At 64.3% G+C, this 56,294-nt stretch carries 52 protein-coding genes, 1 tRNA gene and 3 pseudogenes (1 of these 56 running past the window's edge); 26 read left to right on the top strand and 30 right to left on the bottom strand.

Annotated elements, in window-relative coordinates; all coding sequences use genetic code 11:
* Positions 1-442, bottom strand: the 5' portion of a protein-coding gene (locus tag AC630_RS21915; RefSeq protein WP_074120533.1) for a MarR family winged helix-turn-helix transcriptional regulator. 71 nt of this gene lie to the left of the window's left edge; 442 of the gene's 513 nt are visible here — the first part of the coding sequence; its start codon is at positions 440-442; its stop codon lies off the left edge, out of view.
* Positions 432-1,064 (bottom strand): maleylacetoacetate isomerase, encoded by a 633-nt coding sequence (gene maiA, locus AC630_RS21910; protein WP_074120542.1) that lies wholly within the window; start codon positions 1,062-1,064, stop codon positions 432-434. Before maiA ends, AC630_RS21915 begins: the two co-directional genes overlap by 11 nt.
* Positions 1,065-1,289: 225 nt before the next feature.
* Between maiA and gtdA the strand changes: the two genes are divergently transcribed.
* Positions 1,290-2,330, top strand: coding sequence for a gentisate 1,2-dioxygenase (gtdA, locus tag AC630_RS21905; protein ID WP_074120532.1), 1,041 nt, complete (start codon positions 1,290-1,292; stop codon positions 2,328-2,330).
* A gap of 116 nt (positions 2,331-2,446) precedes the next feature.
* Here the strand turns inward: gtdA and AC630_RS21900 are convergent, their stop codons facing one another.
* The 4 genes from AC630_RS21900 to AC630_RS21885 form a co-directional block, all read right to left on the bottom strand.
* A complete protein-coding gene (locus AC630_RS21900) occupies positions 2,447-3,274 on the bottom strand; it encodes an ABC transporter permease (protein WP_074120531.1) in 828 nt (275 codons plus the stop codon).
* Positions 3,267-4,040 (bottom strand): ABC transporter ATP-binding protein, encoded by a 774-nt coding sequence (locus tag AC630_RS21895; protein WP_074120530.1) that lies wholly within the window; start codon positions 4,038-4,040, stop codon positions 3,267-3,269. Before AC630_RS21895 ends, AC630_RS21900 begins: the two co-directional genes overlap by 8 nt.
* 151 nt (positions 4,041-4,191) lie before the next feature.
* Positions 4,192-5,196 carry an ABC transporter substrate-binding protein gene (locus AC630_RS21890; protein ID WP_074120529.1) on the bottom strand — a complete coding sequence of 335 codons (1,005 nt, stop codon included), beginning with the start codon at positions 5,194-5,196 and terminating at the stop codon, positions 4,192-4,194.
* Between the two features lie 46 nt (positions 5,197-5,242).
* Positions 5,243-6,607 (bottom strand): FAD-dependent oxidoreductase, encoded by a 1,365-nt coding sequence (locus tag AC630_RS21885; RefSeq protein ID WP_074120528.1) that lies wholly within the window; start codon positions 6,605-6,607, stop codon positions 5,243-5,245.
* Positions 6,608-6,717: 110 nt separating this feature from the next.
* Between AC630_RS21885 and AC630_RS21880 the strand changes: the two genes are divergently transcribed.
* Complete coding sequence (locus AC630_RS21880; RefSeq protein WP_074120527.1) at positions 6,718-7,602, top strand: LysR family transcriptional regulator; 885 nt, start codon at positions 6,718-6,720, stop codon at positions 7,600-7,602.
* Between the two features lie 67 nt (positions 7,603-7,669).
* The gene (locus AC630_RS21875) at positions 7,670-7,942 is read left to right on the top strand and encodes a hypothetical protein (protein ID WP_083636343.1); all 273 of its coding nucleotides are present in this window, start codon (positions 7,670-7,672) and stop codon (positions 7,940-7,942) included.
* A gap of 11 nt (positions 7,943-7,953) precedes the next feature.
* Here AC630_RS21875 and AC630_RS21870 read toward each other — a convergent pair whose 3' ends face one another.
* Positions 7,954-8,757: an enoyl-CoA hydratase-related protein gene (locus AC630_RS21870; RefSeq protein WP_074120526.1), complete on the bottom strand. Its 804-nt coding sequence runs from the start codon at positions 8,755-8,757 to the stop codon at positions 7,954-7,956.
* Between the two features lie 158 nt (positions 8,758-8,915).
* On the opposite strand from AC630_RS21870, the gene AC630_RS21865 reads away from it, so the two are divergent.
* The gene (locus tag AC630_RS21865) at positions 8,916-9,890 is read left to right on the top strand and encodes a ketopantoate reductase family protein (RefSeq protein ID WP_074120525.1); all 975 of its coding nucleotides are present in this window, start codon (positions 8,916-8,918) and stop codon (positions 9,888-9,890) included.
* 3 nt (positions 9,891-9,893) lie between these two features.
* Here AC630_RS21865 and AC630_RS21860 read toward each other — a convergent pair whose 3' ends face one another.
* Complete coding sequence (locus AC630_RS21860; RefSeq protein ID WP_074120524.1) at positions 9,894-10,571, bottom strand: alpha/beta hydrolase family protein; 678 nt, start codon at positions 10,569-10,571, stop codon at positions 9,894-9,896.
* A gap of 125 nt (positions 10,572-10,696) precedes the next feature.
* On the opposite strand from AC630_RS21860, the gene AC630_RS21855 reads away from it, so the two are divergent.
* A complete protein-coding gene (locus AC630_RS21855) occupies positions 10,697-11,842 on the top strand; it encodes an acyl-CoA dehydrogenase family protein (protein WP_074120523.1) in 1,146 nt (381 codons plus the stop codon).
* Between the two features lie 146 nt (positions 11,843-11,988).
* Here the strand turns inward: AC630_RS21855 and AC630_RS21850 are convergent, their stop codons facing one another.
* Positions 11,989-12,414 carry a hypothetical protein gene (locus AC630_RS21850; RefSeq protein WP_245330481.1) on the bottom strand — a complete coding sequence of 142 codons (426 nt, stop codon included), beginning with the start codon at positions 12,412-12,414 and terminating at the stop codon, positions 11,989-11,991.
* A gap of 137 nt (positions 12,415-12,551) precedes the next feature.
* A complete protein-coding gene (locus AC630_RS21845; protein ID WP_245330480.1) occupies positions 12,552-13,661 on the bottom strand; it encodes an alpha/beta fold hydrolase in 1,110 nt (369 codons plus the stop codon).
* 116 nt (positions 13,662-13,777) lie between these two features.
* Here AC630_RS21845 and AC630_RS21840 point away from each other — a divergent pair, with 116 nt between their 5' ends.
* Complete coding sequence (locus tag AC630_RS21840; protein ID WP_074120522.1) at positions 13,778-14,743, top strand: LysR family transcriptional regulator; 966 nt, start codon at positions 13,778-13,780, stop codon at positions 14,741-14,743.
* An 84-nt stretch (positions 14,744-14,827) separates the two neighbouring features.
* Here AC630_RS21840 and AC630_RS21835 read toward each other — a convergent pair whose 3' ends face one another.
* Positions 14,828-15,967: an amidohydrolase/deacetylase family metallohydrolase gene (locus AC630_RS21835; protein WP_074120538.1), complete on the bottom strand. Its 1,140-nt coding sequence runs from the start codon at positions 15,965-15,967 to the stop codon at positions 14,828-14,830.
* 125 nt (positions 15,968-16,092) lie between these two features.
* Positions 16,093-16,169 (bottom strand) — tRNA-Arg (locus AC630_RS21830).
* Between the two features lie 144 nt (positions 16,170-16,313).
* Here AC630_RS21830 and AC630_RS21825 point away from each other — a divergent pair.
* Complete coding sequence (locus AC630_RS21825; protein WP_074120521.1) at positions 16,314-16,667, top strand: VOC family protein; 354 nt, start codon at positions 16,314-16,316, stop codon at positions 16,665-16,667.
* Positions 16,668-16,791: 124 nt separating this feature from the next.
* Positions 16,792-17,085: a GYD domain-containing protein gene (locus AC630_RS21820; RefSeq protein ID WP_074120520.1), complete on the top strand. Its 294-nt coding sequence runs from the start codon at positions 16,792-16,794 to the stop codon at positions 17,083-17,085.
* A gap of 228 nt (positions 17,086-17,313) precedes the next feature.
* Here the strand turns inward: AC630_RS21820 and AC630_RS21815 are convergent, their stop codons facing one another.
* The 4 genes from AC630_RS21815 to AC630_RS21800 all read right to left on the bottom strand — a co-directional run bounded on the left by AC630_RS21815 (position 17,314) and on the right by AC630_RS21800 (position 21,035).
* Positions 17,314-17,685: a cupin domain-containing protein gene (locus AC630_RS21815; protein ID WP_074120519.1), complete on the bottom strand. Its 372-nt coding sequence runs from the start codon at positions 17,683-17,685 to the stop codon at positions 17,314-17,316.
* 27 nt (positions 17,686-17,712) lie between these two features.
* Positions 17,713-18,351: an RraA family protein gene (locus AC630_RS21810; protein ID WP_074120518.1), complete on the bottom strand. Its 639-nt coding sequence runs from the start codon at positions 18,349-18,351 to the stop codon at positions 17,713-17,715.
* 25 nt (positions 18,352-18,376) lie between these two features.
* The gene (locus tag AC630_RS21805; protein WP_074120517.1) at positions 18,377-19,894 is read right to left on the bottom strand and encodes an AMP-binding protein; all 1,518 of its coding nucleotides are present in this window, start codon (positions 19,892-19,894) and stop codon (positions 18,377-18,379) included.
* A gap of 112 nt (positions 19,895-20,006) precedes the next feature.
* A complete protein-coding gene (locus tag AC630_RS21800) occupies positions 20,007-21,035 on the bottom strand; it encodes an alpha/beta hydrolase (RefSeq protein WP_074120537.1) in 1,029 nt (342 codons plus the stop codon).
* 208 nt (positions 21,036-21,243) lie between these two features.
* On the opposite strand from AC630_RS21800, the gene AC630_RS21795 reads away from it, so the two are divergent.
* Positions 21,244-21,855 carry a hypothetical protein gene (locus AC630_RS21795; protein WP_074120516.1) on the top strand — a complete coding sequence of 204 codons (612 nt, stop codon included), beginning with the start codon at positions 21,244-21,246 and terminating at the stop codon, positions 21,853-21,855.
* A 250-nt stretch (positions 21,856-22,105) separates the two neighbouring features.
* Here AC630_RS21795 and AC630_RS21790 read toward each other — a convergent pair whose 3' ends face one another.
* Both AC630_RS21790 and AC630_RS21785 read right to left on the bottom strand, forming a co-directional pair.
* Positions 22,106-22,321 (bottom strand): hypothetical protein, encoded by a 216-nt coding sequence (locus tag AC630_RS21790; RefSeq protein WP_074120515.1) that lies wholly within the window; start codon positions 22,319-22,321, stop codon positions 22,106-22,108.
* 18 nt (positions 22,322-22,339) lie between these two features.
* Positions 22,340-23,347, bottom strand: coding sequence for a 2-dehydropantoate 2-reductase (locus AC630_RS21785; protein ID WP_074120514.1), 1,008 nt, complete (start codon positions 23,345-23,347; stop codon positions 22,340-22,342).
* Between the two features lie 167 nt (positions 23,348-23,514).
* On the opposite strand from AC630_RS21785, the gene AC630_RS21780 reads away from it, so the two are divergent.
* Positions 23,515-24,111: a YidB family protein gene (locus AC630_RS21780; protein ID WP_074120513.1), complete on the top strand. Its 597-nt coding sequence runs from the start codon at positions 23,515-23,517 to the stop codon at positions 24,109-24,111.
* A 97-nt stretch (positions 24,112-24,208) separates the two neighbouring features.
* Complete coding sequence (locus AC630_RS21775) at positions 24,209-24,481, top strand: GlsB/YeaQ/YmgE family stress response membrane protein (protein ID WP_083636342.1); 273 nt, start codon at positions 24,209-24,211, stop codon at positions 24,479-24,481.
* 146 nt (positions 24,482-24,627) lie between these two features.
* On the opposite strand, the gene AC630_RS21770 is transcribed toward AC630_RS21775, so the two are convergent.
* Positions 24,628-25,413 carry an SDR family NAD(P)-dependent oxidoreductase gene (locus AC630_RS21770; protein ID WP_074120511.1) on the bottom strand — a complete coding sequence of 262 codons (786 nt, stop codon included), beginning with the start codon at positions 25,411-25,413 and terminating at the stop codon, positions 24,628-24,630.
* Positions 25,414-25,672: 259 nt separating this feature from the next.
* On the opposite strand from AC630_RS21770, the gene AC630_RS21765 reads away from it, so the two are divergent.
* Genes AC630_RS21765 through AC630_RS21755 form a run of 3 tightly spaced genes read left to right on the top strand, consistent with a single transcriptional unit; the run spans position 25,673 to position 28,752 of the window.
* On the top strand, positions 25,673-26,737 hold the full coding sequence (locus AC630_RS21765) for an acyl-CoA dehydrogenase family protein (protein WP_074120510.1): 1,065 nt from the start codon (positions 25,673-25,675) through the stop codon (positions 26,735-26,737).
* Positions 26,738-26,755: 18 nt separating this feature from the next.
* Positions 26,756-27,916 (top strand): acyl-CoA dehydrogenase family protein, encoded by a 1,161-nt coding sequence (locus AC630_RS21760; protein ID WP_074120509.1) that lies wholly within the window; start codon positions 26,756-26,758, stop codon positions 27,914-27,916.
* Positions 27,917-27,933: 17 nt separating this feature from the next.
* Positions 27,934-28,752 (top strand): enoyl-CoA hydratase/isomerase family protein, encoded by an 819-nt coding sequence (locus AC630_RS21755; protein ID WP_074120508.1) that lies wholly within the window; start codon positions 27,934-27,936, stop codon positions 28,750-28,752.
* Between the two features lie 284 nt (positions 28,753-29,036).
* Here the strand turns inward: AC630_RS21755 and AC630_RS21750 are convergent, their stop codons facing one another.
* The 4 genes and pseudogenes from AC630_RS21750 to AC630_RS21735 form a co-directional block, all read right to left on the bottom strand.
* The gene (locus AC630_RS21750; RefSeq protein WP_074120507.1) at positions 29,037-31,151 is read right to left on the bottom strand and encodes an acetate--CoA ligase family protein; all 2,115 of its coding nucleotides are present in this window, start codon (positions 31,149-31,151) and stop codon (positions 29,037-29,039) included.
* 204 nt (positions 31,152-31,355) lie between these two features.
* Positions 31,356-32,118, bottom strand: a pseudogene (locus AC630_RS21745) (VOC family protein).
* A 2-nt stretch (positions 32,119-32,120) separates the two neighbouring features.
* Complete coding sequence (locus AC630_RS21740; RefSeq protein ID WP_074120506.1) at positions 32,121-32,912, bottom strand: enoyl-CoA hydratase; 792 nt, start codon at positions 32,910-32,912, stop codon at positions 32,121-32,123.
* A 154-nt stretch (positions 32,913-33,066) separates the two neighbouring features.
* The gene (locus tag AC630_RS21735; protein WP_074120505.1) at positions 33,067-34,272 is read right to left on the bottom strand and encodes an ABC transporter substrate-binding protein; all 1,206 of its coding nucleotides are present in this window, start codon (positions 34,270-34,272) and stop codon (positions 33,067-33,069) included.
* Between the two features lie 219 nt (positions 34,273-34,491).
* Between AC630_RS21735 and AC630_RS21730 the strand changes: the two genes are divergently transcribed.
* Positions 34,492-35,343 carry a thermonuclease family protein gene (locus AC630_RS21730; RefSeq protein ID WP_074120504.1) on the top strand — a complete coding sequence of 284 codons (852 nt, stop codon included), beginning with the start codon at positions 34,492-34,494 and terminating at the stop codon, positions 35,341-35,343.
* 34 nt (positions 35,344-35,377) lie between these two features.
* A complete protein-coding gene (locus tag AC630_RS21725; protein ID WP_074120503.1) occupies positions 35,378-36,868 on the top strand; it encodes a M48 family metalloprotease in 1,491 nt (496 codons plus the stop codon).
* A 152-nt stretch (positions 36,869-37,020) separates the two neighbouring features.
* On the opposite strand, the gene AC630_RS21720 is transcribed toward AC630_RS21725, so the two are convergent.
* Positions 37,021-37,422, bottom strand: coding sequence for a c-type cytochrome (locus AC630_RS21720; RefSeq protein WP_074120502.1), 402 nt, complete (start codon positions 37,420-37,422; stop codon positions 37,021-37,023).
* Between the two features lie 70 nt (positions 37,423-37,492).
* Entirely contained in the window at positions 37,493-38,821 is a 1,329-nt protein-coding gene (locus tag AC630_RS21715) for an MFS transporter (protein ID WP_074120501.1), read from the bottom strand.
* Positions 38,822-39,003: 182 nt separating this feature from the next.
* Between AC630_RS21715 and cyoA the strand changes: the two genes are divergently transcribed.
* From cyoA to AC630_RS21680, 7 genes and pseudogenes are all read left to right on the top strand, one after another.
* A complete protein-coding gene (gene cyoA / locus AC630_RS21710; protein WP_074120500.1) occupies positions 39,004-40,164 on the top strand; it encodes a ubiquinol oxidase subunit II in 1,161 nt (386 codons plus the stop codon).
* A gap of 11 nt (positions 40,165-40,175) precedes the next feature.
* A pseudogene (gene cyoB, locus AC630_RS21705) lies at positions 40,176-42,174 on the top strand (cytochrome o ubiquinol oxidase subunit I).
* Positions 42,175-42,804, top strand: coding sequence for a cytochrome o ubiquinol oxidase subunit III (gene cyoC / locus AC630_RS21700; RefSeq protein ID WP_074120499.1), 630 nt, complete (start codon positions 42,175-42,177; stop codon positions 42,802-42,804). It abuts the pseudogene before it with no gap.
* Positions 42,801-43,175: a cytochrome o ubiquinol oxidase subunit IV gene (gene cyoD / locus AC630_RS21695; protein WP_074120498.1), complete on the top strand. Its 375-nt coding sequence runs from the start codon at positions 42,801-42,803 to the stop codon at positions 43,173-43,175. The genes cyoC and cyoD overlap by 4 nt, the downstream gene beginning before the upstream one ends.
* The gene (locus AC630_RS21690; protein WP_074120497.1) at positions 43,172-44,023 is read left to right on the top strand and encodes an SURF1 family protein; all 852 of its coding nucleotides are present in this window, start codon (positions 43,172-43,174) and stop codon (positions 44,021-44,023) included. The genes cyoD and AC630_RS21690 overlap by 4 nt, the downstream gene beginning before the upstream one ends.
* On the top strand, positions 43,995-45,377 hold the full coding sequence (locus tag AC630_RS21685) for an ATP-binding protein (RefSeq protein WP_074120496.1): 1,383 nt from the start codon (positions 43,995-43,997) through the stop codon (positions 45,375-45,377). Before AC630_RS21690 ends, AC630_RS21685 begins: the two co-directional genes overlap by 29 nt.
* The gene (locus AC630_RS21680; protein ID WP_074120495.1) at positions 45,367-45,900 is read left to right on the top strand and encodes a response regulator transcription factor; all 534 of its coding nucleotides are present in this window, start codon (positions 45,367-45,369) and stop codon (positions 45,898-45,900) included. Before AC630_RS21685 ends, AC630_RS21680 begins: the two co-directional genes overlap by 11 nt.
* 512 nt (positions 45,901-46,412) lie before the next feature.
* Here the strand turns inward: AC630_RS21680 and AC630_RS21670 are convergent.
* From AC630_RS21670 to AC630_RS21650, 5 genes and pseudogenes are all read right to left on the bottom strand, one after another.
* On the bottom strand, positions 46,413-47,207 hold the full coding sequence (locus AC630_RS21670) for a CarD family transcriptional regulator (RefSeq protein WP_074120493.1): 795 nt from the start codon (positions 47,205-47,207) through the stop codon (positions 46,413-46,415).
* 345 nt (positions 47,208-47,552) lie between these two features.
* Positions 47,553-47,891 carry a ferredoxin FdxA gene (gene fdxA, locus AC630_RS21665; RefSeq protein ID WP_018643465.1) on the bottom strand — a complete coding sequence of 113 codons (339 nt, stop codon included), beginning with the start codon at positions 47,889-47,891 and terminating at the stop codon, positions 47,553-47,555.
* 132 nt (positions 47,892-48,023) lie between these two features.
* Positions 48,024-48,293 (bottom strand): annotated as a pseudogene (locus AC630_RS21660) (RNA-binding S4 domain-containing protein); the annotation flags it as partial.
* A gap of 76 nt (positions 48,294-48,369) precedes the next feature.
* Positions 48,370-51,735 carry a helicase-related protein gene (locus tag AC630_RS21655; RefSeq protein ID WP_074120491.1) on the bottom strand — a complete coding sequence of 1,122 codons (3,366 nt, stop codon included), beginning with the start codon at positions 51,733-51,735 and terminating at the stop codon, positions 48,370-48,372.
* An 868-nt stretch (positions 51,736-52,603) separates the two neighbouring features.
* Positions 52,604-53,413, bottom strand: coding sequence for a DUF3108 domain-containing protein (locus AC630_RS21650; protein WP_074120536.1), 810 nt, complete (start codon positions 53,411-53,413; stop codon positions 52,604-52,606).
* Positions 53,414-53,972: 559 nt separating this feature from the next.
* Here AC630_RS21650 and rpmB point away from each other — a divergent pair.
* The 3 genes from rpmB to AC630_RS44075 all read left to right on the top strand — a co-directional run.
* Positions 53,973-54,281 carry a 50S ribosomal protein L28 gene (gene rpmB, locus AC630_RS21640; protein ID WP_074120489.1) on the top strand — a complete coding sequence of 103 codons (309 nt, stop codon included), beginning with the start codon at positions 53,973-53,975 and terminating at the stop codon, positions 54,279-54,281.
* Positions 54,282-54,454: 173 nt separating this feature from the next.
* Complete coding sequence (locus AC630_RS44080; protein ID WP_074120488.1) at positions 54,455-55,615, top strand: carbohydrate kinase family protein; 1,161 nt, start codon at positions 54,455-54,457, stop codon at positions 55,613-55,615.
* A 52-nt stretch (positions 55,616-55,667) separates the two neighbouring features.
* Positions 55,668-56,294, top strand: a 627-nt coding sequence (locus AC630_RS44075; RefSeq protein ID WP_143198206.1) for a toll/interleukin-1 receptor domain-containing protein, incomplete at its 3' end; no start/stop codon positions are given.

The raw sequence follows: 56,294 nt of genomic DNA, 5'->3' as shown, positions 1-56,294 counted from the left end.
GATCGACGAGTTGCACCAGGAGCCCCATCAGCGCCTTGCGGTCGGCGGGCTTGAGCGGCTCCAGCATGCGCGCCTGGGCGCGCTCGACGACGGGGATGATCTCGCGCAGAATCGCCGCGCCTGATTTGGTCAGGTAGAGCAGCTTGATCCGCTTGTCCTCGGGCGCCGGCTTTCGCTCGATATAGTCCTTGGCCTGAAGCCGTTCGATCACGCTGCCGAGGGTCGAGCGGTCGAAGGCGATCACGGCCGACAGTCGCGTCGCGTCGATGCCGGGATGAGTGTGGATCGCGATCAGCGCCGCATATTGCACCGGCGTCAGGTCGAACGCCTTGCACTCCTCCATGAAGATCGAGACCGCGATCTGCTGCATTCGCCGGAACAGATAGCCCGGCGCGGCATAGACCGCGTCCATCGTGATCGGAGGAAGAGGCTTACTCGGCATCGGGCTGCTTCTCCGGCGCGGCATTGGCGAAGGCCGGCAGCGCCTTCGCCGCGGCTTCCGCCTGGAGCAGGCGCGGATAGGCCCACACATCCACGCCGAAACGGCGCGCATTGGCAAGCTGCGGCACCAGGCAGAGATCGGCGAGCGTCGGCGCATCGCCGAAGCAGAACGGGCCGGGCTCGTCCTTGACCAGCGTCTCGCAGGCCGATAGCCCCTCGCGGTTGACCCATGCCGCCCACTCCTGGACCTTCTCCTCCGCCAGACCGAGCTCGCGCAGCCGCGCCAGCACTTTCAGGTTCTGCACCGGATGGGTGTCGCAGGCGATCGCCAGCGCGAACGCCCTCACCTTTGCGCGCCGCAGCGGATCCTTCGGCAGCAGCGGCGGGTTGGGATGGGTCTCGTCGAGCCATTCGATGATCGCGACCGATTGGGTCAGCACCGCACCTGCATCATTCTCCAGCGCCGGCACCAGGCCTTGCGGATTGATGGCGAGATAGGCGGGCGCGCATTGCTCGCCCTTGCGCAAGTGATGCGGAAGGTGCTCGGCGCCAAGGCCCTTGAGATTCAGCGCGATGCGCACGCGATAGGCGGCGCTGGAGCGGAAATAGCCGTGCAACTTCATCGAGACCTCCCTGTTATTCGTCATTCCGGGGCGCGCCGAGAGGCGCGAGCTATGATGCGCAATTGCGCATCTGAGAATCCATACTCCCGATCGTGGTTATGGATTCCGGGCTCGACGCTGGCGCGTCGCCCCGGAATGACGACGGCCTTGTATATCGTTCGTCACGTTGACGCTACCTAGATCGTGAGTATACTGTCAATTAACAAAGCGAACGGGAGGCGCACCATGGAAGCCGTGACCAAGACGCCGGAACGCGAGGCGTTCTACAAGAAGATCGACGGCGAGAATCTCACCGCGCTGTGGACGGTGATGAGCGACCTGATCACGCCGGAGCCGAAAAGCGCCTGCCGGCCTCATTTGTGGAAGTTCGACGTCATCCGCGACTACATGACGGAAGCCGGCAAGCTGATCACCGCCAAGGAAGCCGAGCGGCGCGTGCTGGTGCTGGAGAACCCGGGCCTGCGCGGCCAGTCCAAGATCACGACGTCGCTCTATGCCGGCGTGCAGATGGTGGTGCCCGGCGACGTCGCACCCGCGCACCGGCACAGCCAGTCGGCGCTGCGCTTCGTGCTCGAAGGCAAGGGCGCCCACACCGCGGTGGATGGCGAGCGCACCGCGATGGAGCCCGGCGACTTCATCATCACGCCGTCGATGACATGGCACGATCATTCCAACGAGACTGACGAGCCGATGTTCTGGCTCGACGGCCTCGACATTCCCCTCGTCCAGTTCTTCGACTGCTCCTTTGCGGAAGGCTCGAAGGAAGACCAGCAGAAAATCACCAAACCCGCCGGCGACAGCTTTGCCCGCTACGGCCACAATCTGCTGCCGGTCGATGTGAAGCGGAGCTCGAAGACCTCGCCGATCTTCAGCTACCCTTACGCCCATACGCGCGAGGCGCTGGAAAAAGCCAAGACGCGCGAGGAGTGGGACGCCTGCCACGGGTTGAAGCTGAAGTTCAGCAACCCCGAGACCGGCGATTTCGCGATGCCGACCATCGGCACCTTCATCCAGCTGCTACCCAAGGGTTTCAAGACCGCACGCTATCGCGCGACCGATGCGACCGTGTTCTGTCCGATCGAAGGCAAGGGCCGCACCCGCATCGGCGATCAGACCTTCGAATGGGGCCCGCGCGACCTGTTCGTGGTGCCGAGTTGGCAATGGGTCACGCACGAGGCCGAAGAGGACGCCGTGCTGTTCAGCTTCTCCGACCGCCCGGTGCAGCAGAAGCTCGACCTGTTCCGCGAGGATCGCGGGAACGCGTGACGAGCTCGTAGGGTGGGCAAAGGTGCACTTGCGCCGTGCCCACCATTGCCCGACACGTGAAATAGACGCGGTGGGCACGCTTCGCTTTGCCCACCCTACGGCTGCGGTGATTGCAGCTACCGCCAGTGCAGCAGCCGCGTCTCCAGCCAGTTGATCACCTTCCCCACCGCCAGCCCGAAGACCGACAGGATTACCACGCCCGCGAGCAACTGATCCGTCTGCATCAGATTGCCCGCCTGCAGCACGAACGCGCCGATGCCGTACTGCGCGCCGATCATCTCGGCACTGACGACGAGCAAGAGCGCGACCGAGGCCGTGATGCGGAAGCCGGCGAGGATCGCGGGCAATGCGCCCGGCCAGATCACCTTGCGCACGATGGTGGTGAAGGGAACGTTGAAACTCTGTGCCATGCAGATCAGGTTGCGCGGCACGGCATCGACGCCGCTATAGACCGAGATCGCCGTCGAGAAGAACACACCTAGCGCAATGGTCGCGATCTTCGGCTCTTCGCCGATGCCGAGCCAGAGGATCAGGAGCGGCAACAGCGCGATCTTCGGGATCGGGAACAGAGCCGAGATGAAGGTAATGCCGACGCTGCGCGCGAGCCGCGACAGGCCGATGGCGAAGCCGACGGCAACACCGGCCGCCGTTCCCAGCAACCAGCCGACGCCGATCCGCAGCAGCGAAGCGGACAGATGCTGCCAGAGTGCGCCTGACATCGCGAGCTCGTAGATCGCCCGTGCGATCGCCGAAGGCGCCGGCAGGAACAGCGGATTGACCAGGCTGGCGCTGCCGGCCGCCTGCCAGATCGCGATGACGAGGGCGAGCGCGATCCAGCCGCCGAAACGGCTGCCGGCAGGCACGAAGCCCGCGCCGCGAAAGCGGACACGCCGGGTCGCGTCGTCCTTTGCAGGTGTTTCCGCCGCCGGCGCGCGATCAAGCATGCTGGACCTCGCGTTCGGCATCGATCGCCTCGTTGCGGATCAGCGACCAGATCTGATTCTGGAGCGCGAGCAGCTTTTCACGCGCCGCCGCCTCGCCACGCGCCGCCCGCGTCATCGGCACGGTCACGACTTCGCGAATGCGCCCCGGCCGCCGCGACAGGACCACGATGCGGTCGGCAAGGCGCGCGGCCTCTTCGAGATTGTGAGTGACGTAGACCGCGCCCATGCCGCCGTCCGCGAGCAGGCGGACGAAGTCCTCCATCAGGAGCTCGCGCGTCTGCGAATCCAGCGCCGATAGCGGCTCATCCATCAGGAGAATGGCAGGCTTGACCGCAAGCGCGCGCGAAATGCCGACGCGCTGGCGCATGCCGCCCGAGAGCTGTTTTGGGTAGGTCTTGCGGAAATCGGTCAGACCGGTGCGGCGCAGGGCATCGTCGACCAGCGCGCGGCGCTGCGTAGCCGAGAGCTGGGTATGCAGCAGCGGGAATTCGACGTTCTCCTCGACCGTCGCCCAGGGCAGCAGCGCAAAATCCTGAAACACGAAGGTGAGCGGATTGAGACTGTCCGCCGGTGGCGCGCCGCGCAGCTCGGGCGCGCCCGAGGTCGGCTGCAACAGCCCGCCAAGGATCGACAGCAGTGTGCTCTTGCCGCAGCCAGACGGCCCGACAATCGCCACCACCTCGCCGGCGCCGACCGTGAAGGAGATGTCGTCGAGCACGGCGAGATCGCCAAAGCGATGGGTGATGTGGTTGGCGATCAGGTCCATCGGCTGTCCCCTGCTCTCGATCCGTCATCCTGAGGAGCCGCGAAGCGGCGTCTCGAAGGATCGACGGCCCGGATGCCGCCCGGCCGGGCATCCTTCGAGGCTCGCTTCGCGAGCACCTCAGGATGACGGGTTTGGAAAGGCGCGCGAAGCATCAATCCGCCTTCACATAATCCTTGGCGATGATCGAATTGGCATCAAAGCCCTTGTCGGCGAAGCCCTGCTCCCGGAGCCATTTGATCTGGTTGTCGACGTTCTTGACGTCGAGCTTGCCGTCGGGATCGATATAGGCGCAATTGCCGACCACCTGCTCGAGCGGCAGGTTGGTGTACTTTGCGATGATCTCCAACAGCGGTTTTGTCTGCTCGTTGACCGGCGCGACGCCGTCCTTCATCGCGGCGAGGATGACGTCGTGATATTCGCGATCGGCCTTTGCGAGGGCGACGAGCAGCTTCGTCACCAGCGCCTTGTTGGTCAGCGTCTTCGGCGAGGCGAACACCGCGCCCAATTGCCAGGGCGTTTCGTCGCCGACCCAGCCCAAAAACTTCGCGCCGCCCTCATCCATCAGCTTTCGCGCGGTGGAGACAGGAAGCAGCGCCGCATCGACCGTCTCGCCCTTCAGCGCAGCGGCCGCGTTCGACAGCGATTGCAGCGGCACGATCTTCACGTCCGCGAGCTTGAAGCCGTATTTGTCGGCGAGCAGGCCGAGTGAATAGTGGAAGCTTGATCCGACCTGCGTCACCGCGACGCGCTTGCCCGCGAGGTCCTTCGGCGTCTTCAGCCCGGCCGCATAGGCATTGTTGCTAGCAAAATAGCCGATCAGGGGATAGCCGGCCTTCTCGCGGCTCATGCCGCCTATCACCTTCAGCACGCCCTTGCCGGCAAGATTGTAGAGGCCGGCCGTGAACGCGGTGACGCCGAAATCGACGTCGCCCGAAGTGGTCGCAACCGCGATCGGCTGCGCCGCATCAAAGAACTTCAGCTCGACGTCGAGGCCGGCCTCGCGAAAGTATCCCTTGTCCTGTGCGATGAAGACGGGCGCGGAGGACGACAGGCGGAGCACGCCGATCTTGGCCTTCAGCGCGTCCTCGGCCTTCGCCGTGCCCATCGCCATGATCGCCACCAGGCCCGCAAGTGCGAGCCGCGCAATTCCGATCATCCCGTCTCCTCCGTCGTATTTCTCTCGGTCGTTCTGTTGCAGTCCGTTACAGGCCCTCGGGGACGGGCTGGTCCCGCCCGATGAAGGCGCCCTGTTGTTTCAACGTTTCCTGCAATTTTTCAACCGGGATGTCACGCGGGTTCCGGTTTCCGGAGAGCGCCAGCACTGCTGCGGAACCGGCCGCCTCCCCCATCACGAAGCAGGCGCCGGAGACCCGCGCCGCCGACTGGCCCTCATGGGTCATCGAGGCGCAACGGCCGGCGACGAGAAGATTGTCGACGCCCTCGGGCAGCAGCATCCGGTAGGGCAGCTCGTTATAGCCGCGCGATTCCGGAATCGGCGGGAAGGTGAAGACGACATCGCCGGGAACATGGGCCTCGATCGGCCAGCCATTGACGCCAATCGAATCCTCGAAAGAGGCACAGCCGAGCACGTCCTCGCCGCTGAGCTGGTAGCCGCCCTTGATGCGGCGGGTTTCGCGGATGCCGAGCTGCGGCGGCAGGTCGACGATGTAGGACTTCTCGAAGCCCGGCACGGTGCGCAGGAATTCGAACGCGGCGCGCGCCTGCTTGCGGCCCTCGATCTCGCCGCGGGTGAGATCGTCGGGCTCGATGCCGTTGATGGCATGGCCGTCCTCGCGCGCAACTTGCGTGAAATTCACCCGCCATTCGATGCCGGACTTCTGCGGCCGCACGATCGCGCTCTTGCGCGGGAATTTATGCGTGCCGGCGGCGATGGCCTTCTCCATCAATTGCGGGATCGTGCGCCAGGCATCGCCCGCCTTCTCGGGATCGATGCCGTTGAGACGGAGCATCATCGAGGGGTACATTGGATGACCGTGTTCATCGCCGACCTCGAACGGCGCGCCGGCCCAGACCGCGAGATCGCCGTCGCCGGAGCAGTCGATGAAGATCTCGGATCGTACCGCCTGCCGGCCGGCCTTGGTCTCGACCATCAGGGCGTTGATGCGGCGATCAGCGCCCATCACCACGCCGGCGCCGAGCGCGTGGAAGAGGATGTCCACCTTGTGGCTTACCAGAAGTTCATCGGCCGCGATCTTGTAGGCCGCGGTGTCGTAGGCCTGCGCAAAGACCTTGCCGAGGATCAGATGCGGCGCATTGAGGCCGTTCAGGCGGTCGATCCGCGCCAGCAGCTCGGACGCCATGCCCTGCACCAGCCGGTGGGCCTGGCCGTAGACATTGCCATGCAGGCCGCAGAAATTGGTGACGCCGGCAGCGGTGCCCATGCCGCCAAGAAAACCGTAGCGCTCGATCAGCAGGGTCCGCCGTCCCGCCCGCGCTGCGGAAGCCGCCGCCACGATGCCGGCCGGCCCGCCGCCGAGAACGACGACTTCATATTCGCCGTAGAGCGGCACCTTTCGTGCCGGTTCTTCGATCATCGTGGCCCGCATGGCGCGTCCGCTCCCAAAATCCTTTGCTCGAGGCGACTATGAATTAACGCGAGCCGGGCTACAATCCACCTAAATACGCGATCAGCTTTCTCGAATCGCGAAAGGTCGAGATGGACATTCTGGTGAACCTTCAGGCGTTTCTCGCCACCGCGGATGCGGCCGGCTTCTCCGCCGCCGCGCGAAAGCTCGGCGTCTCGACCTCGGTCGTCGCAAAGCGCGTGACGCAGTTGGAGACGCGGGTCGGGACGTCACTGTTTCATCGCTCGACCCGGCAATTGCGACTCACCGAAGCCGGGCAGCGCTACGTGCATCGCGCGCGCGGTGTCGTCACCGATGCCACGGACCTTCTCTCCCGCATGGGCGAGAAGGGCCACGATCTCGTCGATCACCTCCGCATCAAGGCGCCGACCTCGCTGACGGTGGCGCACCTCGCCGAGGCCTTCAGCGCGTTTCAGACGCAGAACCCGCGGCTGAAACTCGAGATCGTCCTGATCGATCGTCCCGTCGATCCCGTCACCGAAGGCTTTGACATCGCCATCGGCGCCTTCCCGCATTCGTTCGGCGGCGTGGTCGACGAGCCGCTGTGCCCGCTGAAGCGGCTGCTCTGCGCTTCACCGGCCTATTTGAAGAAGCACGGAACACCAAAGCATCCGCGCGATCTCGTCGATCATCGTTGCCTCAGTTTCCTGCCGACCGGCCCCGAATGGATTTTCGACGGACCACGCGGCCGCATCAGCATCCAGGTCAGCCCGCTGCTCTCCTCCAACGAGGGGCATGTGCTGGCGCGCAGCGCGATCGCCGGCAACGGCATCGCACTGTTGTCGCACTATCTGGTTGCTGATGCGCTGCGCGACGGGACGCTCAAGCCGGTGCTGCGCGATTTCCCAATTCCCGAGCTGTGGATCAAAGCTGCGATCCCCGAGCGGCGACGGAATGCAGCCGCGGTGCAGGCACTGCTCACCCTGCTGAAAACGTCACTCGCACCGTCGCTGTAAGCCTTGCCGCGCACTCGTCACAATATGGCAGTTGCTCTCGTAGGGCGGACCTGAGAGAAGGGCCGCCATGGATTCGACATTCGTGAAATTCGCGTCGCCCGCTCTCGTCGCACTCGCGATCTCAGCCGCTCCCGCCGCAGCCCTGGAGCAGAACTGCCGCTTCATCCAGGCCAAGGCCGATCGCGAGGCCTGCTACAAGCAGCAGGAGGAAGAGCTGGCCGCGAGACGCAAGCCCGCCGCGCCAGCCGACAAGAGCAGCACGCTTCAATCGCTGCAGCAGATGCGGCAGGACGACGACGCCGTCTATCGCAGCATCAGCAACATCTGCCGCGGCTGCTGAGCGGCTAGCGCTCAGCCTTTCCCGCCGCCCCAATTCGCGGCCCGCTTCTCGGCGAACGACGCCAGTCCTTCCGCCGCCTCCGCGCTCTGGCGCTTGACCGAATGCAGGTGCACGAGCCGCGTGTACGCCGCATCGTCCACCGCCATTCCGCCGAACGAGCTCTCCAACGCAAGCCGTTTGGTCTCTGCCATCGCCTCCGGCCCGTTGGCAAGCAGTTGCTCCACCACCTTGGCACCTGCGGTGTCGAGATCGGCAAGCGGCACCACCTCATGGACGAGACCGATGCGACGGGCGTCCTCGGCGCCAAAGCGCTCGCCGGTGAGCGCGTAGCGGCGTACCTGGCGCACGCCGATCGCGTCGCAGAGCTGCGGGATGATGATGGCGGCGGTCAGGCCCCAGCGCACTTCGGTGATGGAGAACAGGGCGTTGTCCGCCGCGATCACGACATCGCAGGCCGCGATCACGCCGGTGCCGCCACCAAAACAGCCGCCCTGCACCAGCGCGACGGTCGGGATCGGCAATGTATTGAGCCGCTGCACGGCCTCGAAGGTCGCCCGCGACGCCGCCTCGTTCGCCTCTGCCGATTGCGGCCGAACGCCGTTGATCCATTTCAGATCGGCGCCGGCCTGGAAGTGCTTGCCATTGCCCCGGAGCACGACGACGCGAAGGTTGGGCTTCTTGCCGAGATCGTCCATGGCCGCCAGCACACCCGCGATCAGCGCGCCGTCATAGGCGTTGTTGACCTCGGGCCGGTTCAGGGTGACGGTCGCGACCCCGCGCGCATCGAGGGTCCACAGGACGGGGCTGGCGGTCATCGGCGTTCCTCCGGTCAGTTTTGTTTGCCGCGCACTATGGCCGATCCCGCGCGCCCCGATCCATATCTTTCCGGCGTGGGGCGGTCGCGCCCATCGCATGGCGGCTTGTGTCATGCTGGCGCCGGGCGGCAGCCAGGGGATTAGAGACGGGACATCACATGCGCATCTGCATTTTCGGCGCGGGCGCCGTCGGCAGCCACATTGCGGTACGGCTGGCGCGTGCCGGCCATGAGGTCTCGTGCGTGATGCGGGGCGCGCATCTGGAGGCCGTCCGCGCGGGAGGCCTCAAGCTGCGCGTCGGCGATTCCGAGGTCTCAGCCAAGGTGAACGCCTCGGGCGATCCGGCCCAGCTCGGCCCGCAGGACGTCGTGATCAGCACGCTGAAGGCCACCGCGCTTCAGGGGCTGGTCGCCAGCATCAAGCCGCTGCTCCAGGACGACACCGCGATCGTGTTCGCACAGAACGGCATTCCCTGGTGGTACGGCATCGGCCTGCCGCCGCGGCACCCCACCCCGCCCGACATTTCCTTCCTCGACCCGGGCGGGCGCCTGCGCGCCTGCATCCCGAAGGAGCGGATCATCGGCGGCGTGATCTTCTCCTCCAACGAAGTCGTCACGCCGGGCGTCGTGCAAAACCTCACGCCGGACCGCAACCGCCTGCTGATCGGTGAATGCGACGACCGCAATTGCGAGCGGATTACAAAATTTCGCGGCGTGCTGAACGACGCACGGCTGGAATCGCCGCCGGTGGCCGAGATCCGCGAAGCGATCTGGTCAAAGCTGCTGACCAACATGTCGCTGTCGGTGCTGTGCCTGCTGACCGGCCAGACCGCGCGCGGCGTGCGCGACGACCCCGCCTTCGCCGAGGTCATTCCGCGCATGCTGAACGAGGCCAACGACATTGCCCAGCACTTCATCCCCGAGGTCAAGCGCGTCACGCGCGGCGGCCCCGCACCCAACCACAAGCCGTCGCTGCTGCAGGATTACGAGCTCGGCCGCACCATGGAGATCGACGTGCTGGTAAAGGCGCCAGCCGCTTTCGCACGCACTGCCGGCCTGTCGACGCCGACGCTCGATCTCATTGCCGCGCTCGCGATCCAGAAGGCGCGTGACAAGGGACTCTACGCCGCGTGAGTCTCAGGCGATCTCGACGATCCAGACGGCGAGCGTGTCGAGCACCTCTGCAAGCGCCTCCTCGTTGGAGCGGCCGGACTTTTTTAGCACCGCGAAGGAATGATCGCCGCCTGCGATCTCATGCAACTTCGCCTTCGGACCGAGCGTCTCGATCACGGGCTTGAGGTAGCCGGGATCGGCAAGCCCATCGCGCGTGCCTTGCAGGAACAGCATGGGGACTGCGATGCTGGCGAGGTGCTCGGCGCGCTCGGTCGACGGCTTCTTGTCGGCATGCAGGGGAAAGCCGAGGAACGCGAGCCCCTTCACACCCGGCAACGGCGCCTTTGACTGCGCCTGCGATGTCATGCGCCCGCCGAACGACTTTCCGCCTGCGACCAGCTTCAGTCCGGGGCAGAGCCGCGCCGCCTCCTCGACCGCTGCGCGGATGGTGGCGTGCGCCACCGCCGGCTGGTCGGGGCGGCGCTGCTTGTTCTCCATATAGGGAAAATTGAACCGCAACGTCGCAATGCCGCGGTCTGCAAGGCCCGCCGCGACCTTGTCCATGAACGAATGCCGCATATCGGCCCCCGCGCCATGCGCCAGGACGTAGCAGGCGCGTGCATTGTCCGGCTGCACCAGGATCGCCGAGACCGTGCCGATGCGCTCGATGTCGAGCTTGAGCTCTTGAGTTTTGACAGCCAATGTCAGACATCCCAACAGACGCGAACCCGGCCCCTTGGTAGCGTCGCCGGCGCAGCCTGAAAACACAATAATTGCCGCGGCCGGCTGGCCTACCAAGCCGGCAAGCCGCACCAACCGAGGTAATCATGTCCTACCGCTCCTCCTGGATGACCGAAGAGCTCGACGTTTTCCGCGACCAGTTCCGGAAATATCTTGCCAAAGACCTGGCGCCGCACGCCGAGAAATGGCGCGAGCACAAGATGGTCGACCGGTTCGCCTGGCGCGGGCTCGGCGAGATGGGCGCGCTGCTGGCAAGCGTGCCCGAGGAATATGGCGGGCTGGGCGCGACCTTCGCCTATGATGCCGCCGTGCTGGACGACCTCGAAAGCACCGTTCCGGAGCTGACGACCGGCGTCTCCGTGCACAGCGCCATCGTTGCGCATTACATCCTCAATTACGGCTCGGAGGAGCAGAAGAAGCGCTGGCTGCCGAAGATGGCCTCGGGCGAGATGGTCGGCGCCATCGCCATGACCGAGCCCGGCACCGGCTCGGACCTGCAGAGCGTCAAGACCACCGCGAAGAAGCAGGGCAATTCCTACGTCATCAACGGCCAGAAGACCTTCATCACCAACGGCCAGGCCGCCGATCTCGTCATCGTGGTCGCACGCACTGGAGATGTCGGCGCCAAGGGCATCTCGCTGATCGTGGTCGAGACATCAGGCGCGGACGGTTACAAGCGCGGGCGCAACCTCGACAAGATCGGCCTGCACGCCTCCGACACGTCAGAGCTTTTCTTCGACAATGTCACGGTGCCGCCCGAGAACCTGCTCGGCAAGGAGGAAGGCCAGGGCTTTGTCCAGTTGATGCAGCAATTGCCGCAGGAGCGCCTCGCGCTCGCGGTCGGCGCCGTCGCCTCGATGGAGCGCGCTGTGAAGCTCACCACCGACTACACCAAGGAGCGGAAAGCGTTCGGCAAGCCGCTGATGGACTTCCAGAACACAGCCTTCAAGCTCGCCGAGCGCAAGACCGAAGCCATGATTGCGCGCGTCTTCGTCGACTGGTGCGTCGAGCGCCTGGTCGCCAAGGACCTCGACACCGTCACCGCGTCGATGGCGAAATACTGGTGCTCGGAGAAGCAGGTCGAGACCGCCGACGAATGCCTCCAGCTGTTCGGCGGCTACGGCTACATGCAGGAATACCCGATCTCGCGCATCTTCATCGATTCCCGCATCCAGAAGATCTATGGCGGCACCAACGAGATCATGAAGCTGTTGATCGCGCGGTCGCTGTAGGGGCTTGCTGCTTCGAGACGCCTAGGGGCAGCGGTCAGAATTGTCCGCTGCGCCTTTCTCTTTGGAAATCAGCCGAACGCCTTGTTCGGGTCACGGCGGTAATAGCGCCCGCAAGTTCGGTGAACCTCCCAATGGGCGGAGGAGAGTCACTGCTTTGCTTCCGCGCCCATCAATCCCATTAATGGCATCAAGGGTCCGACCGGAAGATATTTGTAATCCATCAAATGTTCTTTTGAGAGCGGCAGGGTTTCCATGATGGCTCGCGCCTCGTCCTCGGTCTTCGCGTCGATCAGGAAGACAACGCCCCTGCCATGCGAGTACCACTGGCGGATTTTTCCATCGAGATAGAGCTTCACGGTCTCCCGAATCTCGGACGGCATGATGGCCATGATCTGTTGGCGGGTTACGCCCTGCTTGGCAGTCAGAATGACCATCACCTCGGTGGTTTTGGGGACAACTGCGGAGGCGCTTTGGGTTTGATCTTGAGCTTGGCCTTGGGCTTGCCCGGACTGTGATTGCGCTACGGCCGCGACCGGAAGCGCTGCGGCGAGAAATGGGATTATGAATTTCATCGGCTTACCTCGTTCAGTCTGGTTAGATTCTCGGGTTTGTCGTTCTTGTGAATTTTTGAAATGGCTGCGCGAACGCGCGACGCCATTTGCCTGGAGTTCGCTGGGTGACGGCAGGCCAGTCACACAACAGGCACAAGCTAAAGCTGCCGAAGGAAGTCGATCATCGCGGCGCTGACCTCCGCAGCGCGCTCCTGCTGGGTCCAATGTCCGCAGCCTCGCAGCATGATCGTTGGACGAAGCTTCGGAACGAATGACGACTGCCTGGCAATGTCCTGTTGAAACACGGCGGCAACGAAGTCGCGGTCGCCCGCCGTGTAGAGCGCCGGAACGGTTACCGCCGCTCCACCAAAGGCGGCCAACAGATCCCAGCTGCGATCGATGTTGCGCCACCAACTGAGGGGACCGCGCAGCCCGCTGCGCGTGAATGCCTCGACATAAACATCGACATCGGACTCCGTGACCCAGACCGGCAAGGACGCAGGTTCGGATAAGAGAGCGCCCTTCCGGGGCATCATCCCCGCAGGAAACCCTCCGCCCGCTGATGGCGGTCTGTCGCCCGAGAGCGCGTAGAACTGCGCACGAAATGTTCGTCGCAGGTCACGCCCGAGCGCCGCCTCAGCCTCGGGGCCCTGGAGGAAGAGCTGGTAGAAGACCGCATTCTCGTCCCGTGGCATGAGCGTCGTCGGCGGCACCGAACCGCCAAACGCCCGCGGCCGGAACGGCGCGCTGAGCGCGATGACAGCACGGAATCGGTCGGGGCGCAGAAGCGCAGCTTGCCATGCTATCGGGGCGCCGATGTCGTGACCGGCGATCACCGCCTGCTTGGCACCCAAGGCATCGACGAGACCCACGATGTCGCCGATGTCGTGAAGAATCGTATACTTCTCCACCTCCTCCGGACGGTCGCTGCGCCCATAGCCACGCAAGTCGGGCGCCACCGCGCGGAACCCAGCCTTCGCCAGCGCCGGGAGTTGATGCCGCCAGGAATACCAGCACTCAGGAAAGCCGTGGCAGAGGATGACGAGCGGGCCGGTACCCTGTTCGGCGACATGCAAGCGGAGACCGTTCGTCTCGATCATCCGATGCGTCACCTCGGGCATCGCCGAATCCACCCAGGATGTCGGCTCTGGACCAGCCCCGCCGGGCTCGGTGGCAGCGGCGTCAAACGGCTTCGCGAGAGCCGCGCCAACGGCGAGCGCGCCGCCCGCCCACACCATGTCGCGTCGGGAAAACAGCGCGTTTCGCATTGTGTTGCTCCCTTGGTTATTGCGCATCTGGATGCCTCGGCCCTGCGAGGCTCTCGATTTAGGCGGATATACGACTGCTTCCAGCGAGCGACTATTCGCTGTAATGTTGACGGGCTATGAAGCAGAACTTCACAGTCAGGCATGGCGCCCTCGACGGCGTGGAGGCGTTCCTGAGTGTTGCGCAGCACCGCAGCTTTCGGAGAGCGGCGGCAGAACTCGGGGTGACTCCATCGGCGATCAGCCAGGCGGTGCGCGCACTCGAGGCGCGCATCGGCGCGGCGCTCTTCATACGCACGACTCGCAGCGTCGGGTTGACCGAAGCCGGCCAACGATTCCTTTCGCGCGCAAAGCCAGCCTTCGAGGAGCTGGTCACAGCAAGCGAGGTCGCGCGAGACCTCGGACAGCGGCCGGCCGGGCTGTTGCGCCTCACGGCACCGCGCGCGGTGCTGACCCATCTGAATCAGCTGATCGCATCCTTCTGCCAAACCTATCCCGAGGTCGAGGTGGAGATCGCCGCAAGCGCGGACCTCGTCGATATCGCTGCCGAAGGATTTGACGCCGGCATCCGGCTCGGCCAGTTCATCGAGGCCGACATGATCGCGGTGCGTTTGACGCCGTCGTTCCCGCTGGCGGTCGTCGGCAGCCCCGACTATCTGCGCCGGCGGCAGCGTCCGGAGCTCATCGACGATCTGCGTCGACACGCCTGCCTACGCATGCGTCGCTCGGACGGGTCGATCGCGCCCTGGTCCTTTGTCAACGGCAACGAGGCAGTCGAAGCCGTCGTTTCGGGACCTTTTATCGCCAACGACGTTCCCACGCTACTTGGCGCGGCCGTCGCGGGATTGGGCCTTGCGCAGGTGCCAGGGCCGATCGCTGCCGACGCGGTGAAAGCGGGAAAGCTGGTGGGCGTGCTGGAACGGTTCGCACCCATGGCGCCGGGCGTGTTTCTCTACTATCCCCGCTACCGAATGATGCCGAAGCTGCGTGCCTTCGTCGATCACGTGAAGGGCCGCTCGGGCTCCGCCAACAAAATCGGAATTGGTATTGATGACGGGCGAGCCGGACGGCGCAGAAGAGCCTGACGCACGAGGTGACGGGCCGAGATGGCGCTTGTCCGCTGATCGGTGTCTAAACCTTTAGGCGCCGGCGGCCGCGAATCTACGCGATCATTTCGGATGCCACCAGCGGCCGCCGATGACGACGCCTTCGGATGCGATCCTGCGATCGCCCGTCAGATGCTCGCCGACCACATCGACGTAATCGAACTGCCCTTGCCTGATCGAGATCAGCGTGGCGTCGCCGACGCTGCCGGGTTTGAGGCTGCCGAGCTCGGGGCGCCGCAGCGCCATCGCCGCGTTCACCGTGGACGCGGCAATGACGTCGGACAGCGACATGCCCATGCACAAAAACTTCGACATGGTCGTGACCTGGTCGAAGGCCGGGCCGTCGATGCACAGCATGTGGATGTCGGACGAGATCGTGTCCGGATAGAAGCCGTTGGCGAGCATGGCGCGCGCGGTCTTGAACGCGAACGAGCCCTTGCCGTGGCCGATGTCGAACAGCACGCCGCACTCGCGCGCATCCAGCACCGCCTTCTTCACGGTGCCCTGCGCGGTCGCCGGCGTGTTGGGGAACGGCCGGAACGCATGGGTCAGCACGTCGCCGGGCCGCAGGCGCGCCAGCACCTCCTCATAGCTCGGCGGCGGATGGTCGATATGCGCCATCAAGGGCATGCCGACCTCGTCGGCAACCTGGAGCGCAATATCGAGTGGCACCGTCCCCGAGGTGCCCGAGGAGTGCAGCCCCACGCGCACCTTGATGCCGACGATGAGGTCGCGGTTGGCATCCGCCACCTTGGCCGCATCAATCGGATTCATCAGCCGCAGCTCCTCGCTCTCACCGACCATGATCCGGTGCGAGAAGCCGAAGATGCCGGCATGCGAGACGTGCAAGTAGGCGAGGATGCGGACCTGGCTCGGCTCGATAACATGCTTGCGGAAGCCCGCGAAGTTGCCGGGCCCCGCGCTGCCGGTGTCCACCGCCGTGGTGACGCCGGAAAGGCGGCAAAATTCCTCGGCATCGATGCCGAGCGAGGTGCCGCCCCAATAGACATGGGTGTGAAGATCGATCAGCCCCGGCGTCACGATGTAGCGCGAGACGTCGCGCACCTCCGTGCCCGGATCCGCCTTGAGCCCGCTGCCGACCGCCGCGACCTTGCCGCCGGCGAAGGCGACATCCGTCACGGCATCGAGCTTCTGGGAGGGGTCGACCACTCGCCCCCCGCGCAGGATCAAGTCAAAAGGCATCATTGTCTCCGGATATGGCAGTGAGGCGAGATGGCTCGCGGGTAGCCGAGCAAGGAGGGAATCCTGCTTCTAGCAAGTCTTGCGCCAGGGGGCCTGCGAAATAGCGGCCGCTGCCCATGACAAAATGGCGATCCCGGGAAGACTCGAACTTCCGACCTACGGTTTAGGAAACCGTCGCTCTATCCGGCTGAGCTACGGGACCGCGGAACCCGCCGAGGGGCGGGTTCGGCCCCCTCATAGCAGAGCAGGATGCGGTTCGCCAGCCGCAAGGCGGGCCGGATCATCGTCAACCCCGACGGAGCGGCTATACAATCGCTTTCAGATCTCTCTCGGCGGAGCAGCTCACATGATCGAAAGCATCAGCGCCATCACGCTCGGCACGCATGACATGGGGCGCGCCGTGCACTTCTACCGTTCGATGGGGTTCGAGCTCCTGTATGGCGGCGAGGCCGCGGCATTCACAAGCTTTCGCGCCGGCACCGGCTATCTAAACCTGACGGCGCAGCCGGACGACAAGCGCTGGTCCTGGTGGGGCCGCGTCATCTTCCATGTTACCGATGTCGACAAGACCTACGAGCGCGCATGTGCCGCCGGATGGCAGCCGTCGACCGGGCCGCGCGATGCGGAATGGGGTGAGCGCTACTTCCATCTCACCGACCCCGACGGCCATGAGCTCAGTTTCGCGCGGCCGCTGTCCTAACCGAGTAAGTCACATCCGCTGACGCTCCCAACGCGCAAGTGGCGTTGTCGCAGCCGCTGTGGCAAGCTCGGCGTGGTTTCCTCAAGCGAGAATTGTATCTGGGTTCTAACCAGGGAGGACGACCATGGTAACCTATGTCGTGCTGGCGAACTTCACTGATCAGGGAGTCCGCAACGTCAAGGACTCGCCGAAGCGGGCCGACGCCTTCAAGGAGATGGCCAAAACGTTCGGCGTGACCGTGAAAGAGATCGTCTGGACGCAGGGACGATATGACGTTGTGACCGTTCTCGAGGCTCCAGATGAGACTGCCGCGATGTCGCTCAGCCTTAGTCTCAGCGCACTCGGCAATGTCCGCACCGAAACGCTGCGCGCATTTTCGGCAGCAGATATGACAGAGATCGTCGGCAAGATGCTCTGACGCTCAAGCCTGCGCGAGCGCACGGGACCTGGGATGGCAATCCCGGGAACAGGTTGCTCACGCCCTGATATTGTTCTCGCGCACGACCTGGCCCCAATCGGACGCAGCATGTTGGTGCCGAGCCGGACTGCGATCCGCGCCGCCGATCCCGCGATGAGATCGACATGGCCGCCGAGCACGTCGTTCATGGCCGTGCCGCGACCACGATACGGCACGAGCGTTTAAGCGCTACGTCGTCCCGAAACCCGACCCCGGCTTTCTGTATTCCGGCCGTGGTGGACTAAAGATGTCCAGCACGCGGGCGCCGTCGGATCCGGCGCGCATGGTGTGCGGCACGTTACCGGGAGTACGCCAGAAATCGCCCTTCTTCACCGGGATTTCCTCGTCGCCCTGGACGCGGATGGCGGAGCCGTCGAGCAACACGCCCCATTGCTCCTCGGGATGATGGTGCAGCGTGCCTTGGGCATGCGGCGCCAGCGTCACCACCGACAGCATCGCCTGCTCGCCAGAGAAGATGCGCGTGGTCACCCCCGCCGCGAGCTCGCGGAATAGCCCGTCACTGGCATCGTCGAGATTGTGGAATTCCTCCTTCTGGCTCACGCCATTCTCCCCTTCGCTCTCGCCTGATCAGGATTTGCCGTAGGAACCCTGGTAGCGGCCTTCGCGGATCGCCTTCAGCGTCTCCTCCTCGCGCGCGACCTGGGCACGCACCGCCCCGAGCAGCGCCGCGGCGCCGGCAGCGGGAAACGACACCACGCCATCCTCATCGCCGACCACGATGTCGCCGGGCGAGATCACGCTGCCGCCGATCGTAACAGGCACGTTGATCTCGCCGGGACCGTTCTTGTAGGGGCCGCGATGGATCACCGCGCGGGCATAGCAGGGGAAATCCGACGCGGCGAACGCCGCGACATCGCGGATCGCGCCGTCGATGACATAGCCTTCCGCTTTGCGCCATTCGGCGATGTTCTTCATGATCTCGCCGACCAGCGCTCGCGTCTCGTCACCGCCGCCATCGACCACGATGACGTCGCCGGGACCAACCAGCTCGAGCGCGCGGTGGATGGCGAGATTGTCGCCGGGACGGGTGCGCACCGTGAAGGCCGTCCCCACCAGCTTGCCGCCGCGATGATAGGGCTTTAGCCCCACCGCGCCCGGCAGCCGGGCGAGATTGTCTGATATGACCGAGGTCGGCGCGTTCCGAAAACCCTCGATGATGTCGGCCGGCGGCTTTGGCACGCTGCTCGCAGCGATGGTGATGCTCATCGGTTCAGTCCTTCCGCGATGTGTCTCAGTCGGCGTGCGCCCGCGCCTTCGACGGCAGAAGCCGGAAGGCGCGTCCCTCCCTCATCCACGCCGCGCGCTCATCGCGCAACAGCGTGCGGCGGACTTTTCCGGAATCATCGCGCGGCGGGGCGCTGACGATCTCGAAACTCTCGGGGTGCTTGTAGCGGCTGAGCCTGTCCTTGAGGAAATCCGCCATGCCGTCCGCAATCGCCTGTCCATCCGCGTCCGGCTCCGGCTCGATGATGGCGTGCACGCGCTGGCCCAGCTCCGGATCGGGCAATCCCACCACGACGCAGGACCGCACGCCGGGGCACTCGGAGACCGCGGCCTCGACCTCGGCCGGATAGATGTTGGCGCCGCCGCGCAGCACCATGTCGGCGAGGCGGTCGCCGAGATAGAGGTAGCCTTCGGCGTCCAGCCTGCCAATATCGCCGAGCGATTCCCAGCCGTCAGCGCGACGCTTCGGCTCGGCGCCGAGATAGTGATAGGTGGCATCCCTGCCGTCATTGTTGAGGAAATAGATCTCGCCGGTTTCGCCCGGCGCGACGTCGTTGCCGTCCTCGCCGATGATGCGCAGCTTCGCCATTTCGCCGATCTTGCCGACCGAGCCCTTGTGCGTCAGCCAGTCCGTACCGGAGATGATGCAGGAGCCCTGTCGCTCGGTGCCGCCATAGAGCTCCCAGACGCGCTCCGGCCCCAGCCAGGCGATCCAGTTTTCCTTCAGCCAGGGCGGCATTGGAGCTGCCATGTGGAACACGGTCTGCAAGCTCGACACGTCGTGGGCGTTACGCACGTTCTCCGGCAGCGCCCAGATCCGGTGCATCATGGTCGGCACGAAATTGACCCATTGCACGCGCTCGCGCGCGATCAGGCGCAGCGTCTCCTCGGCGTCAAACTTGACGAGGCCGGTGAGCTTGCCACCGCCGAACAACGCATAATGCGACACGATGAACGGCGCATTGTGATAGAGCGGGCCCGGATTGAGCAGCGAAGCGCCGAAGGGCATGTTGAGCGGCAGCGCGGCCACCGTGTCGGTCACTGCCGGATGATGATCGAGGATCACCTTCGGCCGGCCGGTCGAGCCGCCGCTGGTCATGGCTTTCCAGTAGCGCGCCACCGGCGGATTGAGCGGCTCGTCCGAAAAACCTTCCGGCGAGAAATCCGCAGGCAAGCGGTTCGGCGCGTTCCAGTCGGCCTCGCCGCCAACCACCAGCGCCGGCTTCAGGATGTCGAGCACGGCAGCGGCTTCGCCGCGCGGCAGCCGCCATGACAGCGAGGTCGGCGTCGCGCCGCACTTCCACACCGCGAAGCTGGTCTCGAAGAACGCATTGCCGTTAGGAAGGCCGATCGCGACGAAGTCGCCGGGCTTGACGCCCTTCGCCGCGAACGCCCGCGCGCGCCGGTTGGCACCGCGCTCGAGTTCGTTCCATGTCAGCGTATCCTGCCCATGTTGGACGGCGATCGTGCCCTCGGGTTTGCGTTGAGTGTACCAGCTCGGCACATCGGACAGGGGCAGCAGCATCAGGCGTTTCCACTTCGTCTTCTTGGCGTCGCCTCACGATGAGGCACGTCGCAAGACGAAGTGTAACAGCCGGAGCCGAGCCTTCAAGATATCTGCCTTCAAGACGTCCGCATCAGCGCTCCGCCCCGCAGCCCGGAATATCGAACAGCGCCGCGAGCCCGCATGTCGAGGTCAGCATCTTGTCGCCGTCATGGCCGACGCCGGCAACATCCCAGACCCGATGATTGGGCGTGCCGTGGTCACGCTTCGCCATCGCGTCGGCGTAGGCATGGCCGCGGAAGTAGCGATAAGGCCCTTGCGCCTTTGCCATGCAACTCTTGTCAAGCGCGGGATGCTCGGGGTTGGTGTCGAGCGTGCCGAGCAGATAGATCACCTCGCGCTCGACATAGCGCTTCTCGAGCGCGACTGGCGTTGCGTCCGCAAGATAGGGCGGACGCTGGTCCATGCCGTATTTCCAGTTGTTGAAGCCCGGGCAGGATGCGGCGATGGCCTGCACCGGCCGCGTGTCGCTGAAATAGGCGTAGGACGAGGGATTCGCAACGACGTAGCGGACGTCGATGTGCTGGCGCGACAGCGTCGCCTCACCCTTGCCGGCGATGGCGTAGCGCTGCGCGACCTGGCCGCCGCCGGAATGCCCGGCGACCACGACCTGCTTCAGGTTCGGAAAGATGCGCCGGTCGGAGAGTTTTGCGAGGATCGCGTCGAGCGCCTCGAAGGAAGAAACCGGATTCGGCGCGAGCGCGGCATCGCCGCCCTCCCATCCCTCCAGCGACCAGCGCAGCGTGTCCGCGGATAGCTTGTGCGCTTCGATATCGATCTCTGCCAAAAACTGCGGCACGATCATGAGCGCGCTCTTGCCGTCGTCGCCCGCGGCGACCTGCGCGGTGTGGGCTGACATATAATATTCGTCGGCATTGCGCAGTCGTCCGTGCAGCACAATGATGGCGCGCGAGATCGCCGGCAGCGGCATCGACCAGTCGCTGGAGAGATAGAGCGGCAGAATTCCCTGGCCGCCAACCGAAAGCCGCGCGTCGGCAATCGCTCTCACCGGCTTGCGGTTGGGCGCATTCTCGTCCGCGGCGAACGTGCGGCCGCACACCAGCGCGAACGCGATTGCGGCGAAATAGGCCAGCGCTCTCATGACGGACATTCCCCTTCAAATTCAGACCGATAAACTCTAAGCGCATCATGTGCCGCGCGGCTGTGACTCCCGGGTCACGTCAAGCAAAAAATGTCAGCAATACAGCCATGAAATTCCCGAGTTCCATGGGTGACAAATCAGCCATAAAGGGGCAAAAATCCGCCTCGACTCAATTGGGGTTGAGTTTTGCAAGGAATGCTCTCGTAGAATGTCATCCGTGTTCGCATCGCGTCGCGCGGCGCTGCTTCTCGTTACCGCGGCAGGTTTCTTTCTGCTGACGCATTCGTACGCGCATGCGCAATGGTGGAAGCGCGCACCGGTCGACTTCGAGGAATGCGCCGACGCCGCCGAGAAATCTTCGACCAAGGCCGAGAAAACGGCCGCGCTTGCCGAATGCAACGCCAAGTTTGCCGGCCGCCGCAAGGCCGGCGGCGGCTACACCTACTACGACTTCCTGCAGGATCGCACCTTCGACATCGCCGGCCCCAACCCGACGCCGGAAGAGCAGAAGAAGATCGACGAGTCCTACACCGCTTACCTCGCCAATCAGCGCCGCAGCAATGAAGCGGCCGAAGCCGCCGCGCGCCTGCAGCGCGAGCAGCAGGAACAACAGGCGCAAAAGCTTCAGCAGGTCGCGCTGCGAACGGAAACCGAGCGCGTGCCCGTCCCGGTCGAACGGCCAAAGGTCCAGCAGCGGCCAAAGGGCGCGCCCTGCACCAAGGGCTCATTCTCCTGCGAATGGCCGCGGCTGTCGGAAAGCTTGAACGACCTGATGAAGTTGTTCAGCCCGACACCAAGCAAGCCGGCGAAGAAGGGGTAAGCTGAGGCGCCCCAGGTCGGGGGCAGCCCCAAGTGAGCGCAGAGTGATGTGATTGGCATTCCGCCGCCACTCCAAACTCCGCTGTCGTCCCGGACAAACGAGCGAAGCGAGTGCAGATCCGGGACCCATAATCCCAGGAAGTGGTCGTAACGCGAGCTGCCAACCACGAGTCTTCGCCAAACTTCTCCCTGTGGTTATGGGTCCCGGATCTGCGCTTCGCTTGTCCGGGACGACAGCGGAGGGTGCGGCGTCAGTTCGGATGCTTCTTCTTGCTGCGCTTCGGTTTGGCCACCGGCGCATTCGCTGGCGCGGTTGCCGCCTGCGAACCACTCAGCGCCGACCGGCTCTCCTGCAAGCGCGCGTCATAGCCGGGAGAGTTCATGACTGTCGGTGGCCTGGCTTCGGCGAACGTCGATACGCCACAGAGCGCCACAAGCGCGAGGCCGATCGTCAAACAACGCTTCATCGCGCTCCTCCATCGCACTCAAGCCGCTCCGCGGATCTGCTGCGGTGTCAGCCCGGGCGGACCTTTGCCCGCGACTTCGGCCTCCTTGATCAACGCAACAATGCGGCGCATCAGCGGCACATCGACGCTGTTCTGCTCGGCAAGCGCGATGACCGCGCCCTGGAGGTAGTCGATCTCGGTCCTGCGCCCCTGCTTCAAATCCTGCCACATCGAGGAGCGCGCCTCGGGATCGATCTTCATCGTGCGTCCGAGGATTGCGTTGAAGATCACATCCGGCAGCCTCAGCAATGTCGGCGTCCAGTTCGGCGGGACCGGCGTTGCCGACGCCGGCGTGATGCCGGCGGCCTTCAGCGCAGCCAGCCCTTCCGCCATCTGGTCGGCGAACAGTCTTCGCCAGTCGCGGTTTGCCAATTGCGCCGCGAGCGGCATGTCGGACAAGGCGCTGAGCGCGTTGTTCAGATTGATGATCAGCTTGCCCCATTGCACGCCTGCGATGTCGCGGCTCGCGCGCATCGCGAGACCGGGCACTGACAGCGCAGCGGCAATGTTCGCCTCATCCTCTCCGACATGGATATCGCCGGAGGTCGAACGGTGGAAGCGGCCCTCGCCCATCGCGATGACGTTGAACGGCACCATGCCCGCGAGCATGCGCCGGTCCCCGAGGCGCTCGCGCAAGACGGCGATATTGCCGACACCATTTTGCAGGGAGACGATGACCGCATCCTGCGGCGCGTGCTGTGCGATCTGATCCGCGACATCGGCGGTGTCGGCGCTCTTGACCGTGACCAGCACTATGCCGGCGCTGTGGAAGATTGCAGGATCCTCCGACAGCGCGAGCTGACCTGCGGCAAGCTTCTTCTCGGAACCGTCGAAATCGGTCAGCCGCAGGCCGAACCGCTCGATCTCGGTCTTTACCCGCGGCCGCACCAGGAGGGCGACGCGGCGGCCCGCGGCCGCCAACGTGCCGCCGACGAAACAGCCGATGGCACCCGCGCCGGCCACCACGATCGGTCGATCCGTAACCACCTGGCTTGCTCCCCCTTAACGACAGGCCTTCGATAGCAGAGGCCGCGCCGGCTGCCCATCGGTTGCAGCGCATCCGCCTTGTAACCGTCATGAGAGCCTCATATGTTTTGCCCCCGGGGCTGTCGCCGGCGAGCGCTCGCCGACGTAGAACGCCAAAGGAGAGCACCATGGGTCTACTCGACGTCCTCAACGGCATGCAGAACGGCCCGCGCGGTCCGAGCACGCCGAGCTCACAAGAATCCTCCGGCGGCATGTCGCCGATGACGATGGCGCTCCTCGGCCTGCTCGCCTGGAAGGCATTCAAGCATATGACTTCAAGCCAGCCGGGCGCGGCGCCGCAGCAGCGGTCGCCGTTGCCGCCTCCAACGCCGGCGAATACAGGTGGAAGCGCCCTTCCCGGAGGGACCGGCGGCAGCGGCGGTCTCAGCGATCTGGTCAAAGGTGGCCTCGGCGGCCTGCTCGCGGGCGGCGCGGCCGGCACCGTGCTGAGCGGCGGCCTCGGCGATCTCCTCAACCAGCTCCAGCAGGGCGGTCATGGCGAGGCCGCGAATTCCTGGGTCGGCAAGGGCGAGAACAAGGCGATCGCACCGGGCGATCTCGCCAACGCACTCGGCGCCGACCAGATCGAGAGCCTGTCCGCCCAGAGCGGCCTGTCGCGCGACGAGCTGTTGTCCGGCCTCAGCCAATATCTGCCGCAGGTGGTCGACCACCTGACGCCGGACGGGCGGGTGCCGACCGAGAACGAGCTCTCGGGCAGGATTTAATCGAACTCTGAAGATTGGTTCGGGCATGATCTTTTCGGAGAGCCGCTGCGGACTTCTCCGGATCATGCTCTAGGCATTCAGGAAGGGGAGCACTGTCATGAGCATGGGCGGCCTGTTGTGGATCATCGTCGTCGGCTTCATCGCCGGCCTCATCGCGCGCTGGCTCGCGCCGGGGCCGAACAACCCGAGCGGCTTCATCCTCACCACCATCCTCGGCATCGCCGGCGCATTTCTCGCGACCTTCGTCGGCCAGGCCATCGGCCATTACAGCCCCGACCAGGGCGCTGGCTTTATCATGGCCACGATCGGCGCGGTGGTTGTGCTGTTCATCTGGCACCGGCTGGTGGCCAGCGGCGTGATCAAGGGATAGCTTGAAGGCGACGTTGAGGAGAGGCACACCGCCTCCTCATCGTCATGCCCGGGCTCGACCCGGGCATCCACGTCTTTCTATCCGCGCGGCAATACGTGGATGGCCGGGTCAAGCCCGGCCAAGACGTGGAGAGAGCGTGTCAGCAATCAAGTAATCAGATGCATCCCCGCATCCATGCGCACGACCTCACCGGTCATGTTGCTGGACGCCGGCATTGCCAGGAAGCAGACGAGCTGCGCGATGTCGTCGGCTGTCGATGCGACCTTGAGCGGCACCTTCGCCACGACGTTGTCGCGCACCTGCTTTGCCCCTGCCTCGCCGCGGCCCTTGGTGAACCAGGGCGTGTCGATATAGCCGGGGCACACGGTGTTGACGCGGATCAGCGGCGCCAGCGCACGCGACAGCGACAACGTTATGGTGTTGAGTGCGCCCTTGCTCGCGGCATAGGCGATCGACGAGCCGACGCCGCTGATGCCGGCGACCGAGGACACGTTGACCACGGCAGACGGCCGCCCCGAAGCCTTCGCGCCGGCCTCGAGCAGGCTGCGCGCCGCGCGCACCATCTGGAACGGACCGATGGTGTTGACGCCGTACAGCCGCTGGAAATCTTCCGCCGACAATCCATCGAGATCGGCGTGGGCCACATGCTTGGTCGTGCCGGCATTGTTGACGAGGATATCGAGCCGGCCCCAGCCGGCCGCCGCCGCGACGATCTTGCGGCAATCCTCATCCTTCGAGACGTCGCCCTGCGCGATCAGCACTTCCGCCGCGCCGGCCTTACGGCAGAGTTCTGCCGTGGCCTCGGCTTCCTTCTGGCTCGACGAATAGTTGATGACGAGCCGCGCCCCGCTCCGCGCGAGAATTTCCGTGGTCGCCGCGCCGAGGCCAGATGCGGACCCTGTCACGATTGCGCACAAACTGTCCTTTGCCATCCGGTTTTTCCTTCCCCTGGATCTGATGCAAGCCCTAAGTAGCTGGCCCTGTTTAGCGAGTTTGCCGCGCCCTGCAAATCAAGCAAACTCCGCTAAGCGGAATTAGTCCATACGGTTCTTGCCCCATGCCGATGCCGCAGATGGGCCTGCGATCAACGCTTGTCAGGGCCATGGCTTTTTTCGATCATCGGGCGCAAGAAGAGACCGCGCGCCGCACCGACCGGGCGGAACGCGCCAATGGCAAAGCACGAGGAACGCTGTGGCGGAGAGTGACAATATCGTCGTCGAGACCGCGGAGAAAATCTTCTCCGATCTCGCCGATCCGCAAACCATCAACAATGACAAGAAGGATTCGTGGCAGGCGCCGCTGTGGCAGGCGCTGAGCGAAGCCGGCCTGCCGCTGTCATGGGTGCCTGATGATCTCGGCGGCTCCGGCGCAAGCCTTGCCGACGGCTTTGCGCTGCTCAACGCCGCCGGCCGCTTCGCGGTCGCGGTTCCCCTGGCCGAGACCATGCTGGCAGGCTGGCTGCTGTCGCAGGCCAAGATCGCCTCGCCGGAAGGCGAGATGACGGTGTTGCCGGCAAGCCCGAAGGATCGCATCACGCTCGATGCCGACGGTGCGCTTTCCGGCCGCGCCCGCGGCGTGCCCTTCGCCAAGGCGGCCAAGCACTTTGCGGTGCTGGCGCACGGCAAAGACGGGGTCTCGATCGCGCTGGTCGATGCGAGCAAGGGCCGGTTCGAGGCCGGTCTCAATGTCGGCTACGACCACAGCGATACCGTGACGCTCGACAAGGTCCAGCCCGTCGCCATCAAGCCGGCGACGAAAGGCTTTGACCAGACCACGTTGATGCTGATGGGCGGCGTCGCGCGCAGCCTTCAGATCGCGGGTGCGCTGGAATCCATGCTCGACATCTCCGTGCGCTATTCCAACGAGCGCGTCGCCTTCGAGAAGAAAATCTCGAAATTCCAGGCGGTGCAGCACAATCTCGCGCGCCTCGCCGGCGAGTCCGCGGCAGCGCTTGCGGCGGCGACATCGGCCGCCGACGCCATCGCGAACGCAAAGGCGTTCAATGATGAGGTCTACCTCGAAGCCGCCTCGGCAAAGATCCGCTGTGCCGAAGCCGCGGAAAAAGGCGGCGGCATCGCGCATCAGGTGCACGGCGCGATCGGCTTCACCATGGAGCACATCCTGCACCGCTATTCGCTGCGGGCGCTGGCCTGGCGCGACGATTTCGGTTCGGAAAGCCACTGGGCCGTCGAACTCGGCAAGCTGGTCGCCAATCGCGGCGCCGACGAATTGTGGCCGCTTGTGGCTTCGCGCTGATCAGGGGACGAGACAAAAATGACCGCTGCCCTTCGTTTCGATCCGATCCGCCTGCCCGAAAAGTGCGAGCAACTGCGCAAGGAAGTGCGCGCCTTCCTCGCCGAAGAAATCGCCGCCGGCACCTTCGATCCGCACAAGCCCAACCGCGAAGACACCGACGCACCGGAATTTTCCCGCCGGGTCGGCGCCAAGGGCTGGCTGGGCATGACCTGGCCGAAGAAATATGGCGGCCAGGAGCGCTCGTTCCTCGAACGCTACGTGGTGACCGAGGAGATGCGCGTCGCCAACGCGCCGACGCGGCGCTTCTTCGTCGCCGACCGCCAGAGCGGGCCGGTGCTGCTGAAATACGCGCCCGAGCACATCAAGATGGACATCCTGCCGCGGATCTGCCGTGGCGAGATCTGCTTCGCGATCGGCATGAGCGAGCCGAACTCCGGCTCCGACCTGTTCGCCGCCAAGACACGCGCGACCAAGACCGACGGCGGCTATCTCATCAACGGCACCAAGATCTGGACCTCGTCGGCGCATATCGCCGACTACATGATCGCGATTTTCCGGACGTCACCGGCGACCAAGGAAAATCGCCGCCATGGCCTGACCCAGTTCCTGGTCAAGATGAAGCAGCCGGGTATCAAGGTGAACCCGATTGGCCAGATCACCGGCCAGTTCGAGTTCAACGAGGTCGTCTTCACCGACTTCTTCGTCCCTGACGATCACGTGCTCGGCGAAGTCGATGGCGCCTGGAAGCAGGCCACATCGGAGCTCGCCTATGAGCGTTCGGGTCCCGAGCGTTTCCTCGAGACCTACTACGTGCTCACCGAGCTCGTGCGCGCGGTCGGCCCCAACCCGGATACGCGCAGCGCCGAAGGCATCGGGCGCCTGGTGGCGCAGCTCCACACGATGCGGCGCATGTCGGTCTCGGTTGCGGGCATGCTGCAAGCCGGCAAGGAACCGGTGGTCGAGGCCTCCATCGTCAAGGACATCGGCACGGTCTGGGAGCAGCAGCTTCCGCACCGCGTGCGCGATCTTGCCGCCTTCGTCGAAGAGACCGCGACCAACCGCGAAACGCTGGAGCAGCAGCTCGACTTTGCCATCAAGACCGCACCGAAACTCACCATCCAGGGCGGCACCACCGAGGTGCTGCGCGGCATCATCGCCCGCGGACTTGGTTTACGCTAATTCATTCGAGGATCATCATGAGCACCTATAAAGATATCGGCGTCGAGAAGGTCGGACATGTCGGCACCATCGAGATCCGCCGCCCGCCGCTCAACTTCTTCGACATTTCGCTGATCAACCAGATCGCGGACGCGCTCGAGGAGTTCGACCGCGACATCGAGATCCGCGCCTCCGTTCTCTCGGCCCAGGGCAAGGCGTTCTGCGCCGGCGCCAATTTCAACGACCCGGCGCGGCAGGCGCAGGACGCGCGTGAGGCGGAGAAAACCGCAAAGGGTGATCCGGCCGACAGCCTCGGCGCGATCAACCATCTCTACATCCAGGCCGTGCGCATCTTCCGCGCCAAGAAGCCGATCGTCGCCGCCGTGCAGGGCGCGGCCATCGGCGGCGGACTGGGCCTTGCGGTGTCGGCCGACTTCCGCGTCACCTGCCCCGAAGCGCGCTTCTCCGCGAACTTCACCAAGCTCGGCTTCCATCCCGGATTCGGACTGACGGTGACGCTGCCCGAGCTGATCGGCAAGAACAACGCCGAGCTGATGTTCTACACCAGCCGCCGCGTCACCGGCGAGGAAGCTGTCAAATGGGGCCTCGCCAACGTGCTGGTGCCGCAGGACCAGGTGAAGGCGGGGGCGATGAAGCTCGCCGCCGAGATCGCCGAATGCTCCCCGCTCGGCCTCGTCTCCACCCGCGCCACGATGCGCGCCGGCCTCGCCGACCGCGTCTTGGCCGCCACCAACCACGAGCTCGCCGAACAGACGCGACTGCGTGGGACGGAAGACTTCAAGGAAGGCGTGAAGGCCACCGAAGAGCGGCGCGCAGCGAACTTCAAGGGGCGGTAACTACCGCCTTATCTCGCCAACTCTGGCCTGTGGTTATGGATTCCGGGCTCGCGCTTCGCGCGCCCCGGAATGACGTAACTGACATTCTACTGCTGCTACATTCTCCGCTGTCGTCCCCGCGAACGCGGGGACCCATAACCACAGGGAAAAGTTGCAGCGCGAGGTTGTCACCACGAGTCTTCGTCAAACTCTTCCCTGGGGTTATCGCGACGAGCGCAAGCGCTCGCGCGGGGGTCCCGGATCTGCGCTTCGCTTGTCCGGGACGACACCGGTGTTGTGGTTGGCTACTTCCTTCCGACCACCAGCGCATCCGCGATCGTCACGCCCTGCCCTTCCGGATGCACCAGCACCGGGTTGAGCTCGATCTGCGCGATCTCCTTCGCATGCCGTGCGGCGAGCACGGAGATGTCGGCGATCAGTTGCGCCAGCGCCGCAACATCCGCCCTCGCCGCCCCGCGAAATCCGTTCAGCAGCGGTGCGGCCTTCAAGGCCTTCAGCATCGCGCCCGCCTCCTCCGCGCCGACCGGCGCCGGGCGGTAGACGACATCGCGGAACAGCTCTGTGGTGATGCCGCCGAGGCCGACCATGACCATGGAACCGAGGGTCCCGTCTGTCATCGTGCCGACGATGATCTCGACGCCCCGTTTCGCCATCGGCCCGAGCAACACGCCCTGAATGGCCGCTTCAGGGCGGTGCTTGCGCGCATTGTTGAGCAACGCCTCGAACGCCAGAAACACTTCGCCCTTGGTGGTGATGTTGACGCGCACGCCGCCGACCTCGCTTTTGTGCGCGATATCAGGCGACTGGACCTTCATCACCAGCGGAAAGCCGACGCCGGCGACCGCCGCGTCAAGCTCGCTCTTTTCCTTCACCAGCACTTCATCCGGCAGCGCGATGCCGGCGGCACGGAGCAATGCCTTGCTGTCGGCCTCGGACAGAACCGGCGATTTCAAATGCGCCGAGAGATCGCGCGCGGGCAGCCGCGCCTCGTCGGCAGGTTTCGGCAGGCTGAACTTCGCGTAGTCGACGATCTGCCGCATCGCGACGCCGACATGGGTGAGGCCTGACAGCACCACGACACCGGATTTGGCGAGTTCACGCCGCGCGAAGTCAGAGGGCACCGTGTAGGAATAGAACGCCACCGGCTTGTGGTGCGCCGTCAGCACCGGCGTCAGATCAGCCTCCTTGAAGGGCTTGCGTACCTCGCTCGACAGCGACAGCACGACCAGGATCGCGTCGACCTCGTCGGAGACGGTGAGCAGATCGACGCTCTTCTGCAGGCCGCCCGAGGTCACACCCTGCGCAGTGACGTCAATCGGGTTGCGCGCGGTGCCGTAGGACGGCATCAGCTTTCCGATCTCCGCCTGGACCTGTTCGGAGAGTTCCGGCACCTGCAAGCCTTGCAGCGCCACTGCATCCGCGCCCCAGATGCCTGCGCCTCCGGACGCGGTGACGACGGCGACACGATCGCCTTTCGGCAGTGGGTTGCTTGCAAGCAAAGCTGCGATCGTCAGCGCCTCGTCGAGATCATTGGAGATGATGAAGCCGTATTTCGCGAACACCGCATCGTAGGCCGCAGACCAGCCGGCCATGCTTGCGGTGTGCGAGGCCGCCGCGCGCTCCCCGGCACCGGAGCGGCCAACTTTCGTGACGATGACCGGCTTCTTCACCTCCGCGGCGCGACGTGCGGCGGCAAGGAATTTGTCGACGTCGCGGATGCCTTCAATGAATAGCAGGATCACGTCGGTCGAGGCATCCTGCACCATGTAGTCCAGGAACTCGCCGGCCCCGAGATCGGATTCATTGCCGGCGCTGACGACATAGCTCACGGCAATTCCGAGCGCCCTCGCGCGGTGATAATAGGCAAAGCCGATGCCGCCGCTCTGCGCGACGATGCCGATCCGCCTTGTTGTGGCGATCAGCGGCGCCACACCCGGCTTGACGTCCACGGCGGGACTGAAGGTCGCCGCCACGCGCTGCACCTGGCTGAAAAAGCCCTCGGCATTCGGGCCGGAAATCCGCATGCCCGTGCGCTTTGCCAGCGCCGCGATCTCGTCCTGCATCGCCGCGCTGTCGCCGCCCTCCTCGGCAAAGCCGGAGGAGATGATGACCGCGTTCTTGACGCCGGCGGCGGCGCATTGCTCGAGTGCGGGAAGCACGGCACGCGCGGGAATGATGATGACGGCGAGATCGATCGGCGCGTCGATCTCGGCGATCGATTTGTAACAGGTGAGCCCATCGATTTCGGCGTAGTTCGGGTTCACCGGATAGATCTTTCCGGCATACTCGTTCCTGCGCAGCATCGCGAGCAGCCGTCCGGGTATCTTCTCGTGATCGCGCGAGGCGCCAATCAGCGCGATGCTTGCCGGCGCGAAGAAGCTGTCGAGCGGATGCGGCATATGCAGATTCCAGTTGTCGTTCTGGCGCTATCCCCGTCATGGCCGGGCTTGTCCATGGCTTGTCCCGGCCATCCACGCCTGTCTTTTATTCTTTCATTCCGGGGTAGTCCGAAAGACTGAACCGGGAATGACAGCAAGGGTCAAGAACGTGGATGCCCAGGACAAGCGCGGGCATGACGTTCAATGAGGAATTGCCGCAAGTGGTCAGGCAGCAAGCCGGAACGTCACCCCACCCAGCAAGAACTCGTGACCTGCGACCGCGAGCCCCTTCGCCCTGGCCGCATGCAGCACGCGCGCAGTATCCGCTACCCGGAACTCAAGCGCGCTCATGATCTCGCTGGCGCCCTTCACGAAACGGAAGCTGGCATTGGGCAGGTTCAGTTCCGCGCCGTCACCGCCTTTGCCGGGCACAACGCCGATGATCTTCCCCCCAATGCTCCGCCAGTCCCTGCGGATCCGGGCTCGGCATCTCGACGCCAGTCAGCGCCTGCGTCACGTCCTTGCGAATGAATTTTTGCCAGTCCGGTCCCGCTGGCGGATACGGACCCAGGACGTCATCGCTGCCTGTGGTGTGGTTGAACTCGATGAAGGCGGCGCGGCAGTCGCGGGGATGGAGCTGCACGCCGTGATAGGGCGCGTGGTCGATGACGTTGGCCGTGCGCACGCCCATGGCATTGGCATTCCTGCCGCGCTCGTCCGGATCGTTGCAACAGAAGATCGCCATGTAGCCACCGCGGCCACCGGTCTTCTCGATGAAGCGGCCGGCCGTGGTGCCGTCCTTGAACGGCGCCACCACCTCCAGCAGGATCGTGTCGACCGGGAGCAGCGCATTCTCCAAGCCATATTTCGCGACATTGCCGTCGCGATAGCAGACGGCAAGGCCCATGATCTCGGCAACGTCCGAGATTACGGGCTCGAGGTGCGGCGCGACCAGGCAGATCTGCCGTAACCGCATGTAGGCAACCATCGCTAGGCGCCCTTGAAGGTCGGCTTGCGCTTCTCGACGAAGGCCTTCGCGGCTTCCTTGTGATCCTCGGTGTCGCTGCAGCGGGTGTGATGGATCGCCTCGCCGTCAAAGCAGTCTTCCAGCGCCAGATGTTCGGCGTTGTTGATGTTGCGCTTGATGTAGCCGAGCGCGATCGAGGGTCCTTGCGCCAGCGACAGCGCGAGCTCGTGCGCCGCGGCGTCGATCTCGGCGTCGGGAACGACCTTCGTCACCAAGCCGATCACATGCGCCTCCTTCGCCGTAAGCACCGGCGACATCAAATAAAGCTCGCGCGCCCGTGCGCTGCCGAGCAGCTGGGTCAGAAAATAGGTGCCGCCGTAATCGCCGGAGAAGCCGACCTTGGCGAAAGCGGTCGTGATCTTGCAGGATTCGGAGGCGATGCGGAGATCGCACGACAGCGCCATCGAAAGGCCAGCGCCGGCCGCGGCACCATCGAGCTGCGCCACCACGGGTTTCGGCATCTGGTGCAGAATGCGCGAGACCTCCATGCCGCGGCGCAGGTTCGCCATTTTCACTTCGAACGGCAGCGGCGCGCGGCCTGCCGCCATCGACTTGACGTCGCCGCCGACGCAGAAAGAGCCGCCCGCGCCCTTGAACAGCACCGCGCGCACTTCCGGATCGTCAGCCGCGCGCCGCGCAGCCTCGACCAGCCCGGTCACCATTTCGGGATTGAGCGCGTTCTTCCGCTCCGGACGATTCATCGTGATGGTGAGCAGCCCGCCTTCGAGCTTCTGCAGGACCATGTCGTTGCTCATGGGACGTCTTCCTTGTTGTTGTTTTGCTCCGTCATTCCGGGGCGCGCCTCTTGGCGCGAGCCCGGAATCCATTTCTCAACAATCACTGCCGCCCGATGGATCCCCGGCTCTCGCTTCGCGAGCCCCGGGATGACGGCGTGACTTCGTTACGCCGTCACTTCTTCACCAGCGGGCAGCGCGACTGCTCCAGCGACTGAAACGCCTCGCTGCCGGGCACGGTGGCGAGCAGCTTGTAGTCGTCCCATCGGCCCTTGGACTCCGACGGCTTCTTCACCTCGAACAGGTACATGTCGTGGATCATGCGGCCATCCTCTCGGATCTTGCCGTTGTGAGCGAAGAAGTCGTTGATCGGCGTCTCCTTCATCACCTTGATGACCGCAGCGGAGTCGGTGGTACCTGCGGCCTTCACAGCCTTCAGGTAATGCGTGACGGAGGAGTAGACACCGGCCTGCGCCGAGGTCGGGACACGCTTGGTGCGCTCCATGAAGCGCTTCGAGAACGCGCGCGTCTCGTCGTTGAGGTCCCAATAGAACGCTTCCGCCAGCAGCAGGCCCTGCGCCGTTTCCAGCCCGATCGAATCGATATCGGAAATGAAGGCGAGCAGCGGCGAGACCTTCTGGCCGCCCTTGCTGATGCCGAACTCAGCCGCCTGCTTGATTGCGTTGACAGTATCGCCGCCGGCGTTCGCCAGCCCGATCACCTTCGCCTTGGAGGCCTGGGCCTGAAGCAGGAACGACGAAAAATCCGACGTGTTGAGCGGATGGCGCACGCTCCCGAGAACCTTGCCGCCGGTCTTGGTTACGACGGCGCTCGTATCCTTTTCCAGATCCTGGCCGAAGGCATAGTCGGCGGTGAGGAAGAACCAGGTGTCGAGGCCCGACTTCACGGCGGCAAGGCCGGTCACGTTGGCCTGGGCGAAGGTGTCGAACACGTAGTGAATGGTGTACGGACCGCAGGCCTCGTTGGTGAGACGGATCGAGCCCGGGCCGTTGAACATGATGATCTTGTTGCGCGCCTTCGCAATTTCGCCGGCGGCGAGCGCGGTCGCGGAGGCCGCGACGTCGTAGATCATCTCGACGCCCTGGTTGTCGATCATGTCGCGGGCGATGTTGGCGGACAGGTCAGCCTTGTTGAGATGGTCGGCCGCCAGCACCTGGATCTTGCGTCCGAGCACCTCGCCGCCAAAGTCCTCCACGGCCATCTTGGCCGCAGTCTCGCTGCCGGGACCGGTGATGTCGGCATAAAGGCTCGACATGTCGAGGATGCCACCGATCTTCAGTGGCGGCTTCTCCTGGGCCTGCGCGGCGCTCGCACTCAGGACAAACGCGGCGGCAAAAATGCCCGACAAAACATTCTTCATCGAAAATGACCTCCCCTGTCACGCCGCTCTCTGTCGGTGCGCTATTATCGTTGTCGCCGCAATCATGCCGCATGCACAAGAACGCAGCAAGCAGAAGCGCGTTTCGCTTCTCGCGACAGCCTTATGTTTTCCGCAAAACGGAATGGTGGCGGCAAGATGTTTCCACACCGTCATTGCGAGCCAACGGGGCCGCGCGTTGCGCGGCCCCGTTGGCTCGCAATGACGGAGTGTGAGGAAGCCTCTTCGCGATCCACCACGTTTGAGTTAAGAACGGCACTCAACGCAACCTTTCCGGGTCACGTGACGCAACGGCTTTACCTCATCGTCGCACTTCTTCTCGTCGCGGGTCACACTGCGTTCGCCACGCCGTGCCAATTCGAAGCGCAAGGCGAAGGCCGCGTTGCCGCGATCGTCGACGCGCGCAGCGTGCGCCTCGACGACGGCCGCGAGATCCGCCTCTCCGGGATCGAACCGACGGCGGCAACGAAGCAGGCGCTCACATCGCTGCTCATCGGCCACGCCGTGACGCTGCGCGGCACCGACGACACGCCCGACCGTTACGGCCGGCAAGGCGCACTGATGTTCATCGGCGAGAGCGACACCTCGGTGCAGGCGGTGTTGCTCGCCCAGGGCGATGCCCTCGTCTCAACCGAAATCACGGACAAGGACTGCGCGGCCGCCCTGACGTCGTCGGAGACCGAGGCGCGGCGCCAAAAAAAGGGCAATTGGGCTGCCCCGTCGGCCATAAAAAACGCGGAAAGTCCGGACGATATTTTGGCCGGGATCGGGCGCTTTTTGGTGGTCGAGGGCAAAGTCCTGTCTGTCCGGCAAGCTGGGGCAATGACCTACCTCAACTTCGGACGGAACTGGACACGCGGCTTTGCCGTGACTATTTCAAAGCGCATGCTGCCGGCGTTCGAAAGCGCCGGGATTGCCCTTAAGTCCCTGGAAAATCGACGTATTCGAGTCCGGGGCTGGGTCGAGGGGAATACGGGGCCGCGTATCGATGTGCTCCGGGTGGGACAGGTCGAATTGCTGGGCGCAAACGAGCTGACAGGGGTGAGGCCCTAAAAGGGCCAGCTACGGATTAAGCGACGTGAATGGGGTGCTAGAACGGCACGGACGAGGTGAAAGCCGCCGCCTGCGGGCTGCGCCGGCCGCGCTATGCCTCGTGCTGGGCACGGCTCTGGCCGGCTGCGGCGATATGGGCCGGTTCCAGACCGCGGCGACCCCGCCGACCGTCGCGATGCCCAAGCCGAAGCCGGCCGTCGCGCAGACCCCCGCCACCGAAAAGGAGCACGAGCGCATCCTGGCGAGCTATGGCGGCGCCTATGACGATCCCAGGCTCGAATCACTCGTCAGCAAGACCGTCGACCGGCTCGTCGCCGCCTCCGACCGCCCCGACCAGGGCTACAAGGTCACGATCCTCAATTCCGGCGCGGTGAACGCCTTTGCGCTGCCGAACGGCCAGCTATATGTCACACGCGGCCTGCTCGCGCTCGCCAGCGACACCTCGGAATTGTCCTCCGTGCTCAGCCACGAGATGGCGCATGTGCTGTCCAAGCACGCCGCGATGCGCGAGGATCAGGCGCGTCAGGCCGCGATCGTCACCCGCGTCGTCACCGACATGAGCAACGATCCGGATCTCACCGCGCTTGCGCTCGCCAAGACCAAGCTCACCATGGCGAGCTTCTCGCGCAACCAGGAGTTCGAGGCTGACGGCATTGGTGTCGGCATTTCCGCCCGTGCGCATTTCGACCCCTACGGCGCGGCGCGCTTCCTGTCGGCGATGGAGCGAAATGCGGAACTGAAGGCCGGCAAGAGTTCGCTCGATCCGCGCGCACAGGATTTCACCTCGTCGCATCCGGCAACGCCCGAGCGCGTGCAGAATGCGCAGACCATCGCACGGCAATATGCGGCGCCTGAGGGCGCCGAGCGCGACCGCGAGAGCTATCTCGCGGCGATCGATAATCTCGTCTATGGCGAAGACCCCAGCGAAGGTTTTGTCCGCGGCCGGCGCTTCCTGCATCCCAAGCTCGGCTTCACCTTCCAGGCGCCGGACAATTTTGCGCTCGACAACACCGCGCAGGCCGTGATCGGCGTTCGCGACGGCGGCTCGCAGGCGATGCGGTTCGACGTCGTACGGGTGCCTGCCGAGCAGTCGCTCGGCGATTATCTCAATTCGGGCTGGATGGAAGGCGTCGAGAAGGCGTCCACCGAAGACATCAACATCAACGGCTTTCCGGCTGCGTCTGCCACCGCCAAGGGCGATCAGTGGCAGTTCAAGGTCTATGCGCTACGCTTCGGCAGCGACGTCTATCGCTTCATCTTCGCGACACGGCAGAAGTCGACCGAGAGCGAGCGCAACGCGCGCGAGACCGTCAATTCATTTCGCCGCCTGACCCTCGACGAGATCCAGGCCGCGCGCCCCCTGCGCATCAAGGTGATTACGGTTCAGCCCGGCGATACCGTGGAATCGCTCTCCCATCGCATGGCCGGCGTCGATCACCCTGCCGAACGTTTCCGCGTGCTGAATGGGCTCGATCGCACCGCGCAGGTGAAAGTGCGAGATCGTGTGAAGATCGTCGCGGACTGACGCGCGCTAGCTGCAGTAGGGTGAGCAAAGCGAAGCGTGCCCACCACTCCGTATCGCGATCGTCGAAAGATGGTGGGCACGGCGCTACGCGCCTTTGCCCACCCTACGAGTTCGCCAGGTGCCTCTGCGCACTCCCATAAATCTCGCCGTAGCTATCGCGCCTTTTCCTTCAGAAAGGCGATGATATCGGCGCGATCCTGCGCGTCCGGCACATCGAAAAACATCTTGGTTTCCGGGACCATGGCCTGCGGTCCGGCCAGCCATTTGTCGAGATTGTCCTCGGTCCAGACAATGCCCGAGTTCTTCAGATCGGCCGAGTAGTCGTAGCCGGGAACGCTGCCCGCCTTGCGCCCGACCACGCCCTTGTGCATCGGGCCGACACGGTTTTCGGTGATCGAGTGACAATCTCCGCAGCCCTTATAGAGCCTCTCGCCGCGCGCGACGTCACCGGTGGCGCGGGCGAGGCCGGGCGAGCAAACCAACGCAATCGCGACGCTGGCAAGGACCAGGCTTGCAGAACTTCGCTGGAGGGCGGGAGTGGACCGGACGTTCATGTGATCTCCTGTTTGCAGCGCCGCAAACAGGATCGCCCGGCCTGAGTTTTATTCCCGTCCGCGGGACGCTTTAAGCGCCCGCGTCCATATCGCCCGCTTCGCGCTGGCCGCTGAGCCAGAGCGCGAGCAGCGTCCAGAACGCGCCCGAGAGCAGATACGCTCCCGAAGCAATGACGCCGAGATTGGTGGCGAGCAGCAGCGCCACCAGCGGAGCGAAGCCGGCGCCGAACAGCCAAGCCAGGTCAGAAGTCAATGCAGAGGCCGTGTAGCGGTACGCCTGCCTGAAGTTCGAGGCGATCGCGCCCGAGGACTGGCCGAAGGACAGGCCGAGCAGGATGAAGCCGATCACCATGTAGATGGTCTCACCGAACGCGCCGGCGTCGAGAAGCTGCGGGGCGAAGCCGCTATAGATCGCGATCGCGATCGCCGATCCCATCAGCAGCGACTTGCGGCCGACACGGTCGGCGATGATGCCGGAGGCAACGATCGCGGCAACGCCGAACACAGCGGCGACGATCTCGATGATCAAGAAGCGCACCGGGCTTTCGCGGGTGAACAGGAACACCCAGGACAGCGGAAACACCGTGACCATGTGGAACAGCGCGAAGCTCGCCAGCGGCGCGAATGCACCGAGCATGATGTTGTGGCCTTCGCGGGCGACAGTGTCGGAGATGCGCGAGGGCTGGAGGTCGCGGCTTTCGAACAGCGAGGCATATTCTTCCGTCGTTACCATGCGCAGGCGCGCGAACAGCGCCACGACATTGATGGCGAAGGCGACGAAGAACGGATAGCGCCAGCCCCAGTCGAAAAAGTCGTCGGCCGAGAGGTTGCCGGCGAAATAGGCGAACAGCGCGCTCGCCACGATCAACCCGAGGGGAGCGCCGAGCTGCGGCACCATCGCGTACCAGCCGCGCTTAGAAGGCGGCGCGTTCAGCGCCAGGAGCGAAGCCATACCGTCCCAGGCGCCGCCCCAGGCCAGACCCTGCGCGATGCGCGCCAGCGCCAGCAGCCAGATCGCCGCAACGCCAATGTCGTGATAGCCGGGCAGGAACGCGATCGCGACGGTGGCGGTGCCGAGCAGGAACAGCGCCGAGATCAGCTTGGCCGTCTTGCCGTAGTGCCGGTCGACCGTCATGAAAATGACGGTTCCGATCGGGCGGGCCATGAAGGCCAGCGCGAAGATCATGAAGGAATAGAGGGTGCCGGTCAGCTCGCTCGTGAACGGGAACACCAGGCGCGGAAACACGATCACCGAGGCGATCGCGAAGACGAAGAAGTCGAAGAATTCCGAGGTGCGGCCGATGATGACGCCGATGGCGATCTCGCCGGGACTGGCCTGGTCGTGGCCGTGTTCACCCGAGTGGAGGTCTGCCATTGCGGGGGTCTGTGCCATCGCCATTCGTGCGCCCTTAACGTCCTGAAAACCAAAGCCGACCGCCCGGCGGGAAGCCAGGCAATCCGGCTCTGTCTGACCCAACGTTCCGCACTGCAACATTGGACAAATTGTCCAATGTCCGGATTGTTGCGCCGCAGCTACCCGTTGGCCCCGCAAAGGAAACTCATTCTCATAAGGCTCGGCCCGTGTCTCGTCTCAAGATCCTGGCGCTACTACCCCTGGCAGTTGCGCTTAGCGGATGCAACTACGTCGTGCTGGCGCCAGCCGGCGATATCGCTGCCCAGCAGCGCGACCTCGTCATCATCTCCACCGTCCTGATGCTCCTGATCGTCGTCCCCGTGATGGCGCTGACGGTGCTGTTTGCCTGGCGCTACCGCCAGTCCAACACCGCGGCCCGCTACGAGCCGGAATGGGACCACTCGACCAAGCTCGAGCTCGTGATCTGGTCGGTGCCGCTGCTGATCATCGTGTGTCTGGGCGCGCTAACCTGGATGGCGACGCATCTGCTCGATCCCTACCGCTCGCTCGGCCGCATCTCCTCGGACCGTCCGGTCGATCAGGCAATGGCACCGCTCGAGGTCGACGTCGTCGCGCTCGACTGGAAGTGGCTGTTCATCTATCCCGACTACGGGATCGCCACCGTCAACGAGCTCGCAGCACCCGTCGATCGTCCGATCGCTTTCCGCATCACCTCCTCCACGGTGATGAACTCGTTCTACATTCCCGCGCTCGCCGGCCAGGTCTACGCCATGCCGGGCATGGAGACCAAGCTACACGCCGTGGTCAATCATGCAGGCACCTACAGGGGCATTTCCGCCAATTACAGCGGCGCCGGCTTCTCCGGCATGCACTTCAACTTCCAGGGCCTCGACGACAAGGGCTTTGACGCCTGGATCGCCAGCGCCAAGGCCGCCGGCGGCTCGCTCGGCCGCGCCGAATATCTTCAGCTCGAAAAGCCGAGCCAGAACGAGCCGGTGCGCCGCTACGGCACCGTCGATTCCGATCTCTACCGCCTGATCCTCAACATGTGCGTCGAGACCGGCAAGATGTGCACGAGCGAGATGATGGCGATCGACGCCAAGGGCGGCCTCGGCCATGAAGGCCTGAACAACACCCTGCCGCTGGCCTACGACAAGTACGCCCGCCGCGGCACCGCGCTCGGCGGCGAGCCGACCTTCGTGGCCGGCACCTGCACGCCGGAAGCGCCGCAGGGCCAGACCACCGCGTCGATCAAGGCTCCCACCGACACCGCGCCGCTGCTCGGCGCCGGCCTGAAGCGGCCGACCTTCACGCCGCTCAAGTCCTCGTCCTTCTTCCTCGGACAACGTCCGAAGTCAGACTCCTAAAGAGAGCTCGCATGTCTCCTGATCTTCTCAAGCTCATCTTCGGCCGGCTCGGCATCGAGTCGCTGCCACTGCACGAGCCGATCGTCGTCGGCACCTTCGTGGTGGTCGCGCTCGGCGGCATCACGCTGCTCGCCGGCCTCACCTATTTCCGTCTCTGGGGCTACCTCTGGCGCGAATGGTTCACCACGGTCGACCACAAGCGCATCGGCATCATGTACATGATCCTCGGCATCGTGATGCTGCTGCGCGGCTTCGCCGACGCGCTGATGATGCGCGGCCAGCAGGCGCTCGCGTTTGGCGGCTCCGAAGGCTATCTCAACGCCCATCACTACGACCAGGTCTTCACCGCCCACGGCGTGATCATGATCTTCTTCGTGGCGATGCCGCTGGTCACCGGCCTGATGAACTACGTCGTGCCGCTCCAGATCGGCGCGCGCGACGTGTCGTTCCCGTTCCTGAACAATTTCAGCTTCTGGATGACTGTCGGCGGCGCTGTGCTGGTGATGGCCTCGCTGTTCATCGGCGAATTCGCCCGCACCGGCTGGCTCGCTTATCCGCCGCTGTCGAACATCGGCTACAGTCCTGATGTCGGCGTCGACTATTACATATGGGCGCTGCAGGTCGCCGGCGTCGGAACCACGTTATCCGGCATCAACCTGATCTGTACCATCGTCAAGCTGCGGTGCCCCGGCATGACCATGATGAAGATGCCGGTCTTCACCTGGACTTCGCTCTGCACCAACGTCCTGATCGTCGCCTCCTTCCCCGTTCTGACCGTCGTCCTCGCGCTGCTTTCGCTCGACCGCTACGTCGGCACCAACTTCTTCACGAACGATTTCGGCGGCAGCCCGATGATGTACGTGAACCTGATCTGGATCTGGGGCCATCCCGAGGTCTACATCCTGGTTCTCCCCGCCTTCGGCATCTTCTCGGAAGTGACCTCGACCTTCTCGGGCAAGCGGCTGTTCGGCTATACCTCGATGGTCTACGCCACGGTGGTCATCACCATCCTGTCGTACCTGGTCTGGCTGCATCACTTCTTCACCATGGGATCGGGCGCCAGCGTCAACTCCTTCTTCGGCATCACCAGCATGATCATCTCGATCCCGACGGGCGCGAAGATGTTCAACTGGCTGTTCACGATGTATCGCGGCCGCGTCCGCTTCGAACTGCCGATGATGTGGACGATCGCGTTCATGCTGACCTTCGTGATCGGCGGCATGACCGGCGTGCTGCTAGCGGTACCCCCGGCCGACTTCGTCCTGCACAACAGCCTGTTCCTGATCGCCCACTTCCACAACGTGATCATCGGCGGCGTGGTGTTCGGCGCCTTCGCCGGCGTCTCCTACTGGTTCCCCAAGGCGTTCGGCTTCAGGCTCGATCCGTTCTGGGGCAAGCTGTCATTCTGGTTCTGGGTCACAGGCTTCTACGTCGCCTTCATGCCGCTCTACGTGCTCGGCCTGATGGGCGTCACCCGCCGCCTGCGCGTATTCGACGACCAGTCGCTCCAGATCTGGTTCATTATTGCCGCGATCGGCGCCGTCCTCGTCTTGCTCGGCATCATGTGCATGCTGATGCAGTTCGCGGTCAGCTTCCTCAAGCGCGAGCAGCTCAAGGACGTCACCGGCGATCCCTGGGACGCCCGCACGCTGGAATGGGCGACCTCCTCGCCCCCCGCCGGACTACAACTTCGCCTTCACTCCCGTCGTTCACGACAATGACGCGTGGTGGGACATGAAGAAGCGCGGCTACCAGCGTCCGCTCACCGGGTTCAAGCCGATCCATATGCCCAGCAGCACCGGCACCGGCATCATCCTCGCCGGCCTCGCCACCGCGATGGGATTCGGCCTGATCTGGTACATCTGGTGGCTTGCCGCTTTGAGCTTCATCGCGTTGCTCGTCGTCGGCATCGGTCACACCTTCAACTATCACCGCGACTTCGACATTCCGGCTGAAGATGTCATCCGGACCGAAGACGCGCGCACCAAGCTGCTCGCCGGAGCCAAGTAAATGACGATCGCTATCAAGCCCACCCAATCCGGCGAGCCGCTCTTCTACCTCGCCGACGAACACCCGCATCCGGAAGGCTGGAGCACCTCGCTCGGATTCTGGATCTATCTGATGAGCGACTGCCTCATCTTTGCGATCCTGTTTGCGACCTACGGCGTGCTCAGCGGCAACTACGCCGCCGGCCCCGCGCCGAAGGACCTGTTCGACCTGTCGCTGGTGGCCGTGAACACCACGATGCTGCTGCTGTCGTCGATCACCTATGGCTTCGCCATGCTGACGATGCAGCAGAACAAGATCGGCCAGACGCAGTTGTGGCTGGCGATCACCGGCCTGTTCGGCCTCGCCTTCATCGGCATCGAGCTCACCGAGTTCGCTCACATGATCCATGAGGGCGCCACGCCGCAGCGCAGCGCCTTCCTGTCGTCGTTTTTCACCCTCGTCGCCACCCACGGGCTGCACGTGACCTTCGGTCTCGTCTGGCTGGTGACGCTGATGACGCAGGTCGCCCGCTTCGGCCTGATCGAGGCCAACCGCCGCCGTCTGATGTGCCTGTCGATGTTCTGGCACTTCCTCGACGTGGTCTGGATCGGCGTCTTCACCTTTGTCTATCTGATGGGAATGCTGCGATGAACACCGAAACTCACGCCGCCACTGCTGATCATCATCACGACGACCACGCGCACGGCTCGCTCTCGACCTATCTTCTCGGTTTCGTGCTGTCGGTCGCGCTCACCGCCGTGCCGTTCTGGCTCGTGATGAGCGGAGCGCTCGGCAACAAGCAGGTTACGGCGCTGGTGATCACAGTGTTCGCAATCGTGCAGATCGTCGTGCACATGATCTACTTCCTGCATATGTCCCCCAAATCCGAGAACGGCTGGAGCATGATGGCGCTGATCTTCACCATCGTGATGGTTGTGATCGCAATGTCCGGCTCGGTGTGGGTCATGAACCACCTCAACAGCAACATGATGCCCATCCACCAGATGACTGGAACGAAGTGAGCAGGACCGAGGCCGTGACAGGCAAGGCAGGCGGGGCGCGCGGCAAGCCCGCGCGCTTCGCCTCCTTGTGGCTCACGGTCCTCTCACTCACGGCCTTTGCACTTCTGGTCGCGCTCGGCGTCTGGCAGATCGAGCGCCGCGCGTGGAAATTGGCGCTGATCGACCGCGTCGAGCAGCGCATCCATGCCCCGGCCCAGCCGATCCCGTCGCCGGCGGCATGGCCCACCGTCTCCACTGCGAACGACGAATACAGGCACGTCAGCATCTCGGGTCGCTTCCTGCATGACCGCGAGACGCTGGTTCAGGCCGTCACCGAGGAAGGCCCGGGCTATTGGGTGCTGACGCCGCTTCGACGCGACGACGGCACGCTGGTCTTGATCAACCGCGGCTTCGTGCCCTCCGAGCGGCGCGACGCATCGGCGCGCCAGGATGGCAATCCGGACGGCCGGGTCGAGATCACCGGCCTGCTGCGCATGACGGAGCCGAAGGGCGGCTTCCTCCGGAACAACGTGCCCCAGCACAACCGCTGGTATTCGCGGGATGTCGCCGCGATTGCAGCGGCACGCGGCCTCCACGATTTCGCGCCGTTCTTCGTCGATGCCGACGCCGGATCACAATCCGGCAGCGGCCCAATCGGCGGATTGACCGTGGTCCGCTTTCCCAATAACCACCTGATCTACGCGCTGACGTGGTTTGCCCTGGCTTTCATGCTGGCCGGTCGACTTTTCGTCACATTCGGCGGCGGGCTGTTCCGCCGCAAACGCTTCGTCCACGAGCCGACCGGCGGCCCACATGCCTCCGCCCGCAGGACGGGATCAGATGCTGGAACGATCGTCGAGCAGACCTGACGGAAGGACGTATGGCGAGCTGGCCGTTACGCTGCAATCGCAGGCGGACGCGCGCAGCGAGCTGATCGGCGTTGCGCCCACCGACGACGAGACCAACCGCAAGAACATGGCGCTGCTGATCCAGCTGCGCTGGACCGCTGTGGTCGGCCAGATCGTGACCATCGGCGGCGTGCATTTCTGGCTCGGCATTCCCTTGCCCCTGACCCGGATGGGCGCCGTGATCGGCGCGCTGGTCCTGCTCAACGTCTCCAGCCTGGTCTGGGTGCGCCATCGCGCCGCGATCACCAACAACGAGCTCCTGGTCGCCTTGATGCTCGACGTCGCCGCGCTGACCGCACAGCTCTACCTCAGCGGCGGCGCCACCAATCCCTTCACCTCGCTGTTCCTGCTCCAGGTGACGCTGGGCGCAGTGCTGCTCGATGCCCGCTCGACCTGGTCGCTGGTCGCACTGACTTGCGCGAGTTTTGTCTGGTTGACCTTGGCCTATCGGCCACTCGACCTGCCGCCGAACCCGATCAGCGAGACCTATAGCCTCACCGTCGCCGGCATGCTGCTGGGCTTCGTCCTCAACGCCGTTCTTCTGGTCGTGTTCGTGACCCGCATCAACAGGAACCTGCGCGAGCGCGACGCGCATCTGGCGGCGCTGCGCCAACATGCGGCCGAGCAGGACCACATCGTCCGCATGGGCCTGCTGGCCTCGGGCGCGGCCCACGAGCTGGGCACGCCGCTCGCCTCGCTGTCGGTCATCCTCAGCGACTGGCGCCGCATGCCCGATCTTGCTGCCGACCAGGAGCTCGCCGAGGATCTCGCGGAGATGGAGACTTCGCTGCAGCGCTGCAAGTCGATCGTCACGGGCATCCTGGTGTCGGCGGGCGAAGCGCGCGGCGAAGGCTCGTCGCCGACGACAGTGACGGCTTTCGTGACTGCGCTGGTCGATGAATGGCGCAACGCCCGCTCGGCGCGCACGCTCTATTTCGTCAACACGTTTGGCGAGGACGTCGCGATCGTCTCGGACATCGCGCTGAAGCAGGTCATCTTCAACGTGCTCGACAATGCCTACGAGGTCTCGCGCGACTGGGTCGAGCTCCTGGCGGAGCGCGAGGGCGACAATCTCGTAATGTCGATCAGCGACCGCGGCCCCGGTTTTGCGCCGGAGATGCTGGCGCAACTCGGAAAGCCCTACCAGTCTAGCAAGGGCCGCGCCGGCGGCGGGCTCGGTCTGTTCCTGGTGGTGAACGTGGTACGCAAGCTGGGCGGCAGCGTGACCGCCGAGAACCACAGGAAGCGCGGCGCCACCGTCCGCCTCACGCTGCCGCTTTCAACGCTCGCGATCGGAGACAGCTTTGATGCCTGACCGTTCGCTCATCGTCGTCGAGGACGACGCCGGCTTCGCGCGCACGCTGAAGCGCTCGTTCGAGCGCCGCGGCTACGACGTCGTGCTGGCCGCCTCGATCGAGGAAGTGCGCAAGGTGCTGGAGGAGCGATCCTTCGGCCATGCCGTGGTGGACCTCAAGCTCGGCGGCGCGTCGGGCCTCGCCTGCGTCGAACTCCTGCACACGCACGATCCCGAAATGCTGATCGTGGTGCTCACCGGCTTTGCCAGCATCTCGACAGCCGTCGAGGCGATCAAGCTGGGCGCCTGCCACTATCTGGCGAAACCGGCGAATACCGACGACATCGAGGCCGCCTTCCACAAGGCCGAAGGCAACACCGAAGTCGCACTCGATGCGCGGCCGACCTCGATCAAGACCCTGGAATGGGAGCGTATCCATCAGACGCTGATCGAGACGGACTTCAACATCTCGGAAGCGGCGCGGCGTCTCGGGATGCATCGCAGGACGCTGGCAAGGAAGCTCGAGAAGCGGCCGGTGAAATAAGCTGTCGTCCCGGACAAGCGCAGCTCTCGGCAACGTGTAGCGTTGTCCAGGGCGGAGCGCAGATCCGGGACCCCGCGCGAGCGCTTGCGCGTCGTCGCGATAACCACAGGGTTAGGTTTGGTGAAGACTCGTGACTACCAGCCCGGCCCGAGATCGTCACCTTCGCGCTAGCCGAGCAGATGGTGATGAACAGCGATGTCATCGCTCTGCTGACATCCTCGCGCAAAGCTGAAGACCGTCGCGAAGGGGCTCAAGGCTCTCGCGGTCGAGCTTCCCGCCAATTCACGCGCGATGGCCTGACATACCGCAGGGATCAGCCGCTGACGACAGCGCAACGGACTTTCCTGGAGATCCTCGATCAGAGAGCGGCGAAGCTCGCGCGCGCCAGGTGACATAGCAGGGAGAGACCCTGCCGCGAACCGATCGCCACACCGCATCAACCACACGCATCAATCAAAAAGCCCGGCCGAACGGCCGGGCTTTTGATTTGCTGCGATCGAGGCGAGAGGCGCTTACGCGGCCTCGTCGGCGACGGTGGTGTCGTCGCCATCCGTATCGTCGGTATCGCCCTCGGCATCCGCATCGCCCTCACCGTCGGCGGCTTCCGCCTTGGCGTTGGCGCGGCGCGGGCTCTTGGCGAGCTGGGCCTCGATCTCCTTGACCGCTTCGGTCTCGGTCGAGTGCTGCACCACCGCGATCTCGCGGGAAAGACGATCGAGCGCCGCTTCATAGAGCTGACGTTCGCTGTAGGACTGCTCGGGCTGCGACTCGGAGCGGTAGAGGTCGCGCACGACTTCCGCGATCGCGACGATGTCGCCCGAATTGATCTTCGCCTCGTATTCCTGGGCACGGCGTGACCACATGGTGCGCTTGACGCGGGCGCGGCCCTTGAGCGTCTCGAGCGCCTTCTTTACCAGCGCGGGCTCGGACAGCTTGCGCATGCCGACGTTGGCGACCTTGGCGGTCGGAACGCGCAGCGTCATCTTGTCCTTGATGAAGTTGATGACGAACAGCTCGAGCTTCGCACCGGCGATCTCCTGCTCCTCGATGGCCAGGATCTGGCCGACGCCGTGAGCGGGATAAACGACGAATTCATTGGCCTTGAAGCCCTGACGCTGGGTCACGACCTTCTTTTCCTCGACCTTCGGCGCAGCAGCCGCCGGCTTCACGGCCGGCTTGGCAGCGGCAAGAGCCTTGGCAGCAGCAACAGGGGCCTTCGACGCAGCGGGCTTGGCAGCGGGAGCCTTGGCAGCAGCAGGCTTGGAAACGGTCGCTTTCGCGGCCGGCTTGGCAGTCTTGTTAGGCATTGCGCTTCTTTTGTTCTTCGAGGACTTTGCAGCCGGCGCCTTAGTCGCGGTCCGACCCTTGGATGCGCTACGGCTGGCCGTCGCGACTTTTTTGGCCTCCTTATGGGAAGCCCTCGCTGAAGTACTCTTTTTACGCGTTTTCTGTGACACAGCCTGCGCGCGGAAACTGCCACGCCCCTGTTCGACATTCGGTTTCACGGGAACCCAGAGGGGCCAAACGGGGCTGACGGGGTTCGGCTCAATGTGCCCAATATAGCACATTTCCCGCAAAAATCAATGATTTAGGGGTCTTGAGGGCTGGTTTTCGGCCGCAACGAAGGTATTAGGGTTAAGTTTGGGCGGGATTTAGTCTCCCGAGCCGGGGTTCGGAGAAAAATATTTCTCGAACTTGCCCTCCATCCCGTCGAATTCCTTCGCGTCGGCGGGTGATTCTTTCTTCTGGGTGATGTTCGGCCAGCTTTTGGCGTAGTCGGCGTTGACCTGAAGCCACTTTTCCAGGCCCGGTTCCGTATCCGGCTTGATGGCGTCGGCGGGGCATTCCGGCTCGCACACGCCGCAGTCGATGCACTCGTCGGGGTGGATGACGAGCATGTTGTCGCCCTCGTAGAAGCAGTCGACCGGGCAGACCTCAACGCAGTCGGTGTACTTGCACTTGATGCAGTTTTCAGTGACGACGTAAGTCATCCAACGCTCCGAAAAGCTCTTTTAGAAGTCGGGGCTTGCGTAGCGCGGATGGCCCGGCGCCGCAAGGTCGGGAACGGCCGATCATGACGGCTTTATGTGTTTGATCGACCAAGAAATGAATTCAAAGCGCAATTAATTGCGTTTTGCTTCGCTCATCTCTTCGTAGAGCACCCGTGCCGAGGCAGCGTCACCGCGGCGCTCGTTGAAGGCGGTCACTTTCAGAACGCGCACGGTGCGATCAAGCGCGATGGTCAGCACATCGCCGATCTTGACCGCATGCCCCGGCGATGTCTCGCGCACGCCGTTGATGCGGACGTGGCCGGACTCGACGAGCTCGGCCGCGGAGGTGCGCGCCTTCACCACCCGCGCGTGCCACAGCCATTTATCGAGGCGCTGCCGCTCGGTGGTCGTGGCTCTATTCCTTCTGACGCGTTTTCTTCACGCGAACCGCTCCGCACTTCGCTTGAAAACGCTACGCTTACTCCTTGCGCCCGGCGAGCTGCTCTTTCAGCGCGGCGAGCTTTGCGAAGGGCGAGTTCGGATCAACAGGACGATCGCGCTCGCGCGGATTGGCGCTCGACGCATAGGGACGCAGCGAGGGACCCGACTCGCGGTCGCGACGGTCACGCCCCTTGTCGCGGTCGCGGCCACGATGCTCGCGGCCGCCGTCACGATCGCCGGGCTTGCCCTTGTTGCGATCACGGTCCTTGCCTTCGAAGCGGCGGTTCTTGTCGTCGCGCTGCTCGCGGCGATCGCCGCCCTGGCCGCCCTCTTCGCGACCCCTACGGAAATCCTTGCGATGCCCGCCATGGCGATGGCGCTCGCCGCGCTTCTCGCCGTCGGCTGCCTGCGCCGCTTCGCCCTCTGCGGGCGCGGCCGCCTGAGCACGCGGCTGATTGTGGTGGCGCTGGTGGCGATGGCGCTCGTGGCGCGGCTTGCGATCCTCGTGACGGCCGCCGGGACGCCAGACCTCGATGAGCTCGGGCTCAATCGGTGTGGCTGCGGCTTCGACAGGCGCGGCGGCATCGGCCGATGCAGCAGCTTCCGTTGCGGCGGCCTCGGCGGGAGCGGCTTCAGCAACTTCAGTGGGCGCAGCGGCTTCTTCCACCGGAGGCGCGATGCCGGGGGCGTCTTCCGGCGTGACCGGCACATCTGGAGACGCCTCTAACGCCGGCTCCTCGTGCGCGGGCTCGTCATGCAGCTCCATGCCGGGCGCGTCTTCGACGGTGAGAGCTTCAGCAGCGGGCGTCTCGGACGCGGTCGCCTCCGCCGGCAGGCCGGCAACGGCCCCAGCCGCAGTCTCGGTCGAGGTTTCGGCGCTGCCTTCGGTCACCGGCGTCTCTGCCGTGACCGTTTCGGCCACGACCGGCTTGGCCGGCAGCGGCGGACGCTTCTCCATGCGATAGCCGAGCGCGCGCAGCACCGAGGCGAAATCTTCGCCCGCGGAACCGGTGAGCGAGGTCATTGCCTGCGTCACCACGAAGCTGCGACCGTCGAACGCGCCGGCGGGCTTTTCGCCGGACGAGTTCTCACGCCAGGCAAGAGCCGGACGGATCAGGTCGGCAAGGCGCTCCAGGATATCGACGCGCACGGCGCGTTCGCCGGCCTGCTTGTAGCCGAGCACGCGATAGGCATCGCGCGGCAGCTGCTTGTCGACCGGGAACGAGGTGCGGCCCGAGCTCGCCAGATGCTGCGCACCTGACAGTGCCGAGGGATCGACATTGTCCTGCTTCAGCGCCCACAGCAGCGCTGCGAGCGCACGCGCGGCGGGCTTCAATAGGCCGGGGAAGTAGAGGTGATAGGCGCCGAAGCGGACGCCGTATTTCCGCAGCGTGGCACGCGAGGGCTGGTCGAGATCCTTCAGCTCATTGGCGATCCTGGGACGCTCGAGCACGCCGAGCGCCTCGACGAGCTGGTAGGCGATGCCGCGGGCAATGCCGGTGACGTCCTCGGCCTTGCTGAGCTCGAACATCGGCCCGAGCAGCTTTTCGATGTGCGTCTTGAGCCAGAGGTCTAGCCGGGCCTGCACTTTCTCGCGGGGGCCGCCGGTCAAGCGCTCGTCCGAGATGATGCGGATGCGCGGATGCAGCGCGTCCTCCGCGGCGGACAGGCGCGCCACAGCGTCGCCGGTCCAGCGGATGGTGCCTTCCGAGGTCAGCACGAACTGCTCGTCCGGCGCGTTGCCCAGCTTCTCGGCGCGCGCATTGATCTCGCCGGCGAGCACCGCTTGCGCTGCAGCCTGCAAGGCTTTCGCATCGGAGCCAGCTTCCGCCGCATCCGGTGCAAAGGTGAAGCCATCGAGGCGGCCGATGACATGGCCTTCGACGATGACTTCGCCGGTCTTGCCGATTTCAGTATTCAAGCTCGTGTTCTCCCGCAGGCGGCGCATCAATACACTGGTACGACGATCAACGAAACGCTCCGTCAAGCGTTCGTGGAGCGCATCTGACAATTTATTTTCGACCTCCCGCGTGACCCCCTGCCAGCGATCGGGGTCTTTCAGCCAGTCCGGGCGGTTGGCGACGAAGGTCCAGGTGCGGATCTGCGCGATCCGGCCCGACAGCGTGTCGATGTCGCCGGTCACGTTGTCGGCCTGGTCGACCTGGGCCGCAAACCAGGAATCGGGAATGCAGCCCTTCTGCATCAGGAACCCGTACAGCGTGGTCACCAGCTCCGCATGGGCGGCCGGCGACAGCTTCCGGTAGTCCGGAACCTGGCAGGCCTCCCACAGCCGCTCCACCGCGGCCTTGCCATGCGCGATATCGCGCACCTCGACGTCACGGGCGGCATGGTCGAGCACGCGCATGTCCTCGGCGATCGGCGCGCGCGTCAGCGCCTCATGGCCGGGGGCCAGGTTCAGGGACACCTGCAGCGCGCCGAGCGAGGAGAAATCCAGCTTCGAGTTGCGCCATTGCAGCATCTTCACGTTGTCGAAGGTGTGGTTCTGGAGCGCGTTGACGAGTTCGGGCTCGAACGGCGCGCAGCGGCCGGTGGTGCCGAAGGTGCCGTTGCGCGTGGCGCGGCCGGCGCGGCCGGCGACCTGCGCAAATTCGGCCGGCGTCAGGCGACGGAACTGGTAGCCGTCGAACTTGCGGTCGGAGGCGAAGGCGACGTGGTCGACGTCGAGATTGAGGCCCATGCCGACGGCGTCGGTGGCGACGAGGTAATCGACGTCGCCGTTCTGGAACATCGCTACTTGTGCGTTTCTGGTGCGCGGGCTGAGCGAGCCCAGCACCACGGCGGCGCCGCCATGCTGGCGGCGGATCAACTCGGCGATGGCGTAGACCTCGTCGGCGGAGAAGGCGACGATGGCGGTGCGCCGCGGCTGGCGCGTGATCTTGCGGTCGCCGGCGAATTCGAGCTGCGACAGGCGCGGCCGCGTGATCATGGACACGCCCGGCAACAGCCGCTCGATGATCGGGCGCATCGTCGCCGCGCCCAGCAGCAGCGTCTCGTCGCGGCCGCGGCGGTTGAGGATGCGGTCGGTGAAGACGTGGCCGCGTTCGAGATCGGCGGCGATCTGGACCTCGTCGACGGCGAGGAAGGAGACGTCGAGGTCGCGCGGCATCGCCTCGACGGTCGACACCCAGTAGCGCGGATTCCTCGGCTTGATCTTCTCCTCGCCGGTCACAAGCGCGACGGCTTCGCTGCCGACCCGCGCGGCGATCTTGTTGTAGACCTCGCGCGCGAGCAGGCGCAGCGGCAACCCGATCATGCCCGAGGAATGCGCGAGCATCCGCTCGATGGCGAGGTGGGTCTTGCCGGTGTTGGTCGGCCCGAGCACCGCAGTGACGCCAGCGCCAGGGGCGCGCTCGGAAGCGAAGGGGGAGGGAGAAAAGGCCATTCTGGGCGATTAGGTAGTAGCGATTTGGGCGAATGTCAGTGCTGTCTGGGGCGTGTCAGGGGCCGCACTCCGTCAGCCATGTGTCCGAACGCTGCGCTGCCGCCCCAAATTCCACTGTCATCGCCCGGCTTGACCGGGCGATCCAGTATTCCAGAGGCGGCGCTGCTCGAGCCGAGAGGCCGCGGCGTACTGGATGCCCCGGTCAAGCCGGGGCATGACGGCGGAGAATGTGGTGGCACTCCCCAAACCTCGCGCAACTGTCTCACTTTGCGACGCTTTTCCCGTTGGCTTTAAGCTTCGGAACGACTCTAGAACGAATCGCGGCCGAATCGCTGACTCCACTTGGAGTCCTGTTCCGTTCACGCAACATGTCGCGGGACACTTATTGACGGCGCACTAGATGGAGTTTTGCGCTGTCGTACAAGTGACGATTTGATAATGGATTTCCTTAAGTTGGGGACGGCGCGGAGTCGAATCAGAATCGGCGAGGAGTCAAACAGATTCGCACGTCCGATCCTCATCCTGAGGAGCGCGTCAGCGCGTCTCGAAGGATGAAAGGCCCGACTGCATCCGCGCCGCCACAGCCGGGCCTCGCCCTTCGAGACGGCCGCGTTCCGTGGCCTCCTCAGGGTGAGGGTCAAGCGCCCAGAGCATTTTCGTGAAAACAACCCCATGCACAGTAGGAACGGGTGGCGGGGGAATGGCGGGGTGGCGGGGCGTAAGGTGTTGGAGTGGCGGGGCAAAATCCCCCGGTCGTCATTCCGGGGCGCGCCGCTTGGCGCGAGCCCGGAATCCATGGTGAGACAGTCTCTGCGGCCTGATGGATTCCGGGCTCGCGCTGCGCGCGCCCCGGAATGACGGAAGGGGCTTACTGCGTCTTCGCGACCCTGGGCGGCTGGGCGGTGGTGATGAAGCTGGTCGCTTCCAGCATGGCCGGCCCCAAGGGCGTCGGCACTTTCAGCCGGAACGGGACCAGGATGCGCGTGCCGGCGACGGGGGCGAAGGCGATCTCGATGTTGCGCTGGGCGGCGAGGTATTTGATCACGGGGCGGTCGGGGATGTAGCCGGCGACAGGCACGAAATAGAGCGCGCAGACCACGACCGGGCCGCGATAGCCCTTCTCGGCCTTCACCGTCTCCATGCGCTTGAAATCGAGCTTGAGGTCGTAGCGCATGCGGCCGTCGAAGATCGGCGCGCCACTGTGGCAGGCGTCCGGCGAAACCGGATCGCCGGTGCCGGGCACGCGCAGCAGCGAGGCCGTCATCGGATCCCAGACGCCGCGGCGATGCGCCTCGGTGACGACGATGCGATCAGGATCGACCGGCGGCTCCGGCACGATGCCGAACTCCTTCACATTGCCCTTGTCGAGCGTGATGTGGATCTCTTCGGTCTTCTTCGAGGTGGTGGTGGAGGCCTGGTAGCCGGTCGCGACCAGCGCGCCGTTGACCACCCGCCCCTGCGAGGCGCCGGTGCCGGACCCGTTCGCGATCGACTTCAGGATGCCCGAAGTTCCGCCGGAGGCCGCCGCCGAAAACACGTCGTCCTGGATGTCGATGTTCCAGGCGCCCTTGCCGACGGGAATGCCCGCCAGCGTCGCCTCATACTGCGCCTCGAGCTTGCCCTGCGCCGCCACAGGCTCGGCCCCCCACGCCAGGACGAGCCCGCAAAGGGCCGCCAGGGCCAGCCGGCCGGCACGGTCCAGCCGGGGCGCAAGATGGGGGGAATTGAACACGAAATGATCCAATCGGGGCGCAACCGCTGTTACTTAAGCCAAAAACCGCGGCAGACAATGTGTCCAGGCAAGTATGGGTGCGGAACCCACGGGACTATTCGGGGGCGAATACGCCCTTTATGTGATGTAAGGCGTTTCAAACATTGCCGTTTTGGTGATCTCTTCGCCTCTCCCCGCCTGCGGGGAGAGGCCGGATCGCATCGCCAGATGCGATCCGGGTGAGGGGGAGTCTCCGCGGGGGTGCTGCCCGCCAATCGTCCGCCAACTCTCACCGCCCCCGGGGAGAGCCCCCCTCACCCCAACCCTCTCCCCGCAAGCGGGGCGAGGGGGAACTGGCAGCGGGGCGCGAGGCGAAACCCGCGGCCCAACCGCCCCAAAAACTTGACTGCCCGCCCCTTCCCCCCCTATACGTCCGCCCGCTCCCTGCAAGGACAGAGAATTTGCACCCCCGTGGCGCCCCGAATGGCCGCCGCAACGCTTGGGGGAAAGGATAAGGATTTTTGCCATGTCTCGCCGCTGCGAACTGACGGCCAAGGGCCCCCTCGTCGGCCACAAGGTCAGCCACTCCAACATCAAGACCAAGCGCCGCTTCCTGCCGAACCTCGTCAACGTGACGTTCATCAGCGAAGCCCTCGACCGCAACGTGCGCCTGCGCGTCTCCACCAACGCGGTCAAGAGCGTCGACCACAATGGCGGCCTCGACGCCTTCCTGCTCAAGGCCAAGGCCGACGCCCTGTCGCCGCGCGCCCTCGAGCTGAAGCGTGCCATCCAGAAGAAGGTCGGCGACACCGCGCCGGCGAAGAAGGCTAGCTAAGCAAGTTTTGGAATTGGGCGGGGGCTAAGTTGCGTCGCGTAGCGTAATCTTAGCCAGTAGCGTTCTGCGTAACGGCCGGATCGAAAGATCCGGCCGTTTTTGTATTTCCCATCAATAATCCGCTACGTTCTTGCATATGACGTCGGGCGCGGTCGCCTCCTGGAGGGTCTTCAATGATAGTCGCCGGTGGCTGCTATTTTGAGCTGTGCGAACATCCGAATTGGAGAGCTCTTCGGGGCTCGGGCGGACGCGCCGCGATGGCGCTCGCTGGTCTGAGCCCTGGCGTTGCGCTAAAGACGTACTATCCCCCTCGACGGCTTTCCGATCTTACCTCCATCGAAACTTCTGGCATCGAGATCGTGGCCTCTGCCAGCCAAACACCCATCGCCTTTGCATACTTCCACGCGCTTTCCGATCCTGTCATGGCGCCTCAATCGGTTGAGATTGCGCCCAATGCACCTATTCATGCTTCAGGCGAAGCAGTGTTGAGGTTTGGACTAATCGAGGGAACTGCGGTGGTTTCGGCCAATCGCGCAGTCTACGATCCTCAGAGTGCACGCGGCTTTGAACCCTTCGATCAAAACGGATCACGCGCCTCAGAATTGGCGATTGTTTTAAACGAACGAGAGCTTTGCGGGTTGGGCAACTCGGCCAACCTCGAAGAGGCGGCTCGGGTCTCGATCGCTCAAGGCAATGCGAGTATTCTGATTGCGAAAGGGGGCATCAGAGGCGCCACGCTCTTCGTAGATAAAGAGCCGCCAATTCGAATTCCTGCGTATCGCTCCAATAGAGTCTTCAAGATCGGAACTGGCGATGTCTTCAGTGCCGCATTTGCCCATTACTGGGGCGAGAGACAACTCGACCCTTATTCTTCAGCAATCTTAGCTTCGCGTTCAGTCGCCACTTATTCAGAAACTAGAAATCTCCCACTGCCCCCTCCCGAGGGCTTAGGCGACTTAACTCCCGTCGATTCTCAGTCCTTCCGCCCGGTTTGTGTCGTCGGTAGCCCGAGAGCATTAGGTGCCCGCTGGTTGCTTGAAGAGGCCCGTTGGAGACTACAGCAATTGGGGTTGGAAGCAGCCGCGCCCTCTCTAGATGGCGCAGAACCGCAACAAGTCGATATTGCTAAGTATGGCTCAGTACTAGCATTGATGGACCATCTAGATGATGTAGCGAACCAACTTCTCGACCGCGCCAGACGGGCGGGAGTCAGGATCGTCTGGTTTCGCCAGCTAGAGGCCTCGACCGTTTCAGACGCATATATAGACGAAAGTTGCACCGAAGACTTTACTACCGCCCTTTACTGGGCTGGCTGGGCAGCCGCACAACAATAAGTTGTATCGAATCAAGATTTGTAAGAGACTGCCTGTCGGTGGGGGGAACCGAATGGCGGATGTTTGCATCATTTATGCAACCGCAGATGCTAGAGAAATTCCTGCGGCTCTTGAAGAAGAACTATCAGATACTTGGTCAATATGGTGGGCGAACAAAATACCGTCGGGAGACTATCGCGAGCATATTGAGCGTGAACTGCCGAAGGCAGCTTGCGTGATTCCGATCTGGTCTTCCCACGCCAGAATTAGCCGTGTTCTGCACGACGAGCTTGAAATTGCTAAAAGCTCTGGTGTCCCGATTTTGCCAATCCGAATAGAGGATGTCAGACCTCCACTGGGATTTGGAGTAGATAACAGCCTCGATATTCTCGGATGGACAGGTGAACGAGGTCGAGGCGAAATTTCCGAACTTCGCACTCGCATTACTAAGACTATCGACGATCGGCGCGCCAGCCTCCGGCGTCCTGAAGATCTTGGCTTGGGCAGCCCCTCAAAACTCCCAGCATTTTTCTTCTCGATCTCATCTCATAATACCCGTCTTAGCCCGACGGAAGCATTGAAAGCCCTTGATGTCTTCGGAGCTAAGCCAATTCTCGTGTCCGCCTATGATCTAGCCGAAACGCGAAGAACCAAAGAAATGGTTCGAAGGCTCAAGCGGCAGCGAAAGAAAGACTCGATC

The organism is Bradyrhizobium sp. AS23.2 (assembly GCF_001908185.1).
In the GTDB taxonomy this organism is placed as follows: Bacteria; Pseudomonadota; Alphaproteobacteria; order Rhizobiales; family Xanthobacteraceae; genus Bradyrhizobium.
This window is presented reverse-complemented; position numbering and strand designations above follow the sequence as displayed.

Coding starts and splice junctions, on each gene's coding strand:
- AC630_RS21900 (WP_074120531.1), bottom strand. CDS start 3,274: ATGCTTGATCGCGCGCCGGCGGCGGAAACACCTGCAAAGGACGACGCG.
- AC630_RS21875 (WP_083636343.1), top strand. CDS start 7,670: ATGGATTCGACATTCGTGAAATTCGCGTCGCCCGCTCTCGTCGCACTC.
- AC630_RS21845 (WP_245330480.1), bottom strand. CDS start 13,661: ATGCGAAACGCGCTGTTTTCCCGACGCGACATGGTGTGGGCGGGCGGC.
- gtdA (WP_074120532.1), top strand. CDS start 1,290: ATGGAAGCCGTGACCAAGACGCCGGAACGCGAGGCGTTCTACAAGAAG.
- AC630_RS21800 (WP_074120537.1), bottom strand. CDS start 21,035: ATGAGAGCGCTGGCCTATTTCGCCGCAATCGCGTTCGCGCTGGTGTGC.
- AC630_RS21740 (WP_074120506.1), bottom strand. CDS start 32,912: ATGAGCAACGACATGGTCCTGCAGAAGCTCGAAGGCGGGCTGCTCACC.
- AC630_RS21825 (WP_074120521.1), top strand. CDS start 16,314: ATGATCGAAAGCATCAGCGCCATCACGCTCGGCACGCATGACATGGGG.
- AC630_RS21840 (WP_074120522.1), top strand. CDS start 13,778: ATGAAGCAGAACTTCACAGTCAGGCATGGCGCCCTCGACGGCGTGGAG.
- fdxA (WP_018643465.1), bottom strand. CDS start 47,891: ATGACTTACGTCGTCACTGAAAACTGCATCAAGTGCAAGTACACCGAC.
- AC630_RS21805 (WP_074120517.1), bottom strand. CDS start 19,894: ATGCTGCTGCCCCTGTCCGATGTGCCGAGCTGGTACACTCAACGCAAA.
- AC630_RS21870 (WP_074120526.1), bottom strand. CDS start 8,757: ATGACCGCCAGCCCCGTCCTGTGGACCCTCGATGCGCGCGGGGTCGCG.
- maiA (WP_074120542.1), bottom strand. CDS start 1,064: ATGAAGTTGCACGGCTATTTCCGCTCCAGCGCCGCCTATCGCGTGCGC.
- AC630_RS21720 (WP_074120502.1), bottom strand. CDS start 37,422: ATGAACGTCCGGTCCACTCCCGCCCTCCAGCGAAGTTCTGCAAGCCTG.
- rpmB (WP_074120489.1), top strand. CDS start 53,973: ATGTCTCGCCGCTGCGAACTGACGGCCAAGGGCCCCCTCGTCGGCCAC.
- AC630_RS21780 (WP_074120513.1), top strand. CDS start 23,515: ATGGGTCTACTCGACGTCCTCAACGGCATGCAGAACGGCCCGCGCGGT.
- AC630_RS21810 (WP_074120518.1), bottom strand. CDS start 18,351: ATGAGCATCACCATCGCTGCGAGCAGCGTGCCAAAGCCGCCGGCCGAC.
- AC630_RS21855 (WP_074120523.1), top strand. CDS start 10,697: ATGTCCTACCGCTCCTCCTGGATGACCGAAGAGCTCGACGTTTTCCGC.
- cyoC (WP_074120499.1), top strand. CDS start 42,175: ATGACGATCGCTATCAAGCCCACCCAATCCGGCGAGCCGCTCTTCTAC.
- AC630_RS21755 (WP_074120508.1), top strand. CDS start 27,934: ATGAGCACCTATAAAGATATCGGCGTCGAGAAGGTCGGACATGTCGGC.
- AC630_RS21770 (WP_074120511.1), bottom strand. CDS start 25,413: ATGGCAAAGGACAGTTTGTGCGCAATCGTGACAGGGTCCGCATCTGGC.
- AC630_RS21795 (WP_074120516.1), top strand. CDS start 21,244: ATGTCATCCGTGTTCGCATCGCGTCGCGCGGCGCTGCTTCTCGTTACC.
- AC630_RS21775 (WP_083636342.1), top strand. CDS start 24,209: ATGAGCATGGGCGGCCTGTTGTGGATCATCGTCGTCGGCTTCATCGCC.
- AC630_RS21730 (WP_074120504.1), top strand. CDS start 34,492: ATGACGGAGTGTGAGGAAGCCTCTTCGCGATCCACCACGTTTGAGTTA.
- AC630_RS21885 (WP_074120528.1), bottom strand. CDS start 6,607: ATGCGGGCCACGATGATCGAAGAACCGGCACGAAAGGTGCCGCTCTAC.
- AC630_RS21790 (WP_074120515.1), bottom strand. CDS start 22,321: ATGAAGCGTTGTTTGACGATCGGCCTCGCGCTTGTGGCGCTCTGTGGC.
- AC630_RS21835 (WP_074120538.1), bottom strand. CDS start 15,967: ATGCCTTTTGACTTGATCCTGCGCGGGGGGCGAGTGGTCGACCCCTCC.
- AC630_RS21685 (WP_074120496.1), top strand. CDS start 43,995: ATGCTGGAACGATCGTCGAGCAGACCTGACGGAAGGACGTATGGCGAG.
- AC630_RS21895 (WP_074120530.1), bottom strand. CDS start 4,040: ATGGACCTGATCGCCAACCACATCACCCATCGCTTTGGCGATCTCGCC.
- AC630_RS21735 (WP_074120505.1), bottom strand. CDS start 34,272: ATGAAGAATGTTTTGTCGGGCATTTTTGCCGCCGCGTTTGTCCTGAGT.
- AC630_RS21820 (WP_074120520.1), top strand. CDS start 16,792: ATGGTAACCTATGTCGTGCTGGCGAACTTCACTGATCAGGGAGTCCGC.
- AC630_RS21750 (WP_074120507.1), bottom strand. CDS start 31,151: ATGCCGCATCCGCTCGACAGCTTCTTCGCGCCGGCAAGCATCGCGCTG.
- AC630_RS44080 (WP_074120488.1), top strand. CDS start 54,455: ATGATAGTCGCCGGTGGCTGCTATTTTGAGCTGTGCGAACATCCGAAT.
- AC630_RS21715 (WP_074120501.1), bottom strand. CDS start 38,821: ATGGCGATGGCACAGACCCCCGCAATGGCAGACCTCCACTCGGGTGAA.
- AC630_RS21760 (WP_074120509.1), top strand. CDS start 26,756: ATGACCGCTGCCCTTCGTTTCGATCCGATCCGCCTGCCCGAAAAGTGC.
- cyoD (WP_074120498.1), top strand. CDS start 42,801: ATGAACACCGAAACTCACGCCGCCACTGCTGATCATCATCACGACGAC.
- AC630_RS21865 (WP_074120525.1), top strand. CDS start 8,916: ATGCGCATCTGCATTTTCGGCGCGGGCGCCGTCGGCAGCCACATTGCG.
- AC630_RS21670 (WP_074120493.1), bottom strand. CDS start 47,207: ATGCCTAACAAGACTGCCAAGCCGGCCGCGAAAGCGACCGTTTCCAAG.
- AC630_RS21655 (WP_074120491.1), bottom strand. CDS start 51,735: ATGGCCTTTTCTCCCTCCCCCTTCGCTTCCGAGCGCGCCCCTGGCGCT.
- AC630_RS21890 (WP_074120529.1), bottom strand. CDS start 5,196: ATGATCGGAATTGCGCGGCTCGCACTTGCGGGCCTGGTGGCGATCATG.
- AC630_RS21880 (WP_074120527.1), top strand. CDS start 6,718: ATGGACATTCTGGTGAACCTTCAGGCGTTTCTCGCCACCGCGGATGCG.
- AC630_RS21850 (WP_245330481.1), bottom strand. CDS start 12,414: ATGAAATTCATAATCCCATTTCTCGCCGCAGCGCTTCCGGTCGCGGCC.